The sequence below is a fragment of the Micromonospora sp. NPDC051543 genome, from assembly GCF_044454415.1.
Classification (GTDB): domain Bacteria; phylum Actinomycetota; class Actinomycetes; order Mycobacteriales; family Micromonosporaceae; genus Micromonospora.
In genome coordinates, this window is record NZ_JBITDT010000024.1 from 1 (window position 1) to 55,344 (window position 55,344).

At 72.8% G+C, this 55,344-nt stretch carries 55 protein-coding genes and 1 riboswitch (1 of these 56 only partly in view); of the genes, 13 read left to right on the forward strand and 42 right to left on the reverse strand.

The features are described 5' to 3' along the window. The first annotated feature begins 426 nt into the window (after positions 1-426). A complete protein-coding gene (locus ACIA3K_RS29575; protein ID WP_396804876.1) occupies positions 427-1,401 on the forward strand; it encodes a sugar phosphate isomerase/epimerase family protein in 975 nt (324 codons plus the stop codon). A 20-nt stretch (positions 1,402-1,421) separates the two neighbouring features. Further along, entirely contained in the window at positions 1,422-3,521 is a 2,100-nt protein-coding gene (locus tag ACIA3K_RS29580) for a PQQ-dependent sugar dehydrogenase (protein WP_396804877.1), read from the forward strand. 133 nt (positions 3,522-3,654) lie between these two features. Here ACIA3K_RS29580 and ACIA3K_RS29585 read toward each other — a convergent pair whose 3' ends face one another. The 4 genes from ACIA3K_RS29585 to pdhA all read right to left on the reverse strand — a co-directional run bounded on the left by ACIA3K_RS29585 (position 3,655) and on the right by pdhA (position 9,089). Next, positions 3,655-5,334: a right-handed parallel beta-helix repeat-containing protein gene (locus ACIA3K_RS29585; RefSeq protein WP_396804963.1), complete on the reverse strand. Its 1,680-nt coding sequence runs from the start codon at positions 5,332-5,334 to the stop codon at positions 3,655-3,657. 136 nt (positions 5,335-5,470) lie between these two features. Then, positions 5,471-6,925, reverse strand: coding sequence for a dihydrolipoamide acetyltransferase family protein (locus ACIA3K_RS29590; protein ID WP_396804878.1), 1,455 nt, complete (start codon positions 6,923-6,925; stop codon positions 5,471-5,473). Next, complete coding sequence (locus tag ACIA3K_RS29595; protein ID WP_396804965.1) at positions 6,922-7,926, reverse strand: alpha-ketoacid dehydrogenase subunit beta; 1,005 nt, start codon at positions 7,924-7,926, stop codon at positions 6,922-6,924. The genes ACIA3K_RS29590 and ACIA3K_RS29595 overlap by 4 nt, the downstream gene beginning before the upstream one ends. Next, a complete protein-coding gene (pdhA, locus tag ACIA3K_RS29600; protein ID WP_396804879.1) occupies positions 7,923-9,089 on the reverse strand; it encodes a pyruvate dehydrogenase (acetyl-transferring) E1 component subunit alpha in 1,167 nt (388 codons plus the stop codon). Before pdhA ends, ACIA3K_RS29595 begins: the two co-directional genes overlap by 4 nt. Positions 9,090-9,219: 130 nt before the next feature. On the opposite strand from pdhA, the gene ACIA3K_RS29605 reads away from it, so the two are divergent. Continuing rightward, positions 9,220-9,702: an Lrp/AsnC family transcriptional regulator gene (locus ACIA3K_RS29605; RefSeq protein WP_396804966.1), complete on the forward strand. Its 483-nt coding sequence runs from the start codon at positions 9,220-9,222 to the stop codon at positions 9,700-9,702. Between the two features lie 16 nt (positions 9,703-9,718). Here ACIA3K_RS29605 and ACIA3K_RS29610 read toward each other — a convergent pair whose 3' ends face one another. From ACIA3K_RS29610 to ACIA3K_RS29625, 4 genes are read right to left on the reverse strand one after another with little or no spacing between them, the layout of a single operon-like run. After that, positions 9,719-10,690: a DNA polymerase domain-containing protein gene (locus tag ACIA3K_RS29610; protein ID WP_396804880.1), complete on the reverse strand. Its 972-nt coding sequence runs from the start codon at positions 10,688-10,690 to the stop codon at positions 9,719-9,721. Positions 10,691-10,727: 37 nt separating this feature from the next. Continuing rightward, entirely contained in the window at positions 10,728-12,035 is a 1,308-nt protein-coding gene (locus ACIA3K_RS29615) for an acyltransferase family protein (protein WP_396804881.1), read from the reverse strand. Between the two features lie 21 nt (positions 12,036-12,056). Continuing rightward, complete coding sequence (locus ACIA3K_RS29620) at positions 12,057-13,034, reverse strand: NAD-dependent epimerase/dehydratase family protein (protein WP_396804882.1); 978 nt, start codon at positions 13,032-13,034, stop codon at positions 12,057-12,059. A gap of 23 nt (positions 13,035-13,057) precedes the next feature. Continuing rightward, a complete protein-coding gene (locus ACIA3K_RS29625; protein WP_396804883.1) occupies positions 13,058-13,948 on the reverse strand; it encodes a glycosyltransferase family 2 protein in 891 nt (296 codons plus the stop codon). Positions 13,949-14,158: 210 nt separating this feature from the next. Between ACIA3K_RS29625 and ACIA3K_RS29630 the strand changes: the two genes are divergently transcribed. From ACIA3K_RS29630 to ACIA3K_RS29645, 4 genes are all read left to right on the forward strand, one after another. Further along, positions 14,159-15,718 carry a glycosyltransferase family 39 protein gene (locus tag ACIA3K_RS29630; RefSeq protein WP_396804884.1) on the forward strand — a complete coding sequence of 520 codons (1,560 nt, stop codon included), beginning with the start codon at positions 14,159-14,161 and terminating at the stop codon, positions 15,716-15,718. A 61-nt stretch (positions 15,719-15,779) separates the two neighbouring features. After that, the gene (locus ACIA3K_RS29635) at positions 15,780-16,511 is read left to right on the forward strand and encodes a histidine phosphatase family protein (protein WP_396804885.1); all 732 of its coding nucleotides are present in this window, start codon (positions 15,780-15,782) and stop codon (positions 16,509-16,511) included. Further along, entirely contained in the window at positions 16,495-17,364 is an 870-nt protein-coding gene (locus ACIA3K_RS29640) for an NAD(P)H-hydrate dehydratase (RefSeq protein WP_396804886.1), read from the forward strand. Before ACIA3K_RS29635 ends, ACIA3K_RS29640 begins: the two co-directional genes overlap by 17 nt. A 93-nt stretch (positions 17,365-17,457) precedes the next feature. Beyond that, a complete protein-coding gene (locus ACIA3K_RS29645) occupies positions 17,458-17,958 on the forward strand; it encodes a hemerythrin domain-containing protein (protein ID WP_357119014.1) in 501 nt (166 codons plus the stop codon). Positions 17,959-18,175: 217 nt separating this feature from the next. Here the strand turns inward: ACIA3K_RS29645 and ACIA3K_RS29650 are convergent, their stop codons facing one another. Then, positions 18,176-18,982, reverse strand: coding sequence for an SDR family NAD(P)-dependent oxidoreductase (locus tag ACIA3K_RS29650; protein ID WP_396804887.1), 807 nt, complete (start codon positions 18,980-18,982; stop codon positions 18,176-18,178). A gap of 149 nt (positions 18,983-19,131) precedes the next feature. After that, positions 19,132-19,221: riboswitch (ZMP/ZTP riboswitch) on the forward strand. 18 nt (positions 19,222-19,239) lie between these two features. Between ACIA3K_RS29650 and ACIA3K_RS29655 the strand changes: the two genes are divergently transcribed. Then, positions 19,240-20,676, forward strand: coding sequence for a glycine hydroxymethyltransferase (locus ACIA3K_RS29655; RefSeq protein ID WP_396804888.1), 1,437 nt, complete (start codon positions 19,240-19,242; stop codon positions 20,674-20,676). A gap of 68 nt (positions 20,677-20,744) precedes the next feature. Here the strand turns inward: ACIA3K_RS29655 and ACIA3K_RS29660 are convergent, their stop codons facing one another. The 6 genes from ACIA3K_RS29660 to ACIA3K_RS29685 form a co-directional block, all read right to left on the reverse strand. Further along, positions 20,745-21,005: a hypothetical protein gene (locus tag ACIA3K_RS29660; protein ID WP_007460594.1), complete on the reverse strand. Its 261-nt coding sequence runs from the start codon at positions 21,003-21,005 to the stop codon at positions 20,745-20,747. Further along, positions 21,005-22,321, reverse strand: a complete 1,317-nt coding sequence (locus ACIA3K_RS29665) for an aminotransferase class I/II-fold pyridoxal phosphate-dependent enzyme (RefSeq protein WP_396804889.1) — start codon at positions 22,319-22,321, stop codon at positions 21,005-21,007. The genes ACIA3K_RS29660 and ACIA3K_RS29665 overlap by 1 nt, the downstream gene beginning before the upstream one ends. A 4-nt stretch (positions 22,322-22,325) precedes the next feature. Continuing rightward, positions 22,326-23,426: an alpha-hydroxy acid oxidase gene (locus ACIA3K_RS29670; RefSeq protein ID WP_396804890.1), complete on the reverse strand. Its 1,101-nt coding sequence runs from the start codon at positions 23,424-23,426 to the stop codon at positions 22,326-22,328. Further along, positions 23,419-24,405 (reverse strand): alpha/beta hydrolase, encoded by a 987-nt coding sequence (locus tag ACIA3K_RS29675; RefSeq protein WP_396804891.1) that lies wholly within the window; start codon positions 24,403-24,405, stop codon positions 23,419-23,421. The genes ACIA3K_RS29670 and ACIA3K_RS29675 overlap by 8 nt, the downstream gene beginning before the upstream one ends. A gap of 9 nt (positions 24,406-24,414) precedes the next feature. Continuing rightward, the gene (locus ACIA3K_RS29680) at positions 24,415-25,626 is read right to left on the reverse strand and encodes a cytochrome P450 (protein WP_396804892.1); all 1,212 of its coding nucleotides are present in this window, start codon (positions 25,624-25,626) and stop codon (positions 24,415-24,417) included. Positions 25,627-25,692: 66 nt separating this feature from the next. Further along, a complete protein-coding gene (locus ACIA3K_RS29685) occupies positions 25,693-26,997 on the reverse strand; it encodes an SGNH/GDSL hydrolase family protein (protein ID WP_396804893.1) in 1,305 nt (434 codons plus the stop codon). A 286-nt stretch (positions 26,998-27,283) separates the two neighbouring features. Between ACIA3K_RS29685 and ACIA3K_RS29690 the strand changes: the two genes are divergently transcribed. The 3 genes from ACIA3K_RS29690 to ACIA3K_RS29700 all read left to right on the forward strand — a co-directional run bounded on the left by ACIA3K_RS29690 (position 27,284) and on the right by ACIA3K_RS29700 (position 31,127). After that, a complete protein-coding gene (locus tag ACIA3K_RS29690; protein ID WP_396804894.1) occupies positions 27,284-28,843 on the forward strand; it encodes an AMP-binding protein in 1,560 nt (519 codons plus the stop codon). Beyond that, positions 28,840-30,060, forward strand: a complete 1,221-nt coding sequence (locus tag ACIA3K_RS29695) for an MFS transporter (RefSeq protein WP_396804895.1) — start codon at positions 28,840-28,842, stop codon at positions 30,058-30,060. Before ACIA3K_RS29690 ends, ACIA3K_RS29695 begins: the two co-directional genes overlap by 4 nt. Positions 30,061-30,221: 161 nt before the next feature. Next, positions 30,222-31,127 carry an aminoglycoside phosphotransferase family protein gene (locus ACIA3K_RS29700; protein WP_396804896.1) on the forward strand — a complete coding sequence of 302 codons (906 nt, stop codon included), beginning with the start codon at positions 30,222-30,224 and terminating at the stop codon, positions 31,125-31,127. A 3-nt stretch (positions 31,128-31,130) separates the two neighbouring features. Here the strand turns inward: ACIA3K_RS29700 and ACIA3K_RS29705 are convergent, their stop codons facing one another. After that, the gene (locus ACIA3K_RS29705) at positions 31,131-31,697 is read right to left on the reverse strand and encodes a hypothetical protein (protein WP_396804897.1); all 567 of its coding nucleotides are present in this window, start codon (positions 31,695-31,697) and stop codon (positions 31,131-31,133) included. A 220-nt stretch (positions 31,698-31,917) separates the two neighbouring features. On the opposite strand from ACIA3K_RS29705, the gene ACIA3K_RS29710 reads away from it, so the two are divergent. Beyond that, on the forward strand, positions 31,918-32,856 hold the full coding sequence (locus ACIA3K_RS29710; protein WP_396804898.1) for an exo-alpha-sialidase: 939 nt from the start codon (positions 31,918-31,920) through the stop codon (positions 32,854-32,856). 9 nt (positions 32,857-32,865) lie between these two features. Next, the gene (locus ACIA3K_RS29715; RefSeq protein WP_396804899.1) at positions 32,866-33,564 is read left to right on the forward strand and encodes an SGNH/GDSL hydrolase family protein; all 699 of its coding nucleotides are present in this window, start codon (positions 32,866-32,868) and stop codon (positions 33,562-33,564) included. Between the two features lie 2 nt (positions 33,565-33,566). On the opposite strand, the gene ACIA3K_RS29720 is transcribed toward ACIA3K_RS29715, so the two are convergent. From ACIA3K_RS29720 to accB, 26 genes are all read right to left on the reverse strand, one after another. Then, positions 33,567-34,925 carry a hypothetical protein gene (locus ACIA3K_RS29720; RefSeq protein WP_396804900.1) on the reverse strand — a complete coding sequence of 453 codons (1,359 nt, stop codon included), beginning with the start codon at positions 34,923-34,925 and terminating at the stop codon, positions 33,567-33,569. Continuing rightward, positions 34,922-35,890 carry an alpha-ketoacid dehydrogenase subunit beta gene (locus ACIA3K_RS29725; protein ID WP_396804901.1) on the reverse strand — a complete coding sequence of 323 codons (969 nt, stop codon included), beginning with the start codon at positions 35,888-35,890 and terminating at the stop codon, positions 34,922-34,924. Before ACIA3K_RS29725 ends, ACIA3K_RS29720 begins: the two co-directional genes overlap by 4 nt. Before the next feature lies 1 nt (position 35,891). Next, entirely contained in the window at positions 35,892-36,863 is a 972-nt protein-coding gene (locus ACIA3K_RS29730) for a thiamine pyrophosphate-dependent dehydrogenase E1 component subunit alpha (protein ID WP_396804902.1), read from the reverse strand. Further along, a complete protein-coding gene (locus tag ACIA3K_RS29735; protein WP_396804903.1) occupies positions 36,860-37,651 on the reverse strand; it encodes a DUF3050 domain-containing protein in 792 nt (263 codons plus the stop codon). The genes ACIA3K_RS29730 and ACIA3K_RS29735 overlap by 4 nt, the downstream gene beginning before the upstream one ends. A 2-nt stretch (positions 37,652-37,653) precedes the next feature. Then, on the reverse strand, positions 37,654-38,565 hold the full coding sequence (locus ACIA3K_RS29740; protein ID WP_396804904.1) for a phytanoyl-CoA dioxygenase family protein: 912 nt from the start codon (positions 38,563-38,565) through the stop codon (positions 37,654-37,656). Continuing rightward, positions 38,562-39,635, reverse strand: coding sequence for a 4-hydroxyphenylpyruvate dioxygenase (gene hppD, locus ACIA3K_RS29745; RefSeq protein ID WP_396804905.1), 1,074 nt, complete (start codon positions 39,633-39,635; stop codon positions 38,562-38,564). The genes ACIA3K_RS29740 and hppD overlap by 4 nt, the downstream gene beginning before the upstream one ends. A 71-nt stretch (positions 39,636-39,706) precedes the next feature. Then, complete coding sequence (locus tag ACIA3K_RS29750; RefSeq protein WP_396804906.1) at positions 39,707-40,945, reverse strand: beta-ketoacyl-[acyl-carrier-protein] synthase family protein; 1,239 nt, start codon at positions 40,943-40,945, stop codon at positions 39,707-39,709. Positions 40,946-41,047: 102 nt separating this feature from the next. Further along, on the reverse strand, positions 41,048-42,664 hold the full coding sequence (locus ACIA3K_RS29755) for a class I adenylate-forming enzyme family protein (protein ID WP_396804907.1): 1,617 nt from the start codon (positions 42,662-42,664) through the stop codon (positions 41,048-41,050). Beyond that, positions 42,661-43,155, reverse strand: coding sequence for a beta-ketoacyl synthase chain length factor (locus ACIA3K_RS29760; protein ID WP_396804908.1), 495 nt, complete (start codon positions 43,153-43,155; stop codon positions 42,661-42,663). Before ACIA3K_RS29760 ends, ACIA3K_RS29755 begins: the two co-directional genes overlap by 4 nt. A gap of 98 nt (positions 43,156-43,253) precedes the next feature. After that, positions 43,254-44,351, reverse strand: a complete 1,098-nt coding sequence (locus ACIA3K_RS29765) for a beta-ketoacyl synthase N-terminal-like domain-containing protein (RefSeq protein WP_396804909.1) — start codon at positions 44,349-44,351, stop codon at positions 43,254-43,256. Next, positions 44,344-44,589, reverse strand: a complete 246-nt coding sequence (locus ACIA3K_RS29770; RefSeq protein ID WP_396804910.1) for an acyl carrier protein — start codon at positions 44,587-44,589, stop codon at positions 44,344-44,346. Before ACIA3K_RS29770 ends, ACIA3K_RS29765 begins: the two co-directional genes overlap by 8 nt. After that, complete coding sequence (locus ACIA3K_RS29775; protein WP_355052676.1) at positions 44,589-44,855, reverse strand: acyl carrier protein; 267 nt, start codon at positions 44,853-44,855, stop codon at positions 44,589-44,591. Before ACIA3K_RS29775 ends, ACIA3K_RS29770 begins: the two co-directional genes overlap by 1 nt. Positions 44,856-45,037: 182 nt before the next feature. Then, positions 45,038-46,432: a class I adenylate-forming enzyme family protein gene (locus ACIA3K_RS29780; protein ID WP_396804911.1), complete on the reverse strand. Its 1,395-nt coding sequence runs from the start codon at positions 46,430-46,432 to the stop codon at positions 45,038-45,040. Positions 46,433-46,695: 263 nt separating this feature from the next. Then, positions 46,696-47,034, reverse strand: coding sequence for a hypothetical protein (locus ACIA3K_RS29785; protein WP_396804912.1), 339 nt, complete (start codon positions 47,032-47,034; stop codon positions 46,696-46,698). A gap of 3 nt (positions 47,035-47,037) precedes the next feature. Continuing rightward, positions 47,038-47,466: a hypothetical protein gene (locus ACIA3K_RS29790; protein WP_396804913.1), complete on the reverse strand. Its 429-nt coding sequence runs from the start codon at positions 47,464-47,466 to the stop codon at positions 47,038-47,040. Continuing rightward, complete coding sequence (locus ACIA3K_RS29795) at positions 47,456-48,121, reverse strand: hypothetical protein (protein ID WP_396804914.1); 666 nt, start codon at positions 48,119-48,121, stop codon at positions 47,456-47,458. The genes ACIA3K_RS29790 and ACIA3K_RS29795 overlap by 11 nt, the downstream gene beginning before the upstream one ends. After that, positions 48,118-48,378 carry a hypothetical protein gene (locus tag ACIA3K_RS29800; protein ID WP_396804915.1) on the reverse strand — a complete coding sequence of 87 codons (261 nt, stop codon included), beginning with the start codon at positions 48,376-48,378 and terminating at the stop codon, positions 48,118-48,120. The genes ACIA3K_RS29795 and ACIA3K_RS29800 overlap by 4 nt, the downstream gene beginning before the upstream one ends. 2 nt (positions 48,379-48,380) lie before the next feature. Continuing rightward, on the reverse strand, positions 48,381-48,644 hold the full coding sequence (locus ACIA3K_RS29805; RefSeq protein WP_396804916.1) for a hypothetical protein: 264 nt from the start codon (positions 48,642-48,644) through the stop codon (positions 48,381-48,383). Positions 48,645-48,760: 116 nt separating this feature from the next. After that, on the reverse strand, positions 48,761-49,588 hold the full coding sequence (locus ACIA3K_RS29810; protein ID WP_396804917.1) for a M55 family metallopeptidase: 828 nt from the start codon (positions 49,586-49,588) through the stop codon (positions 48,761-48,763). A 73-nt stretch (positions 49,589-49,661) separates the two neighbouring features. Next, the gene (locus ACIA3K_RS29815; RefSeq protein ID WP_396804918.1) at positions 49,662-50,015 is read right to left on the reverse strand and encodes an antibiotic biosynthesis monooxygenase family protein; all 354 of its coding nucleotides are present in this window, start codon (positions 50,013-50,015) and stop codon (positions 49,662-49,664) included. Next, positions 50,012-51,262 carry a beta-ketoacyl synthase N-terminal-like domain-containing protein gene (locus ACIA3K_RS29820; protein ID WP_396804919.1) on the reverse strand — a complete coding sequence of 417 codons (1,251 nt, stop codon included), beginning with the start codon at positions 51,260-51,262 and terminating at the stop codon, positions 50,012-50,014. The genes ACIA3K_RS29815 and ACIA3K_RS29820 overlap by 4 nt, the downstream gene beginning before the upstream one ends. Then, on the reverse strand, positions 51,259-52,527 hold the full coding sequence (locus ACIA3K_RS29825) for a beta-ketoacyl-[acyl-carrier-protein] synthase family protein (RefSeq protein ID WP_396804920.1): 1,269 nt from the start codon (positions 52,525-52,527) through the stop codon (positions 51,259-51,261). Before ACIA3K_RS29825 ends, ACIA3K_RS29820 begins: the two co-directional genes overlap by 4 nt. Then, on the reverse strand, positions 52,524-52,928 hold the full coding sequence (locus ACIA3K_RS29830; protein WP_396804921.1) for a cupin domain-containing protein: 405 nt from the start codon (positions 52,926-52,928) through the stop codon (positions 52,524-52,526). The genes ACIA3K_RS29825 and ACIA3K_RS29830 overlap by 4 nt, the downstream gene beginning before the upstream one ends. Then, positions 52,921-53,751 carry an SRPBCC family protein gene (locus tag ACIA3K_RS29835; protein ID WP_396804922.1) on the reverse strand — a complete coding sequence of 277 codons (831 nt, stop codon included), beginning with the start codon at positions 53,749-53,751 and terminating at the stop codon, positions 52,921-52,923. The genes ACIA3K_RS29830 and ACIA3K_RS29835 overlap by 8 nt, the downstream gene beginning before the upstream one ends. Continuing rightward, complete coding sequence (locus ACIA3K_RS29840; RefSeq protein WP_396804923.1) at positions 53,748-55,178, reverse strand: acetyl/propionyl/methylcrotonyl-CoA carboxylase subunit alpha; 1,431 nt, start codon at positions 55,176-55,178, stop codon at positions 53,748-53,750. The genes ACIA3K_RS29835 and ACIA3K_RS29840 overlap by 4 nt, the downstream gene beginning before the upstream one ends. A 14-nt stretch (positions 55,179-55,192) precedes the next feature. Beyond that, on the reverse strand, positions 55,193-55,344 hold the 3' portion of the coding sequence (accB, locus tag ACIA3K_RS29845; RefSeq protein ID WP_396804924.1) for an acetyl-CoA carboxylase biotin carboxyl carrier protein. Its footprint extends 430 nt past the window's final position; 152 of the gene's 582 nt are visible here — the last part of the coding sequence; its start codon lies beyond the right edge, outside the window — the gene reads right to left on this strand; it ends in the stop codon at positions 55,193-55,195.

The window sequence follows — 55,344 nt, forward strand, 5'->3', positions numbered from 1 at the left end:
GGGCGCGGGCGGGGGCGGGCGGGGCGCGGGCGGGGCGCGGGCGGGGCGCGGGCGGGGCGCGGGCGGGGCGCGGGCGGGGCGCGGGCGGGGCGCGGGCGGGGCGGGGGCGCGGGGATCGCGCACCTGGTGGGCGGACTTTTGTCAGGTGGAGCGAAACTTCTGCTGATCGTGAGGGAGCTTTGCCTTTGTCCATAGTCAAGGGTAGGGTCGCTTTTCAGATAGAGGGTTGCCCATTCGTCGATCAGCCTGCCTGCCGCCCCGCCGGGGTCGGCCGCGGTCCGCCCAGAGGGTCGCCGACCGCGGAATAACGCGTCGTCCACACCGTCCACGCCGGAGCACATCTCCGGCCGGTTCGGCGCGCCCCGGTGCGGGCAGCCGGTTGACCGCTGCCGACGGCACGCCATCCGTCAGGAAGGAACCACCACCATGGATCACCAGGCCAACCGCTCGGAGGCGACCGTGACCTCCGGGCCGGTCAGCCGGCGCGGACTGCTTCGCGCCGCGACCGTCTCCGCCGCAGCTGTCGGCGCCGCCGGGATTCTCGCCGGCCCGGCCAGCGCGGCGCCCGCCGGTGACACCGCCGCTGCGGGCCAGTCCCACGGTCGCCGTCGGGTGCCGGTGGACCGCATCAGCATCCAGCTCTACACCCTGCGCGACCAGCTCGCCGCCGACCTGCCGGGCACCCTCACCGCCCTGCGTCGCATCGGCTACCGGCGGGTGGAGCACGCCGGCTTCGTCGGGCGTACGGCCGCGGAGTTCCGCGCCGCGCTCGACGCCGCCGGGTTGCGGGCCACCTCCGGGCACACCGGTATCCCGCAGCCGTTCGACGCCGCCACCTGGGAACGCGCTCTCGCCGACGCGAACACGTTGGGCTCCAAGAAGATCGTGCACCCGTACTTCGGTCGGGACGCCCAGGGCCGCCCGTACCGGGATCCGGCCATCTACCGTGCCCTGGCTCGGGATCTCAACCAGGCCGGCCGGCTCGCCGAGCGTGCCGGTCTCGACTTCGGCTACCACAACCACCAGTTGGAGTTCGTGCCGCTGACCGACGGCTCGACCGGCTTCGAGATCCTCACCGGGCAGACCGATCCCCGGTTGGTCCACTTCGAGCTGGACCTCTACTGGACCTGGCGCGGGGCGCACGACCCGGTCGACGTCATCCGGGAGAACCGGGGGCGGATCCGTCAGGTGCACGTCAAGGACCTGGACGTCGAGGGTGGCTTCGCCGACCTCGGCAACGGCGTCATCGACTTCGGCCGCATCTTCGCGCACGAGCGGGAGGCGGGCATCGAGGAGTACATCGTGGAGCGCGACGACGCGGGCACCTCGCCGCGGGTGCCGGCCGACGCCCTTGAGACCGCCCGGGTCGGCTTCGACTATCTCGCCTCACTCCGGTACTGAGCACCGTGAAGGGCTACTTGATGAACAGGACCGCATTCGCGTCCGCCCTGCTCCTGGTGACCGCCGGCCTGGTCGCGCCGACGACGGCGGCGACCGCCGCGCCGGCTCCGCCACCGGACAGCAGCTTCCAGAAGGTGACGCTCAACGACTTCCCGGGCGAGCCGATGAGCCTCGCCGTCCTGCCCGACCTGCGGGTGCTGCACACCTCCCGGACCGGCGAGGTACGCATCCACGACCCGCGCACCGGGCTCAACACCCTCGCCGCCGACATCGACGTGTACCAGCACGACGAGGAGGGGTTGCAGGGCATCGCGATCGACCCGAACTTCGCCCAGAACAAGTGGGTGTACCTGTACTACTCGCCGCCGATGGACACCCCGGTGGACGACCCGGCCACCCCGGGTGTCAACGAGGGAGACGCGCCGGAGACCGGCACCGAGGCCGACTGGCAGCGGTTCAAGGGCGCGTTGCGGCTGTCCCGGTTCAAGCTGGAGGGGATGAAGCTCAACCTCGCCAGCGAGCAGCAGATCATCGACGTGCCGACCGACCGGGGCATCTGCTGCCACGTGGGCGGTCAGGTCGACTTCGACAGCAAGGGCAACCTGTACCTGTCGACAGGTGACGACACCAACCCGTTCGCCTCCGACGGCTACGTCCCGATCGACGAGCGGGCCGACCGGAACCCGGCGTACGACGCCCAGCGCACCGCGGCGAACACCAACGACCTGCGGGGCAAGCTGCTGCGCATCAAGGTGAAGGCCGGTGGCGGTTACACGGTGCCGGCGGGCAACCTGTTCAAGCCGGGCACGGCGCAGACCCGCCCGGAGATCTACGCGATGGGGCTGCGCAACGCGTTCCGGTTCGTCGTCGACCGGCGCACCGACGACGTGTACGTGGGCGACTACTCCCCTGACGCCTCCACGGCGAACCCGCAGCGCGGGCCGGCCGGGCACGGCCGGTGGATGGTGGTCGACAAGCCGGCGAACTACGGCTGGCCGTACTGCGTGACGCCGACGATCGCCTACCGCGACTACGATTTCGCCACCGGCGAGTCCGGTGCGAAGTTCAACTGCAAGCGCCCGGTCAACGACTCACCGCACAACACCGGCAAGCGCGTGCTGCCGCCGGTCGAGGCCCCGCAGGTCTGGTACTCGGCGGCCGCCTCGGCCGAGTTCCCACAGCTCGGCACGGGTGGCATCGCCCCGATGGGTGGCCCGGCGTACGACTACGACGGGACCAGCACGTCGCGTACCCGCTGGCCGGCGTACTACGACGGGGTGCCGCTGTTCTACGAGTGGACCCGGGACTACATCAAGGAGTTCCGCCTCGACGCCGACGGCGACGTCACGGACATCCGGCCGGTGGCGCCGTCGATCGTGGTGGACAACCCGATGGACATGGAGTTCGGTCCGGACGGCGCGCTCTACGTCTTGGAGTACGGCGACGGCTACTTCGCCGAGAACCCGGACGCGCAGTTGTCGCGGATCGACTTCGTCCGGGGCAACCGGACGCCGATCCCGAAGATCAGCGGTACGCCGACCGTCGGGCAGGCCCCGCTGACCGTGGCGTTCTCCAGCGCCGGCACCACCGACCCGGACGGCGACAAGCTGAGCTACGCGTGGGACTTCGACGCGGACGGCTCGGTGGACAGCACCAGCCCCAATCCGACGTGGACGTTCCAGGAGAACGGCTCGTACACGCCGACGCTCAAGGTGACGGACCGCACCGGCCGCTCCGCCTCGGCGACCCTGCCGCTGGTGGTCGGGCCGACCGCGCCGGTCATCGAGTTCGTCGCCCCGGCGGCCGGGCAGCCCTTCCAGTTCGGGCAGACGGTCGCGTACGAGGTCAAGGTCACCGACGACCTGCCGGTGGACTGCTCGCGGGTGAAGGTCACCTACGTGCTCGGCCACGATGAGCACGGGCACCCGCTCTCCACGGCGACCGGCTGCTCCGGCACCATCCCCACCTTCCTCGACGGTGGGCACAGCGGTGCGGACAATCTGACCGCCGTGTTCGTCGCGGAGTACACCGACGCGCCGACGGAGCCCGGTGTGCCGCCGCAGTCCGCCTCGGCGACGGTCGTGCTCGACCCCACGCCGGTGGCCGGCCTGGCCGGCTGACAGACCGCGACACCAGCACGAACCCGCACCGACAGCGGCGGCGACCGGAGTTTCTTCCGGTCGCCGCCGCCTCGCGTTGCGGCCCGGGCCTGCCAGCCGGCGGTCACCTCGATCCGCTCGACGCGAGCGCCGGTCAGCTCCAGTCGTTGTCGACGTGGTTGTCGCGCCAGCGTCCGCCCACCGGCGGGGTGTCCAGGCACATCCCGTCGTCGGCGTTGCCGGCCAGGTCGTTGTCCTCGACCCGGCAGTCCACGCAGCTTCCCCGCCCGGTGATCCACAGGCCGTGGGTCTGGGTCCGGTCCTCGTGGTTGTCCCAGATTCGGTTGCCGCGGATGGTGGCCGAGTCGAATGCCGCGTCGATGGTGATGCCGGCCCGTCGCTCGGGTGGGGCGGACAGCTCGTACCCGCATCCCGGAGGCGGTATGTCCCCGCTCCACGCGCTGATGCCGTCGGGACGCACCGGGGCGAGGGTGAGTTCGTCGGCGGTGTTCGCGGCGACCATGGCAACGGCCCGCCCCACCCGCAGGACCTTGCCGCGGTGGCCGTCGTGCGGCCAGTTCGCGGACCGGTCCACCACAGACCGTTCGGCGTAGCGGACGGTCTCGCCGCTACCGCTGGCGGCCTGCGCGTACTGTCGGCCGTTGTTGCGGATCCGGTTGTTGAGCAGCACCGCGTCGGTCATCTGGTGGTTGATCCGGATGGCGTCCAACCCGTTGCCCCAGAAGTCGTTGCTCTCGATCACCACGTCCCGCATCGGGCCCTGGTAGCCCCGCCCGAGGTCGTGCGCGTGGTAGCCGTACTGACCGTTGCCGCTGATCCGATTGCCCCGGATGGTGTACGGGCCCGGGGTGTTGCCGACGCTGACGCCGTCGCGGATGTTGCCGTCGATGACGCAGTCGGCGACCAGCCCGCCGCGCCCGGCCACCGCAGAGGTGCCCTGGGCGGAGATGTCGAAGCCGGCCTCCAGGTTGCCGGTCATCGTGCAGGCGGAGACGATGAGACCGTCGGCGCCCCAGTCGGAGATGCCGAACCGGTTGCCCTGGCTGTGGCAGCCGACGATGCGGTAGCCGCGCGGCGGCGTCCAGTAGTCCTTCTGGAGTTCGAGGAAGATGCCGTTGGTGCCGTTGGCGAGGGTGGTGCAGTTGGCGATGGTGAGGCGTTCCATCGGGCCCCACCCGCCGATGCCCACGCCGATCCCGGCGCCGCCGATCTGCTCGCCGTTGTCGAGCCGACCGCAGCCGACCACGACCACGCCGTCGATCAGCGAGTCCTGCAGGAAGTCGCAGCCCAGCCCGGTGGCGGCGGTGTGGTGGATGTAGAGGTTGCGGAACACGCCGCGCACCACGTACTGCAGGCCGAGGCCCTTGGCGAGGTAGTTGTACTCGGCCATCGCGACGCCCGAGCCGTCGATCTGGAAGTCGGCGAAGGTGCAGTCGGCGATGTGCCGGTCCCGGTCGGCGCCGTGCTGCACGGTGGTCCAGAAGGCCAGTGGGGTCGGGTCGGCGCGGTTGCCCTCGTTGCTGAGCATGAAGCGGGTCGCCGCCGGGCCGGCGCCGACCAGCGAGACGCCGCTGCGCCACACCGTTCCGGCGTCGCGGATCGAGTAGATGCCGGGCGGACAGTAGATGACGCGCGCCCGGCCGTCCGAGGCGTACCCCGCACCGAGGCGGTCCACGAGGGCGGCCAGCGCCGGCTGGTCGTTGGTCGCGCCGTCACCGGTCAGGCCGTACTCCCGGGCGTCGCAGTAGAGCGGCGCGCCGGCCGCGGCGGGCCGGCGGACGCGGATCGAGTTGAGTAGCAGCTCGTTCGCCACGGCCACCTGTCGGCTCCCTTCGACGCGTCCGGCGCGTACCGGCGGGGCCGACTTCCCGGTGACACGGCCGGGAAACCCCGGGCGCGCGCCGGCCCCGACGCCGCGCGGGCGGCACCGGGGCCTCAGGGGGTACGCGTCAGACGGCGGTGATCAGCAGCGCCGGGCGCTCCACGCAGTCGGCGACGTGTCGCAGGAAGCCACCGGCCACCCCGCCGTCGCAGACCCGGTGGTCGAAGGTGAGGCTCAACTGGGTGACCTTGCGGACGGCCAACTGCCCGTCGACCACCCACGGCTTGTCCACGATCCGCCCCACGCCGAGCAGCGCCACCTCGGGGTGGTTGATGATCGGCGTGGAGCCGTCCACGCCGAACACCCCGTAGTTGTTGAGGGTGAAGGTGCCGCCGGTGAGCCGGGCCGGCGCGAGCGTCCCGGCCCGGGCCGCGGCCGTGGTCTCCGCCAGCGCGGCGGCCAGTTCGGCGGTGGTGAGCCGCTGGGCGTCCCGCAGCACCGGCACCAGCAGGCCCCGGTCCGTCTGCGCGGCGATACCCAGGTGCACGCCGGCGGACTGGACGATCCGCTGGCCCTCGGTGTCGACGCGGGCGTTGAGCTGCGGGTACCGGCGCAGACCGCTGAGACAGATCCGGGCCAGCAGGGCCAGGATGCTCACCGGGGCGTCGGGCGTCGCGGCGTTGATCGCCACACGGGTCTCCAGCAGCCCGGTGGCGTCCACGTCGACCCAGATGGTCACCTCGGGGATCTCCCGCCGGCTGCGGGAGAGCTTGTCGGCGATGACCTTGCGGATGCCGGTGAGCGGGATGACCACGTCGCCGTCCCCGGTCGGGGCCAGGGCGACGTGGGGCTCCGGCACGGCGGCGAGCCGGGGCGGGGCCGAGGCCGCCTCCACGTCGGCGCGGCGGATCACCCCGCCGGGTCCGGTGCCCCGCACCGCGCTCAGGTCGACGCCGCGCTCGCGGGCCAGCCGGCGCACGATCGGCGAGATGACCAGGGCAGACGACGACGTGCCGCCGGGCACCGGACCAGCGTGGACCGCTGGGCCGGCACCGGTCGCCGCGCCCGCGTCGGGTCGGGCAACGCCGGCCGGGTCGGGCGCGACCCGGCTGGCACCCCGTGGCGCCGCATCGGCCGGGTCAGCGGCGTCCGGGGCGGCGTCCTGCGACGCGGAGTCGGTCGGTTCGGGGGCGAGGGCCAGCCGGGGCCGGCGTCGACGCCGGGTGGCACTGCCGTGGCCCGTCCCGTACCCGATGAGGACGTTGCCGGAGCCCGCCCGCTCCTCCTCGCGGTAGTTGGCGTGCCCGGCGGGCTCGCCACCGTCGCCGTCCAGCGGCGCGATGGTGATCAACGGCTGGCCGACCGGACGGACCTCGCCGGCCGCGCCGTGCAGGGTCACGACCCGTCCGGCGTACGGGCAGGGCACGTCGACGACCGCCTTGGCGGTCTCCACCTCGACCACGCTCTGGTCCACCTCGACGACGTCACCGACGGCGACCCGCCACTCGACGATCTCGGCCTCGCTCAGCCCCTCGCCCAGGTCGGGCAGGAGGAAGACCTGGGTCCGCTCGACGGTGGTCATGCCGCCGCCCAGCGCGCGTCGGGCTGGTCGTCCCACTGCAGGCGGGCGACCGCGTCGAGGACGCGGTCCACGCCGGGCAGGTGGGTGTGCTCCAGCATCGGCGCCGGGTACGGGATGTCCAGCCCGGCCACCCGCAGCACCGGGGCGTGCAGCGCGTGGAAGCAGCGCTCCTGCACGCGGGCGGCGATCTCCGCGCCGACGCCCGCGAAGCCGGGCGCCTCCTGGATGACGACGCACCGACCGGTGCGCCGGACCGAGGCGGTGATGGTGGCGTCGTCGAACGGCACGATGGTGCGCACGTCCACGACCTCCAGGTCCCAGCCCTCCTCGCGCGCGGCCTCGGCGGCCTCCAGGGCGACCGGCACCGCCGGTCCGTACGCCACCAGGGTGGCGTCGCGGCCGGGCCGGCGTACGACGGCCCGGCCGAACGGCTCGGTCCGCGTCGGCAGGGCCGCGTCGGCGCTGGCGAAGTAGAGCTTCTTGGGCTCCATGAAGACCACCGGGTCGGGGTCGTCGATCGCCTCACGCAGCAGGGAGTACGCGTCGTCGACGGTCGCCGGGGTGACGACCTTGAGGCCGGGCGTGTGCGCGTAGTACGCCTCGGACGAGTCGCAGTGGTGCTCGACCCCGCCGATCCCGCCCGCGTACGGCACGCGGATGACGATGGGCACGCTGAGCGCCCCGCGCGTGCGGTTGCGCAGCTTCGCCACGTGCGAGGCGATCTGCTCGAACGCCGGGTACGCGAACGCGTCGAACTGCATCTCGACGACCGGCCGCAGCCCGGACATGGCGAGGCCGACGGCGAAGCCGACGATGCCGGCCTCGGCCAGGGGCGTGTCGAAGCAGCGGTTCTCGCCGAAGCGTGCCTGGAGGCCGTCGGTGATCCGGAAGACGCCGCCGAGCTGCCCGACGTCCTCGCCGAAGACGACGACCTTCTCGTCGGCGGCGAGCGCGTCAGCGAGGGCGGTGTTGAGGGCCTTCGCCATGGTCGTGGCCATCAGGCGTCACCCTCCTGGTCGTGCCCGGCGGCCAGCTCGGCGCGAATGAGTTCGCGCTGCTCGATGAGCTGTGGGGTGGGCTCGGCGTAGACGTGGTCGAACAGGCTCAGCGGGTCGACCGTGGGCTGGCTGTTCATCCGGGTACGCAGGTCCGCGGCGTACGCCTCGGCGTGCTCGGCGATCTCGGCGACCGCCGCGTCGTCGAGCACCCCACGGGCGCGCAGGTAGGCCTGGAGGCGGGCGATCGGGTCCCGGTCTCGCCAGGCGTCGACCTCGGCGCCGTCGCGGTAGCGGCTGGCGTCGTCGGCGTTGGTGTGCGGCTCCATCCGGTAGGTGTGCGCCTCCACCAGGAACGGCCCGTTGCCGGCGCGGGCGTGCGCGACCGCGCGGGTCAGCACGGCGAGCACGGCGACCGGGTCGTTGCCGTCGACCTGCTCACTGGGTACGCCGTAGCCGACGCCCTTGTACGCCAGCGACGGCGCGGCGGTCTGCCGGGACAGCGGGACGCTGATGGCGTACCTGTTGTTCTGCACGAAGTAGACGACCGGGGCCTTGAACACGGCGGCGAAGTTGACGCCCTCGTGGAAGTCGCCCTCGCTGGTCGCCCCGTCACCGATGAAGGCCAGCGCCACCGTGTCGCGCCCCTGGTACGCCTCACCGTGGGCGAGGCCGGCGGCGTGCACGCACTGGGTGGCGAGCGGGGTGCACTGCGGCGCGGTGTGCACCCGGGTCGGGTCGTAGCCGCAGTGCCAGTCGCCGCGCAGCAGGGTGAGAACCTCGACAGGATCGATGCCTCGGGCAACCAGCGCCATCGATTCGCGGTAGGTGGGGAACACCCAGTCGGTGTCGCGGACGGCGAGCGTGGCGGCCACCTGGCACGCCTCCTGGCCCCGGGACGACGGGTAGACGGCGAGGCGGCCCTGCTTGGTCAGCGCGGTCGCCTGGGTGTCGAACCGGCGGCCGAGCACCATCCGGCGGTACAGCTCCCGCAACGCCTCGACGGGCGGCTCCGGGTAGTCGGTGCGGGCCGGCAGCGGCGTGCCGGTCTCATCGAGCAGGCGGACCGGTTCGGCGTCCGGCAGCAGCGAACGCGCCGGGTCGGGCGGGGTGACCGTCCGACGGGCGCGCGGGGATGCCCTGCGGACCGCCTGGGGTGTGGTCGTCACGGCGGGACCTCCTGGGACGTGTGGTGAGCCTATGCTTCCGCCTGACGGATGATTGACTCAAGATCCACGAAGAAGGCGGGACGTCTGGCATGCGGGAGGCAGATCGGTGAGCCAGGAGACCGAAGACGGGGTGGGCCGGGCGGCCGGAGCGGGACGATCGGTCCGAGCCCTGGACGAGGTCGATCGGCGGATCGTGGACGAGCTGGTCCGCGACGGGCGTACGTCGGTGCGCACGCTGGCCGAACGGATCCACATCTCGCGCACCAACGCGTACGCCCGGGTCGAGCGCCTGGTACGCGACGGCGTGATCACGGGGTTCCGGGCACAGGTCGCGCCCGAGGCGGCCGGGCTGGGCACCTCGGCGTACATGGCGTTGACGATCGAGCAGAACACCTGGCGGGAGGTGTCGGCCGAGCTGGCCCAGGTGCGCTACGTCGAGCACGTCGCACTGCTCAGCGGCGAGCACGACGTGCTGGCCCTGGTCCGGGCGCCGGACAACGCCGCCCTGCGGGACGTCGTACTCGACCGGGTGCAGCGCATCTCCGGGGTGCTGTCGACGCGGTCGTGGCTGGTCTTCGAGGAGTTCGAGGGCACGCAGAGCCCGTGGCAGTAGGGTTCGCCAGGTCGGGTCACCGTACGGGCGGGGCCTCCAGGCCCTCGCGGTCGGCCAGTTCCAGCAGCGGCTCCAACGAGTGCCGGTCGCCGTCCAGGCCCGCGTGCGGGTCGCCGACCTCGGCGAACCGGGCCGGCATGGTGAGCACGTCGAAGTCCTCCGGGCGGGCGTCGTCCAGCTCCGCCCAGTCCAACGGCGCCGACACCAACGCCTGCGGCGTCGGCCGGATCGAGTACGCCGACGCCATGGTGTGGTCGCGGGACATCTGGTTGTAGTCGACGAAGACCGGCCGGTCCCGCTGGTCCCGCCACCAGGTGGTGGTGACCAGGTCCGGCAGTCGACGCTGCATCTCCCGCCCCAGCGCGAGCACCGCCCGACGGCACTCGCCGAAACTCCACCGCGGCTCGATCGACACGTACACGTGCAGGCCCCGCCCGCCGGTCGTCTTCGGGTAGCCGGTCATGCCCAGCTCGGCGAGGAACGCGCGTACCTCCCGGGCCACCGGCACGACCTGCTCGAAGCCGACGCCCGGCAGCGGGTCGAGGTCGATGCGCAACTGGTCGGGGCGCTCCACGTCGCGGGCGGACACCGGCCACGGATGGAACCGCAGGGTGCCCAGGTTGGCCGCCCAGATCACCACGGCCAGCTCGCTCGGCGCGACCTCGTCGGCCGTCCGGCCGCTCGGGAACGTGATGTGCGCGGTGCGCACCCACTCAGGCGCGCCCGCCGGCAGCCGCTTCTGGTAGAACGCGTCGCCGCGGTTGGTCTGCCGGGTCGCGATCGTCGCGCCCTCGAAGACGCCGCGCGGCCAGCGTTCCAGCATGGTCGGCCGGTCGCGCAGCGCCCGGAGGATCCCGTCGCCGACCGCGAGGAAGTAGCGGACCACGTCCAGCTTGGTCAGCCCACGTTCCGGAAAGTACGGCTTGTCGGGGCTGGAGACGCGGACCAGCCGCTCCCCCACCCGGATCTCCTGCGCCGCCGTGGCCACGCCCCCGAGGGTACGACGTGGCGGCGGACCCGGTGGGCTACCGGCCGGTGACCAGCGTGGCGTGCTGCTGCGGCAACTCCTCGGTCGGACCGCCCACCGACGCCGGCTGCGTCGTCCCGGGCGGCTCCTCGGCCACGGCGGTCTGCTGCTCGACCGGTACCGTCCGCACCGACCGGCGGGCCACGAAGCCCGGCGTCCAGTCCTTCAACCGCAGCGCCGGCCGCTCGACGAGCTTCCACGAGACGAACGCGGCGACGAAGGCGACCGCGAGCGACATCGCGGCGAACGGGACGTACCCCCAGCGGCTCCAACCCAGACTCGCCATCACCTGCTGGCCGACGAACCCGTAGATGTAGATGCCGTACGAGTAGTCGTTCTTGCGGCCCACCCAGTGCAGCTGGCGGGGCATCCGCACCGACAGCCACACCAGCAGGTACGCGAACGCCGGCAGCCCGATGGCGAAGAACCCGCCGAAGAGCAGGGACAGTCCCAGCGCCACGGCCGAGCCGATGCCCAGCGCGTCGTTGATCGGCACGCGCTCCCGGTAGAGGTCCAGGGTCGCGCCGAACGCGAAGAGGAAGCCCAGGTAGACGATGTAGTGGAAGCTCATCACGCCCACCAGGGGCGAGTCGAACGACCAGCTCGCCGTGGACGCCGGCCCGCTGAACTGCCCGGAACTCACCCAGTCCTGCAGGATGCTCAGGTAGAGCGCGACCGTCAGGAACAGCACGAACCGGCGGGCGTTGCGCAGCACCGCGGTGATCGCCAGGACGCCCACCACGACGTAGCAGAACATCTCGTACTTGAGCGACCACAGGGCGCCGTTGAAGACGCTGGAGCCGCTCTTCTCACCCCACGGGGTGGTCGCCTTGAGCAGGTCCTGAATGCCGTACTGGCGAACACCGGTCCACCAGTTGGCCTGCAGGTAGGCCAGCGGGCCGCCCCGGTCCCAGGCGTTGTCGAAGAAGCCGGCCGTGGTGCCGTGCTCGCGCAGGGCGACAAGCGGAGCGACCACCAGCGCGGTGATCAGCAGGCACACCCAGAGGCCGGGGAAGATACGCAGCGCGCGGTGCCAGGCGTAGCGGATGATGCCGGTACGCCGGGCGCTGCGGGTGATCAGCAGGCCGGAGAGCACGAAGAAGCCGTACACCGCCATGGTGCCGACGTTGGTCTGCCGGCCGGTCAGGTGGTAGCCGAGGTCGTTGGCGCCGAAGCCGAGCGGCTTGGAGTGCGACAACACCACGCCGACCGCGAGGCAGAGCCGGATGAGCCCGATGCCGTTGCTGCGGCCGGAGAGCAGGTCGGCGAGCGTGCCACGGGAGCGGACGAGGGCGGGGGTAGTCATGCGGTCAGGACCTCTCGACCATCAGGCGGGCACCTCGGCGCCGGCGTGCTCCCACAACTGCTTCATTTCGGTGTGCAGATCATCGCTCGGCGACCAGCCGAGCACCTCGGCGGCGAGCCCGACGTCCAGCCGCTGCCAGCTCGTCTCGGCCGGGCCGGTGCGCTCGGCCTCGACCAGATCGGTCGGCACCTCACTGACGTCGATGAGGAGCTGGACCATATCACGGGCGCTGGCGGCGACTCCGCGACCGATGTTGATCACTTGGCCGGCCGCTGCGGGACGGGTCGTAGCCAGCAGCACGGCGGCGACCACGTCGCTCAGGCCCACGAAGTCACGCCGCGAGCCCAGCGGAGCCAGCTCCAGCCGGGCCCGCTCGCCGGCGCGCTGGGCGTCGCGCAGCCGACCCGCGACCACCCCGAGCAGGCTGTGCCCGGGCTGGCCGGCGCCGATCACGTTGCCGACCCGCAGCGTCACGCCCTCGATCAGGCCCGCCCGGTCGGCCTCGGCGACCGCTGTGGTGCAGCGCAACTTGAACTCGCCGTACGGCATCACCGGCGCGGGTCGCAGCCCTTCGGCCATCGACGTGTCGACCGGCACCAGCCCGTACTCGTGCACGCTGCCCAGCTGGACCACCCGGACCCGTCCGGGCAGCCGGCCGGCCGCCTCGATGAGGCGCTCGACCAGGGTCACGTTGACGGCGAGCATCTGCGCGTCGTTGAGCCCCCACATGCCGCCCGCGGAGTTGACGACCACGTCCGGTTCGAGGTCGCGCAACAGGGCGGTGATCTCGTCCACGTCGGCTGCGGCGAGGTCCAGAGCACGGACGGCGACGCCCGGCCCGATGTCGCGCGGCGTACGGGCGACGGCGATGACGGTGTGCCCCGCGTCGGCCAGCGCCCGGCAGATCGGCCGGCCCAGGAAACCGGTGCCGCCGAGCACCACCACCCGCCGCCCGTCGGCCTCCGGCGTCGGCTGCCGCTGCCGCTGCTCGACGATCATAGCTTCTCCCTGGCTGTGGTCGCTCATCGGCCCGGCCCGAACGCGTGCCGCGACAGGCTCTTCACACCGGTCATCCGGCCGGCGAGCACGGCCGTCGGCAGCAGCGTGATGGCGTGCAGCCGGGACGACATGTAGCGGCGGGCCGCCCGTGCCGCCCGCGGCCAGCCCTGCTCGTCCATCCGCCGGGCGACCTGGACGAAGTACGCCCGCGCCTCGGTGAACCGGGTGCCGGTGATCGCGTCGGCGGCGGACTTGCTCACCGCGTGCCGCCGGTACTGGAAGCACAGGGTGTTGTCGATGGCCATCTGCTCGCCGCGCTGGATCAGGTCGATCACCAGCGCGAGGTCCTGGATGACCTGGAACTCCTCGCGGAAGTCGACAGCCTTGAGGGCGTCCGTCCGCCAGCAGATCGACGGGAAGTAGAACCAGCAGCCGCGCAGCAGGCTGGCCGCCAGGTCCTCGCCACCCATCAGCGTCCGGGACTCCACGCGCGGGGCGTAGAGCCGACGCTTGGCCTCGTCGACGATGGTGTTGACCACCGTGCCGTCGGCGTCGATGATCTCGACTCCCGGCTGCACCATACCGACGCCCGGGTACTGCTCGATCACCGATCGTACGGTCGCGACGTAGTTGGGGTGCATGATGTCGTCCGTGCCCATCATCACCAGGTACTCGTGCTCGGCGAGGCCGACACACTTGCGGTAGTTGTTGGTGATGCCGAGGTTGCGCTCGTTGCGCTGGTAACGGACCCGCTCGTCGGTGATCTGCGCGAACCACTCCGGCACGCCCGGCTCGGTGCCGTCGTCGACCACGGTCAGACGCCAACCCGGATCACTCTGTGCCATCACGCTGCGCACCGCCGCCTGCATGAGGGGCACACTCCCGTAGTACGGCAACATGATGTCGACAATCATCGGTTCCCCGGGCCTTACTCTGCGTGGTGGACGTGCGCGACGGGCGCGGGCCACATTATCAGGCACGGCGTCCGAATCCAGTACCGGCGATCCGCCCCGGGCTCGCCGCGACACCACCCCCGGTGAGCGGGACGACGGGTCCTCCGACGACCACGGCGGCGGCTATCATCGTCGCGCCCACTCCCTCGCTCGCCCCCCGATCGGACGCCGATGCCAGACCGCGCCGTCACCACGGACGCGCCTCCCGCGCCCACCGACGCGGGGCCGCCCCCGCCCGCCACCGAGTCGGAGGGACGGCGACTCCCCCTCGCCCGCCGACTCGTGCTCAGTGTCTGGTTCTGGCCCACGGTGTTCGCGGCCCTCGCGGTCGGCTGGCGTCTCGGCAGCCCGGAGATGTGGCACGACGAGTTGGTCACCGTCGACGTGGCGACCCGCTCGACCGGGCAGATCCTGGGGATGCTGGCGAACGTCGACGCCGTGCACGGGGCGTACTACCTCTTCATGCACGGCTGGACGAGCCTGTTCGGCACCGACGCGGCCGTCGTACGGCTGCCGTCGGCCCTGGCCATGGTCCTGGCGACCACGTGCGTGGCGCTGGTCGGACGGCGGATCTTCGACCGGACGGCGGGGGTCGCCGCCGGCTTCGTCTTCGCCCTCGTGCCCACCGTCACCCGCTTCGGGCAGGAGACCCGGTCGTACGCCTTCGTGGTCCTCGCCGCGGCAGCGGCCACGCTGTTCCTGCTCCGGGCGTTGCAGCGCCCGGGGTGGCTGCGCTGGATCGCGTACGCGCTCGCCGTGGCCGGCATCGGCCTGGTGAACGTGGTGGCGCTCACGCTGCTGCTCGGGCACGGTGTCGCCGTCCTGATCCACTGCTGGCGGGAGCGCCGCTGGTGGTCGGTGGCCTGGTTCGTGCTCGCCACCGCCGCCGGGGTGGGGATCGCCGCCCCGGTGATCCTGCGCGGCATGAAGCAGGCGGGACGGCAGATCAGCTGGATCCCGGACAGCGCGCCGTGGACGGTCTGGGAACAGGTCTTCGGGTCGGTGCTGCTCGCCGCCGCGATCACCGCCCTGGCCGTGGTCGGGGTGCTGACCCACCTGCGCCGCGACGTGGCCGCGCGGACAGCCGCCGCCGCGGTGATCGCCGCGCTGCCGCTGCCGGTGATCCTGGTCGCCTCCAGCGGCGACATCAACTACTTCTTCTCCAAGTACCTGCTCTTCCTCGTGCCGGCGTGGGCGGTGCTCGCCGGCGGTGCCGTCGCCGCGCTGCGCCGCGCGCCGCTGGTCGCGGTGGCAGTGGTGGTGCTGGCCGCCCTGAGCGTGCCCGGTCAGCTCGCGCTGCGCGGGGAGTACTCGCACGGCTGGTACACGTACCCGCAGAAGCGTGCGTTCGCGCCGCTGTCCTACTCGCAGGCGGCGTGGGTCATCGAGGCCGGCTACCAGCCCGGCGACGGCCTGGTCGCGGGTGGCCCGTGGTGGTGGATGCACGAGCCCGGGGTGCGCTACTACCTTCCCGCCGACGTCTCGCCGCGCAACGTCTTCCAGCAGCGGTCGGCGGCCCAGCGTGACGAGCTGTTCGGCGCGGACTGCCCGACTCCGGCCCGCTGCCTGCGGGACGAGCCACGACTGTGGGTGCTGTTGCCGACGGTCACCGACGCGCCGCTGACCGGCCTGCCGAAGAAGCAGTCCGCAGCTCTCGCCGAGCGGTACGAGGTGGTCCGCGTCACGCACGTGACCGGGCTGACCGTGGCCCTGCTGCAACGGCGCGGCTGAGTCGACGCCCGGCCCGGCGCGGCACGGTTACCCCGTGCCGTGCCCGGGTACCGGGGTCGGCATGGCGGAACTGTCGACGCTCTGGATCATCCGGCACGGGGAGAGCACCGCGAACGTGGCGGCCACCCGGGCCGAGGAGACCGGCGCGGACGTGATCGCCCTGAGCCACCGCGACGCCGACGTACCGCTCTCGGACACCGGCGAGGAGCAGGCGCGGGCGACCGGCCGCTGGCTCGCGGGTCTGCCCGAGGACCGGCGACCCGACGTCGCGGTGGTGTCGCCGTACCTGCGGGCGGTGTCCACGGCCGAGCTGGCGCTGCACGGCACCGGGATTCCGGTGAGCCGCGACGAGCGGCTGCGCGACCGGGAGCTGGGCATCCTGGACGGACTGACCGGGCACGGGGTGCGCCAGCGGTTTCCCGACGAGGCGAAGCGCCGTGACCGGCTGGGCAAGTTCTACTACCGACCGCCCGGCGGTGAGGCCTGGACCGACGTGGCGTTGCGCCTGCGGACGCTCCTCGGTGACCTGCGCCGCGACCACGAGGGCCAGCGGGTGCTGCTGTTCGGCCACGACGCGCTGGTCTTCCTGCTGCGCTACCTCATCGAGGGGTTGACCGAGCCCGAGCTGATGGGGTTGACCCGCGAACACGTGATCGCGAACTGCTCGGTCACCGACTGGTCCGCCGACGAGCAGGGCCGCCTGCGGCTGGGCGGTTTCAACGAGGTCGGCCACCTGCACCGGCAGGGCGCCGAGGCGACCAGGGAGGACGAGATCCATGCCGAACCGGTCTGAGGTGAAGGTGATCACTCCGGCGCTGCTGCGGGACTGGGCGCTGCCGGTGCCGGCCGGGGGCAAGGAGAGCCGGGGCACCGTGCTGGTGATCGGCGGCTCCCGCTTCACCCCCGGGGCGGTCCTGCTCGCCGGAGTGGCCGCGCTGCGCGCCGGCGCCGGGGTCCTTCAGCTCGCCCTCGCCGAGTCGACCGCCGCCACGCTGAGCATCCAGGTGCCGGAGGCGCTGGTGGTGGGGCTGCCGGAGACGCCCGACGGCACGGTGGCCGCCGACCGGGCCGGCCAGCTCGGTGAGTTGGCCGGCGCGGCCGACGTGGTGGCCCTGGGCCCGGGGTTGACGGGCATCGACGAGACCTCCCGACTGCTGGACCTCGTCCTGGAGGCGGCCGGGCCGCAGACCCCGCTGGTCCTGGACGCGTACGCGCTGGGCGCGCTGAGCCACGAGCCGAAGCTGCTGGTCGGCTCCGGCCGGCCGGTGGTGCTCACCCCCAACGTCACCGAGGCCGGCCACCTGCTGGGCCGTGACCCCGGCGACGACCTGAGCGCCGAGGCCGCCGAGTTGGCGCAACGGTACGACGCGGTGGTCTCGCTCTACGGTCACGTCGCCGCCCCGGACGGGCGCGGATGGCGGGAGGAGAGCGGCGACGCCGGCCTCGGCACGTCCGGCAGCGGAGACGTGCTCGCCGGTCTGCTGGCCGGGCTCCTGTCCCGGGGCGCGGACCCGGCGCAGGCCGCCTGCTGGGGTGCGTTCGCGCACGCCGTGAGCGGCCAGCGGCTCATTCCCCGGTACGGCCGGATCGGTTTTCTGGCCCGGGAACTACTCGACGAGATCCCGCGCACCCTGGCCACCGTCTGACCAGGCGATGTGAGCCGGGTTCGCCTGTTTCGCCACTCCGGCTCGGGGTACCGGATCGACACCAGCCGAGCTACCGAACAAGGGGGCACACCGGTGTCGACCGATGCCATCGTCCTGCTCAAAGAGGACCACAAGGAGATGCGCCGTCTGTTCAAGGCCTTCCAGGACGCCGAGGAGGGGCCGGCGAGCCAGCGGCAGAAGCTGGTGGACCAGATCCTGGAGGCCCTGACGGTGCACACCTACCTGGAGAACGAGGTGATGTACCCGGAGGTCCGCCGGCTCCTGCCCGACCTGGAGGACGACATCCTCGAGTCGTACGAGGAGCACCACGTGGCCGACCTGCTCTGCCTCGAACTGGCCAGCATGGACGCCAAGGACGAGCGCTTCACCGCCAAGACGACGGTGCTGATCGAGAACGTCACGCACCACGTCGAGGAGGAAGAGGAGGAGTGGTTCCCCAAGGTCCGCGAGGCGTTGGGCCGTAAGCAGCTCCAGGAGATCGGCGAGAAGATGATCGCGCTGCGCGCGGACGCGCCGCGGACCCCCACCCAGCCGAAGGCGATCAAGAAGGCGCGCGACGCGGTGACCGCCTGACGCGAGGCGTTCGCACCGAGGGGCCCGGCACATCGCCGGGCCCTTCGTCCTGCCACCCCACCCCCATCCCGGCCCCCGGCCCCCGCCCCTCCCACCCCGCGATCTTGCACTTTCTGTTGCCGATTGGCGACGTTTCGTGCCGTTGTGTCGCGACAGAAAGTGCAAGATCGCGGGAGGCGGGGGCGGGGGCGGGGGGGCGAGGGAGCGGGGGCGGGGGTTAGTCGCCCGAGCCTGGTTCGGCCATCAAGCGGTGCTGCTCGGACTTGAGCTTGTCCGGGATGATCTTCCCGACGGCCGTCTGCGCCTTGTTGATCAGCGAACCCGCCGTGACCGTCTGGTCACCCTTCATCATCGCCGCGAAGCCCTGCGCGGCGACCTCGGCCGGGTCGTCCTTCTTGCCGGAACCCACCCGGGTGTCCCGCATCTCGGCCCGGTCGAAGAAGGCGGTGTCGGTCGGCCCGGGCATCAGCGCGGTCACCGTGACGCCGGTGTCCTTCAGCTCGTTGCGCAGCGCCTCGGCGAACGACTGCACGAACGACTTCGACGCGTTGTAGACCGCCTGGAACGGGCCCGGCATCGTCGAGGCGATGGACGAGGTGAACAGCACCCGGCCCGCGCCCCGCTCGACCATCGCGGGCAGCAGTCGCTTGGCCAGGTGCACCGTCGACCGCACGTTGAGGTCGACGACCTCCAGCTCGTCGCGCAGGTCGGTGCCGCCGACGAACGCGCCACCGGCGCCCCGCCCGGCGTTGAGCGCCAGCGCGTCCAGGGGGCGTCCGGTCGCGGCGACGGCGCTCGCCAGTTCCTCGACACCCTGTTCGGTGGAGAGGTCCACGCGTACCGGATGGATCTGAGCGCCGCCGTCGCGGCGCAGCTTGTCGGCCGCCGCGGCGATGCCGTCGTCCTCGGCGGCCACGACCAGGTCGAAGCCGTGCTCGGCGAACTGCACGGCCAGCTCGTATCCGATTCCGCTGGACGCCCCGGTCACCAGTGCGAACGGCCGGCCGGTGGTCGGTGTGGTCATGGGAGTCCAATCCTCTCGTGGGAAGGACCGTCGCGCCCGTGCCGGCGCGTGGCCCCCTGGTCCCATGCCCGAGCGGGGACCGTTCAACCACCTCGGCGGGCTCGCGTCGGGAGGTCGGCCGGGTCGGCCGGCACCGGCCCGGTAGTATCGGCGCGGGCCGTTACTGGCGCGTTGGGATGGAGAACCATCGGGGAGCGGCCCCGTCACGAGGACGTTCGCCGTGCGCCTGGGCCTTCCGCACATTCGTAGGAGGTCGCATGTCGCGCAACGCCGAGTCCACCGCATTCCGGAGCGCCCTCGAGGTCATCCGGGCTGTCGAGCCGCGGGTGGCCGACGCCATCGGCGCCGAGCTGACCGACCAGCGCGAGTCGCTCAAGCTCATCGCCAGCGAGAACTACGCCTCCCCGGCCACGCTGCTGGCCATGGGCAACTGGTTCAGCGACAAGTACGCCGAGGGCACCGTCGGCCGCCGCTTCTACGCCGGCTGCCAGAACGTCGACACCGTCGAGGCGCTCGCCGCCGAGCACGCCCGGGAACTGTTCGGCGCCGCGCACGCGTACGTGCAGCCGCACTCGGGCATCGACGCCAACCTGGTCGCCTTCTGGGCGGTGCTCGCCGACCGGGTGGAGTCCCCCGCCCTCAAGAAGGCCCAGGTACGCCAGGTCAACGACCTCACCGAGGCGGACTGGTTCGAGCTGCGCCGCGAGCTGGGCAACCAGCGGATGCTCGGCATGTCCCTGGACGCCGGCGGTCACCTCACCCACGGGTTCCGGCCGAACATCTCCGGCAAGATGTTCGACCAGCGCAGCTACGGCACCGACCCGGCCACCGGGCTGATTGACTACGACCGGGTGGCCGAGGCCGCCCGCGAGTTCAAGCCGCTGATCCTGGTGGGCGGCTACTCGGCGTACCCCCGGAAGGTGAACTTCCGGATCCTGCGCGAGATCGCCGACTCGGTGGGCGCGACCTTCATGGTCGACATGGCGCACTTCGCGGGCCTGGTGGCCGGCAAGGTGTTCACCGGCGACTTCGACCCGGTGCCGCACGCGCACATCGTCACCACCACCACCCACAAGTCGCTGCGCGGCCCGCGCGGCGGCATGGTGCTCTGCCAGCCGGAGCTGGCCGACCAGGTGGACCGGGGCTGCCCGATGGTGCTCGGCGGCCCGCTGCCGCACGTGATGGCCGCCAAGGCCGTCGCGCTGGCCGAGGCCCGCCGCCCCGACTTCGCCGACTACGCCCAGCGGATCGTGGACAACTCGCAGGCCCTCGCCGACGGGCTGCTGCGCCGGGGCGCGAAGCTCGTCACCGGTGGCACCGACAACCACCTGGCGCTGATCGACGTGTCCGGGTACGGGCTCACCGGCCGGCAGGCCGAGCAGGCCCTGCTCGACTCGGGCATCGTCACCAACCGCAACTCGGTCCCGCAGGACCCGAACGGCGCCTGGTACACGTCCGGCATCCGGATCGGCACCCCGGCGCTGACCACCCGTGGCCTGGGCACCGCCGAGATGGACCAGACGGCGGAGCTGATCCACACCGTGCTGACCCACACCACGGCCGGAGCGAACGCCGACGGCACCCCGTCGAAGGCGAAGTACACGCTCGACGCCGACCTGGCCGACAAGATCTCCCGCCAGGCCGCCGACCTCCTGGCCCCCCACCCCCTCTACCCCGCCGTAGACCTGACCTGACGGCCCCACCCCGCCCCACCCCCGCCGCGGACGGGGGCGGGGCGGGGCAGCAGGGGCGGGGGCGGGGGTTAGTTCAGGGGGCGTTTTAGGTGGTAGCGGTGGACTTCGGTGCTGCCTTGGACGTTGTTGACGTCCTCGGCCGCTGAGACCAGCTCCCAGCCCTCGCGGCCGGCGCGGTTGAGGTGCGCGATGGCCGTGTCGCCGTAGGCGGTGATGTCCTTACGGGACCCGTCCGGGCCGTACCAGACGAACGAGACGGTGAAATTGCGACCCTGTCCCTGATAACGACGAACGAGCAGGGCGTACTCCCAGGCAACCATGCGGCCCATTATGACCGTCCACCCAGGAGCTCGTCGGTGACGAGGGCGGCGAGTCGGTCCAACCCGACGTCGATCTGCTCCGGCGTCACCGCGCTGACCGACAGCCGCAGCGCGCGCACCGGCGCGGTGTCGTCGTAGAAGTGCGCCATCGGCGTCCACAGCACGCCGTAGTCCCGCCCCGAGATATCCAGCAACGCGTCGTCGACGACGAACGGCACGGTCACCACCACGAAGAACCCGCCGGCCGGTACCGTCCAGCGCACCTCCGGCCGGTCGGCGAAACGCCGGGCCAGGCCGGCGACCAGGTGGCGCAGGTTGCGGGCGTACGCGGCCCGCTCCCGGGTGTTCGCGGGCACCAGGCTGCACCCGTGCTCCAACAGCCGCCCGCCGATCACCGCCTGCGCGAGCGGTGAGGTGTTCACGGTGACCATGCTCTTGATCATGGCGAGTTGGTCGGCGAGCGGCCCGACGCGGCCGTCCGGTCCGGCCACCCGCTGGTCGGCGACCACGTAACCGACCCGGGCCCCGGGCAGCACCGTCTTGGCGAAGGAGCCGAGGTAGACCACCCGACGGTCGGTGTCCAGCGCCTTCAGCGTGGGCGGACGCGGCCCGTCGGCGACGGCGAACAGCCCGTACGGGTTGTCCTCCAGCAGCAGCAGGTCCTCCTCGGCGGCCAGCGCCAGCAGCCGCTGCCGGTCGGCGACGTCGATGCTGGTTCCGGACGGGTTGGCGAAGTCCGGCATCACGTAGCAGGCTCGGGGCCGTAGGCCCGCCTCTCGGGCCTTACGCGCCTGGGCCCGCAGATCGGCCAGGTCCACGCCGGACGGTCCACCGGCGACCGGCCACACCGGCAGGTCCACCAGCCGGGCCGCCCCGGTCAGCCCGACATAGGTCGGCGCGACCGCCAGCAGCACGTCCGTCGGGCCGGTCCGTAACGCCCGCAGCACCAGGAACATGGCCTCCTGACACCCGACGGTCACCACGACGGCCTCCGGATCGACCGTGATCCCCTCGTCGAGGGCGAGGTTACGGGCGACGAGGTGGTGCACGATTCCCTTGGTCCGGCCGTACTGCATCAGCAACCGTCGTGCCTGCTCGGGCGAGTGCCCCCGCTCGTCGACGAGGTGCCGGTGGAACGTGTCCAGGTGCCGGTGCACCGCGGCGACGTCGAGGAACTCCTCGTACGGGCGTCCGGCCGCGAGCGACACCGCCGCCGGATACCGCTCGGACACCTCGTTGAGGAAGTTCATCGAGGTCAGCGCCGGGTCGCCGAGCGCGGGGTGCAGATCGGCGACGGTGAGGTCGGCCGGTTCGGTGGCGTCCACCGGCTCAGCCCGTCCGGAGGGTCCGCAGCCCGGCCGCCGCCGCCGGGTCGGCGCAGCCGGCGAGGGTGAGCGCGTCCCGCACCTCGGCGGCGAGCAGCGCCAACGCGTCCTGCGCGCCGCGCCGCCCGCCGACGGCCAGCGCCCAGAGCAGCGGCCGGCCGACCAGGACGCCCGCCGCGCCCAGCGCCAGCGCCCGCAGCACGTCGGTGCCGCCCCGGATGCCGCTGTCCAGCAGCACCTGACAACCGTCGCCGACCGCGTCGACGACCTCCGGCAGCATGGTGACGCTGGCCGGGGCGCCGTCCAACTGCCGGCCTCCGTGGTTCGACACCACCACCGCGTCCGCGCCGATCCGTACCGCCTCGACCGCGTCCCGGGGGTCCAGCACTCCCTTGACGACCAGCGGCAGGTCGACGTGCTCGCGCAGCCAGGCCAGATCCGCCCAGCGCAGGGCCGACTCGAACGACGCGTCGGTGTGCGTGGCGATCGCCGAGACGCCGGGGACGCCCGCGTGGGCGAGCGTGTCCCTGCCGTACGGCAGGTTCGCGGCGACCACGTCGGGCGGCAGCCGGAACGCGTTGCGCAGGTCGCGGGGGCGTCGGCCGAGCACCGGGACGTCCACGGTGACGACCAGGGCCCGGCAGCCCGCTGCCACGATCCGGTCCAGCAGGTCGCGGACCAGAGCCCGGTCGCGCAGCCAGTAGAGCTGGAACCAGACGTGGGCGCCGGTCGCGGTGATCTGTTCGATCGGTGTGCTGCTCAGCGTGCTCGCCACGAACGGCACGTCGGCCGCGCCGGCCGCCGCCGCGAGGGCCGCCTCACCGTCCGGGTGTACGAGCCGCTGGTAGGCCATCGGCGCCACCCCGACCGGCAGCGCGTACGGCTCACCGAGCAGCCGTACGCCGGTGTCCACCGCATCCCTGCCGCGCAGCACCCGGGGCAGCACGGCGACCCGGTCCAGCGCGGTCCGGTTGGCGGCCAGGGTCACCTCGGCCGCGCCACCGCCGGCGACGTAGTCCCACACGTCCGGGGTCAGTACCGCCCGCGCCTGTTCCCCGTAGTCGGCGAACGTCACCGGGCGGTCGGCCAGCACCCGCTCAACCACCGCGTACCCCCGTGCCCTCCGGCTGGGCCGGCGCCGCCTCCCGATTCGACGGCACACCGAACCGGTCCCGCAGGAACGCCGCGGCGCTGTCCTGCGCGCGCCGGCCGTCGGTGAACACGCCGGGCATGGCGAAGAACCCGTGGATCATGCCCGGGTAGTGGTCGACGTGGACGGGCACGCCGGCGGCGTCCAACCGCTCGGCGTAGCGCTGCCCCTCGGTGCACAGCGGGTCCAACTCGGCGGTGATCACCAGGGCCGCCGGCAGGCCGGACAGGTCGTCGGCGCGCAGCGGCGACGCCAGCGGGTCCCGCGCCCGCTCCGCGTCGGTGAGGTAGTGCGTGCGGTACCACGCCACCGAGTGGCGGTTGAACAGGGTCGGGTCGTCGTCGATCGGGCCGGACGGCTCGCCGCCGATGTCGGTGTTCGGGTAGACGAGCAGTTGCGCGGCCAGCGCGGGCCCGTCCGTGCGGCAGAGCAGGGTCACGGCGGCGGCGAGGTTCCCACCGGCGCTGTCCCCGCCCACCGCCAGCCGCGTCGGATCCACATCGAACCGGTCGGCGTTCTCGGCGATCCAGACGGTCGCGGCGTGGCAGTCGTGCACGGCGGCCGGGAAGGGGTGCTCCGGGGCGAGCCGGTAGCCGACGGTCACCACCTGGCAGGGCACCGCGTTGGCCAGTCGACGGCAGATCCCGTCGGCGGTGTCGATGCTGCCGAGGGTCCAGCCGCCGCCGAAGAAGTACAGCAGGGTGGGCAGCGGACCCGACCCGGCCGGCCGGTACACCCGGACGGGCAGGTCACCACCCGGACCGGGGATGTGCTCGTCGCGTACCTCGGCGACCTGCTCGACCGCGCCGCCGCCGGCACGGATCGCGGCCAGGTCCGCGGCGCGCGCCTCGGCGAGGGTCTGCGTGTACAGCGGCGGCGTGCCCGCCGCGGCGCGGGCGGCGCGGTAGGCCGCCACCTCCGGGTGCAGGGCCATGCTGATCTCCTATCCGCCGGTGCTGACCAGCAGCTTGTCGATGCCGCGCAGGAAGAGGCTGCCGCTGTACGTCGGAGTCTCGGTGACCGCGAGCCGGGGGAACCGGGCGAACAGGCGGGGCAGCGCGAGGCGGCCCTCCAGCCGGGACACCGCCGCGCCGAGGCAGAAGTGCAGGCCCACCCCGAAGGCCAGTGACGGCGGACCGGCGCGGGTCGGGTCGAAGACGTCCGGGTCGGGGAACCGCGCCGGGTCCCGGTTGGCCGCGCCGATGATGATGAGCACGTTGTCCCCCTCGGCGACCGGCACGCCGGCCAGCACGGTGTCCTCCGGCGCGGCCCGGGCGAGGAAGTGCACCGGGCTCTGCAGGCGCAGCACCTCGTCGACGCACCCGGCCGCGAGGGCGTCGTCGGTGGGCAGCGCGGTGACCGCCCCCGGGTGGGCCAGCAGCAGCGGCAGGCCGTTGCTGAACATGTAGACCGTGGTGACGAAGCTGGCGTTGAACAGCACGATCAGGTTGCTGATCAGCTCCTCCTCGGTCAGCTCCACCTCGCCCGACCCGACCGCCTCGACCAGGGCGCTGATCAGGTCCTCGCCGGGCGTGCGGCGGCGGTGCGCCAGCAGATCCCGGTAGAACGCCCGCAGCTCCTGCGCCGCGGTGTTCGCGGCGGCCAGCCGCTGCGGGGTCTTGCCGGCCACGTCCAGGAACTCGTCGATGCGCTCGACCCGATCGCGGTACCAGGTCAACTCCCCCGCCGGGATGCCGATGAACTCGGCCATGACCAGCGCCGGAATGGGGTACGCGAAGTCGGCCACGAAGTCGACGACGCGGTCACCGGCGTCGGCCATCTTGTCCAGCAGGTCGTCGACGACGCGCAGGATCACCGGCTCCAGCGCGCCGAGGCGACGGGGCGTGAAGGTACGCGAGAAGACATGCCGCATCCGGGTGTGGTCGGGCGGGTTGATGAACATCATCGACGTCTGGAAGGTACGCAGGATCTCGTGCTCCTCCCAGCCCGGCGGTGGCTGCTTGGTCCACCGTGGATCGCGCAGCATCCCGTCGATCAGGTCGTAGCCGACCGCCACCGCCGCCACGGTGCGGTGCTCGGCGCGCGGCGGCACCGCGCTGACCGGCCCGAGCCGGTGCAGGCGGGCGTACCACGGGTACGGATTCTGGCGGCCCTCTTCGCTGTAGAGGCCGGTGAGCAGGTCCTGCACCGTCACGACGTACTCCTCCCCAGGATGTCGGTGCTCCGGGGGCGGCGGGGTGACCCGCCGCCCCCGGCGGTGTCACAGACCGAGCAGCCGTAACGGCACGGCGTCGGCCATCGCCTTGTTGCCGGCGTCGTTCGGGTGGATGTGGTCCCCCGAGTCGTACGCGGGCAGCAACTGGCTGGGCTTGGCCGGGTCACGCAGCACCCGGTCGAAGTCGAGCAGCCCGTCGAACTCCCGGCTACCGCGCAGGTACGCGTTCACGGCCTGCCGGGTGGCCTCCTTCTCCGGCGTCCACACGCCCGGCGCGCCGTGCCCCTCGTACGGCGTCAGCGTGGCCACCAGGCTGGTCAGGCCGCGCTGCTGGAGCTGCTGGTTGATCTGCCGCAGGGTGGCGATGATCGCCTCGGACGAGTCGTTGGACATCCAGATGTCGTTGATGCCGAGGTGGGTGACGACGGTACGCACCCCGGTCTGGCCGAAGACGTCCTCGTTGAGACGGGCCGCCGCGTTCGGGCCGAGCTGGTAGTAGCCGGGGTAGTCGCCCGCGCCCGGCTCGGTGCCCTCGTGGTTGAGGCGGTTGCCGGCCAGGCTCAGGTTGAGCACGCCCGGGGTGCGCTTGTCGGGCCGGTCGGCGAGCAGCCGGTCGGCGAGCAGGTCGGGCCAGCGCCGGTTGGCGTTGACGGTGCTGCCGTTGCTGTCCCCGATGGAGTCGCCGAGCACGACCAGCGCCCCGGGGGTGCCCTTGCGCTGCACGTCGACGCCGGACAGGAAGAACCAGCAGCAGTTGGGCCGGATGGTGAAACCGGTCCCGTCGGCCGCCCCGGTCAGGTCACCCGCGCCGATGAAGTTGGTCTGCTGCGACTGGCCGTGGAAGGTGGTCGGCCCGGTCGGCGTCGGGAAGTGCAGGGTGATCACCAGGTCGCTGTCGTCGGCGACGGCGAAGGTCAGCGGGTCGCTGAGCAGCTCGGCGCCCCGGTTCATGGTCGCCGAGGCGGCGCCGGTGAAGGTCAGCGGGCGCAGCGAGGCCGGGTCGATGTCGGAGACGTCGTCGACGGTGGCGGTGTTCGGTCGGGCGACGGTGGCGCGACCCACCCGGACGGCCTGCTCGCCGTAGAGGTTGCTCAGTCGTACGCGCAGCGCCGGGCCGCCCACCGAGACGTGCACGACCATCCGGACGCTCTGGTCGTTCAGGCCGGTGTTGGTCAGGCCGACCGAGTTGCCCCGGGTGACCGCCGCGGCCCAACTGCCCGCCCACTCACCCCGGTCCGGGCGACCGGCGACAGTGGAGGATCCGCCGGCGGTGGCGATGACGGCGGGTGTCGCGGTGACCAGTAGCGCCGCGAGGGCGGTGACGACATGCCATCTCTTCGGGGTCGACATGGAACCTCCATCGTGTGGCAGCCCAGGGCCGTCCGCTGACAGCTCCCGCCTGGACGATGGTCCAGAAACCTAGCCGCCGCCGATGACGGGCGTCAATCAACTGATCGACGCGATCAAATGTCCGCCGGGCCTGCGGTTTCGCCCGACGGCCCGGTCCCGGCGCGTCCCCGTCGGCCTAGGCTCGCAGGCGGCGGCGGTGCGGTCGCCCGAACGCGCGCCCACCGCCCGCGACGTCGCCGGGAACCGACCCGGCGACCGCCGCTCTCCTGCGATGGGGGTTTGCCGGATGACTGACGGACCCGGGCGCACGACCTATGTGGACAGTGCGCTGGACCTGTTCGCCGACTTCGGCGATCGGGAGGCGCTGGTCGGCGGTGGCCGCCGCCTGACCTACACCGAGGCCGCCGAGTCGGTACGCGCGATGGCCGGGGCGCTGACCCGGCACGGCGTACGGCCGGGCGCGGCGGTGCTGGTGACCATTGCCAACGCCGTGGAGGGGCCGCTGCTCCAGCTCGCGCTGCACCTGCTCGGGTGCCGGACGATGTGGGTCGCCCCGGTCACCGCCCGCCGGGAGGTCGACGAGTTCGTCCGGCTGGCCCGCCCCGACGCCCTGGTCTACGACGCTCGCGACCCGGCCAGCCTGGGGCCGGAGCTGGCCGCCGCGCTGCCCGGCGTACCGGTGTGCTGCCTGGGCCCCGGCGGCGCGGGCCCGGACCTCACCGCGGACCCGGGCGGTTCCGTCCCGCCGCCGACGGAGGTCCCCGCGCCGGAGTCGTTCCTGCAGACCAGCGGCACCACCGGCGCCCCGAAGCTAGTGCACCACACCGAGAGCTTCTACGCCCAGATCCTCACCCTCGCGGCCGACTTCCGCGCCGCCGGGTTCCCGCTGCTGCGGCACCTGTCGCACTCGCCCATGTGGCTGGCCAGCGGCCAGATCACCACCCTGTTCAACCTGTTCACGGGCGGGGTGCTGTTCCTGCGCGACGACTGGGACCCGACGGCGTTCGTGGCCACCGTGCAACGGGAGCGGATCAACTCCACCTTCGTGACCCCGCCGATGCTCTACGAGCTGCTGGACCACCCGACGCTGGTGGGTGCCGACTTCTCGGCCATGTTCATGTTCAACGTGGGCGCCGGGCCCGCCGCGCCCGCCCGGCTGCGCCAGGCCATCGCGCGGTTCGGCCCGGTACTGCGCATCGTGTACGGCCTCAGCGAGGCCGTCGTGATCACCGCGCTGCCTGGCCTGACCGACGATCCGGAGCACCCGGAGCGGCTGCGTTCCTGCGGGCGTCCCTACGGCGACGTGCGGATCGAGATCCGCGACGACGACGGCGTGGTGCTGCCGCCGGGCCACGACGGCGAGGTGTGGGTACGGAGCCGGCTGAGCTTCGCCGGCTACCACGGGCAGCCCGAGCTGACCGCGCAGACGCTCGTCGACGGCTGGGTCCGCACCCGCGACATCGGCCACCTCGACGAGGACGGCTACCTCTACCTGGTCGACCGGGCGCACGACATGATCGTCACGCACCGACGGAACTGGGCCATCTTCTGCCGCCCCATCGAGGACGTGCTGGCCGGGCACCCGCAGGTGCGGGCGGCCGCCGTGATCGGCGTGCCGGACGACGAGGTCGGTGAGGCGCCGTACGCGTACGTGGTGCCGGCGCCGGGCGCGACGGTCACGGCGACGGAGTTGATCGACCTGGTGACCGCCGAGTTGAACGAGATGTGGGCGCCGGTCGGGGTGGAGTTCGTCGACCGGTTACCGGTGAACCGGTCGGTCAAGGTGGACAAGCGGGCGTTGCGCGCCGAGTACGCCGCGCGGCGGGCGGCGGCGGTCGGGGCGTGAACCCCCGCCGGCAGTTGGTCGTCCTGGTCGGCGCGGACCTGATCTCCAACCTGGGGACCCGCATCTCGGTGGTGACCATCCCCTGGCTGGTGCTGGTCACCACCGGCAGTCCGACGAAGATGGGTCTGGTCGCGTTCGCCGAGACACTTCCGTACCTGCTGTCCAGTGCCCTCGGCACGCCCTGGGCGGACCGGATCGGCCTGCGCCGGACGTCGATCCTCTGCGACGCGGGCAGCGCGCTGGCGATGGTCGTCGTCGCGCTCACCCCGTGGCTGGGCTTCGCTCCCCTGGTGGCGCTGGTCGCGGTCGCCGGGGCGCTGCGCGGCATCGGGGACCGGGTCAAGCACGTCATGTTCCGGCCGGTCGCCGAGGCCGCCGGGGTGCCCCTGATCCGCCTCACCTCGGCGTACGACGGGTTGAGCCGGGTGGTGACGCTGTTCGGCGCGGCCGTGGGCGGTCTACTGATCGCCGCGTTCGGGGTGACCCAGGCGATCCTCATCGACGCGGCCAGCTTCGCGATCTGCGCGCTGCTCATCGGTCTCCTGGTCCGCCCGCCGGCCGCCGCTGCGACGCCCACCGCGCCGGTGGGCTACCTTCGCGCGCTGCGGGACGGCTTCGGCTATCTCGGTCGGGACCGGCCGCTGCTGGGCATGCTGGTGGTCGTCTCGGCGCTGAACATGGTGGCCAACGCGAGCGTGGCCGTCTACATCCCGTTCTGGGTCGCCCGCGAACTGCACGGTCCCAGCGGGCTCGGCCTCGTGCTCGCGGCCTTCTCGGCGGGGGCGCTGCTGGGCAACGTGGCGTTCACCGCGCTCGGGCCCCGGCTGCCCGGCCGGCTGACGTTCCTGATCGGGGCGACGGTCGCCGGCACACCCCGACTGGTCGCCCTGGCGATCAGCGACGAGCTGCCGGTCGTCCTCGTGGTGACCTTCCTGTCCGGAATCGGCATCGCGGCGGTCAACCCGCTGCTGGGGGTGGCGCTCTACGAGCGGGTGCCACCGGACCTGCAGACCCGGGTGCTCGGCATCGCCGGTTCGCTGGCCTTCGTCGGCCTGCCGGTCGGCGCGCTCCTCGGCGGCTGGTCGGTGGACGCGTTCGGACTCACCCCGGCGCTGCTGCTCATGGCGGCGGCCTGCCTGGCGGTCACCGCGTTTCCGCTGGTGGCCAAGGGATCCAACCCGAAGGCGCCGACGCGGCCGACACCTGCCGCCGCCTGATGTCCCGCTGCCCAGCGGCTCCCAACCGTCTGGTGCGCCGCAGTTGAGGTACGGCCAGGCGCCGCACCTCCCGGACACCTGTCCCGAGCGTTGGCCCGACCGGTCCCTCCTGCGGGCAAATCGGTTGCGGGCCGGCCGGCGGAGCCCGCAGGCTCAGGCGGATGAGCCCACAGCCCGCACCCGACGTGCCGCACACCGACGAGACGACGGCCCGGCGCATCGACGTGGGCCTGGTTCGCCGACTGGTCGCCGAGCAGTTCCCGTACTGGGCGGACCTGCCCGTACGCCCCGTCGAGGTGGGCGGCTGGGACAACCGCACCTTCCACCTGGGCGACGAGATGACCGTGCGGCTGCCCAGCGCCGAGGGGTACGTAGCCCAGGTCGCCAAGGAACAGCAGTGGCTGCCGATGCTCGGCGCGGCCCTCCCACTGGAGATCCCCGTGCCGCTGGCCCACGGCCGACCGGGAGCGGGCTACCCGTACCCCTGGTCGGTGTACCGCTGGATCGACGGGCACACCGCACGCCCCGAGCGGATCGACGACCTGACCCGGTTCGCGACGGACCTCGCCGCCTTCCTGCGGGCCCTGCGCGCCGTCGACGCCACCGACGGCCCCGAGGCCGGCCCGCACAGCTTCTGGCGGGGAGGACCGCTGTCCACCTACGACGCCGAAACCCAGGCGGCGATCGAGACACACCGCGACCGACTCGACGTCAACGCGATCAACACCGTCTGGCAGGACGCGCTCGATGCCACCTGGTCGGGCCACCCGGTGTGGTTCCACGGCGACGTCGCGTACGCCAATCTGCTGGTCCGCGACGGCCGGCTCGCCGCCGTCATCGACTTCGGCTGCTGCGGCGTCGGCGATCCCGCCTGCGACACGGTGATCGCCTGGACCCTGCTGCACGGCGACAGCCGGGCCGCGTTCCGCGACGCGCTCGACGTCGACGCGGGCACCTGGGCGCGCGGACGCGGCTGGGCCCTGTGGAAGGCGCTGATCACCCTGGACGCTCCCGACCCCGACGGTTCCCGGCGCGTGATCGACGAACTGCTCGCCGAGCGCCCCTGAGCGTCAGCGGCCGGCCGCCGCCGGGGTGGCGTGTTCGGTGTGGCAGCGCGGGCACCGCAGCCGCGCCCCGGCGGCCCGGGGCACCCGCAGCCGTTGGCCGCACACGCAGGCGAACACCGGCTGGGCCGACCGCAGGTACTCCTCGCGCGTCCGCCGCGGCCAGCTCCCGTGGCAGCGGTGGCAACGCTTCGGCGGGTAGCTGTGGTAGTGGGCCAGCCCGAACGCGCCCAGGAGCATCACCGTGGCGAGGACCGGCAGTCCCAGCAGGACCACCAGGGCCGGCATCACCGCGCCAGACACCACCGCGCCGACCACCGTCAACAGCAGCACCGGCACGCCGAGCAGCAGGCCGGCGAAGCCCCAGGTGAAGGTGAGCAGCGACGGAACGAAGAGCGGCCACACCCCGCCCGGCGTCCAGCGGGCCACCCCGTACCCGCCGCAGCGCGGGCAGTTCGGCGAGGCGGCGTGCGGCACCGATCTGAGCGCCTTCGGCGCGAGCCACTCGACGACCCTCTTGAGGATCTCCTCGACGAGTTTGCTGGCCAGTTGCTGCAGGAACGATGCGAGCACGCTGCCACCTCCCGACCGCCGCGTCCCGTCGTCATCGTGACGGACCGCCGCCACCGACCTCGGGCCCAGCGCGCTGACGCGGCCGCGAACGACGCCTTTCCGACACGCCATCGTTCGTCCCCCGTTCGCCGCGCGGCCGTCCGGGCGTCGACGACGGCGGCTAGCGTCGTCCGTCGTCACCGGGACGTTCCGCCCACCAGCGCCAGGAGGCCCGTCGCGCATGACGTCGTCATCCACCCGTCGCACCAGCGCCGAGGTCGTCGCCGTACGCCGGATCGGCGACCGCGCGCCGCACAGCGCGTTCACCGACCTCGTCCGGCACGCCGGAACGTGGTTCTGTGCCTTCCGCGAGGCCGACGGCCACCTCTCCGACGACGGCGTGATCCGGGTGTTGACCTCGACGGACGGACGGGCGTGGAGGTCCGCGGCGGTCATCCGGGCGGCCGGCGACCTGCGCGACCCACGGTTCGTGGCACGCCCCGACGGGCGGCTGCAACTGCTGGCCGCGGCCCGGACCGGGACGTTCACGACACTGTCCTGGATCTCCGACGACGGCCGCGTCTGGGGTGACCCGACGCCGGTGGGCGAGCCGAACGTGTGGGTGTGGCAGGCCGCCTGGCACGACGACGCCATGTACGGCGTCGGCTACGCCACCCGGGGGCCGAGGCTCGCCCGGCTCTACCGCAGCGTCGACGGTGTCGACCTGCGACCGTGGGTGCCGACGCTGTTCGAGGGCGGCTACCCCAACGAGTCCGGGTTGGCCTTCGCCCCGGACGGCACCGCGCACTGTCTCCTGCGCCGCGACGGCGACAGCGCCACGGCGCAGCTCGGGCGGGCGCACCCGCCGTACCGCGAATGGTCCTGGACCGACCTGGGCGTCCGGGTCGGCGGCCCGGCGCTGCGTCGGCTGCCGGACGGGCGGCTGATCGCCGGCGTACGCCTGCTCGACGGCGACGTCCGGACCGCGATCTGCGCTGTCGACCCCGAGCGCGGCGCGCTGACCGAACTGGTCGCGCTGCCCTCCGGCGGCGACACCAGCTATCCCGGCCTGGTGTGGCACGACGACCGGCTGTGGGTCAGCTACTACTCCTCGCACGAGGAGCGGACCTGCGTCTACCTGGCCGAGGTGAGCCTGGCCGAGGAGGCGGTGGTCGGCTAGCGTGCCGGCATGCCATCGACGCTTAGCGAATCGACGGACCCGTACTGTCTGCGTCCCGGCGAGGCCACCGAGCTGCTGCGCGCGCACCCGTGGCGGCGGTTCGTGGCGCTCGGCGACAGCGTCGTGGAGGGCATGTGCGAGCCGACACCGGGCTACCCGGACGTGCAGTGGGTCGACCGGCTCGCCGCCGAGCTGAGGGCCGTACGCCCCGAGCTGACGTACGTGAACCTCGGCCGGCGCGGTCGGCGCGCACACCAGGTGCGGGCCACCCAGCTCGCCCCGGCGCTCGCCGCCGACCCGGATCTCGCGCTGGTGGTCTGCGGCGGCAACGACGCCTTCCATCCCGCGTACGACGCGGACGCGGTCGACGTCGAGCTGACCGCGATGATCGAGGCGTTGCGGGACGCGGGCGCGGACGTGATCACCATCGGCATGTTCGACGTGTCGCACAGCCCGGCCGTGCCCGAGCACGTGCGGGCCGGCCTCGGCGAGCGGATGCGTCGCCTCTCCGCTCACACCGCGCGGCTGGCCGAACGCCTGGGAACGGTCCACGTGCACCTCACCGACCACCCGCTCACGGCCGACGCGACCCTCTACAGCACCGACGGCCGCCACGGCAGCGGCCGCAGCGACGCGATAGCGACGGCCGAAACCCTCCGCGCCCTGTCCCGCCACCTCCGACCCTCGCCCCGACCTCGTTGTCCATGAAGTCAGTCGTGCAGGAGGATTCCGGTCAGGAGGACTCCGTGGGCCAGGTTGAGGATGCCGTCACCGCCGGGGTAGCCGACCCGCGCCAGGCCGCCGGAGGCCGTTCGGCCGAACAGGTACGGGGCCAGGCTGTACGGGACGTCGGCCGTGACCGTCTCGCTGGTCTCGATCTGCACGAAGTCCATCGGCACCCGGTCGGCCGGCAGGTACTGCTGCAGGATCGCCCCGCCCCGGTCGACGGCCGCGCGCAGGCCCTCGACCCAGTCCGACGGGCTCAGCTCGGGGCCGATCAGCACGCCGAGCCCGGCCGAGCCGTCCGCCGGCTTCGCCACCAGGGTGGCCTGCTCGGCGATCGCCCGGTCGAGCACCGCGACGGTCAACGGCACCGTGTACGGCACGTGCCGCTGGATCAGCGTCCGGTCGTCGGCGGGCAGGGTGTCGACGTCCTCCCACAGCCAGGCGAAGGTGGTCTTGTTGCCGAGCAGCCAGGCCGCCGCCGACACGTACATCGGCAGCGTGCCGGCGGCCAGGGCGCCGGCCACCGCGTCCAGACCGGCGGTGGGGGTGACCCGGTTGGGTACGAACAGTCGGAACAGCGCGTCGACCGGCGCACCGTCCACGACGAGGCGGTTGCCGGCGTCCAGGGTGGCGCTGGACAGGGGCGCGATGATCAGGTCGATGCCGAAGTCCCGGGCCCGGACGGCGAGCGGGCTGAGGATCCGGATGAACGTCTCCGGGTCGTCCAGGCCCGGATAGTCGGCGTCGAAGTCCATCAACAGGGCCAGCCGGGCGCCCTCGGGCAGGTCGAGTTCGTCGCGGATCGCCACGAACCGCTGGTCCAGCAGTGACGGCGCGGCCCGTAGCGGCAGGTCGTCGAGGAGCCCGTGCTCGGTGTAGAGCTGCGCGAACCGCTGGATGACGGTGTCCGCGTCGAACCCTCCCCCGAGGCTGCTGTCGATGTTGTACTCCACGAACTTCGGCACGCCTTCGGTGAAGATCACGTCCGGCCGGTACGCGGCCAGCAGCGCCTCGGTCAGCGGCTCCGACTCGTCCAGCAGACGGGTCTCGCCCGCCGGAACGCCGAGCAGCCGGCGCAGCTCGCCGGCCGTGTCCACCCGACGGCGGCAGGCGTCCAGGATGAGTTGGGCCAGCCGGTCGCAGACGTCGTTCAGCTCCCGCCAGGTGTCGGCGGCCAGCACCGGAGGGCGGGCCAGCCGCCACTGCTTGTTGTAGGTGGCCCGGCCGTGAAAGACGCGGTCCCAGGCGGCGGCGCCGGCGGCCACCATGGCCCGGCGGGCCGGCTCGGGGAGGTTCGTCCACGCTCCGTCGGCCGACGGCCAGGGATAGTTCGGGTCGATCATGAGCCGTCCTTCATGGTCAGGCGGATGGCGGTGGCGAGCTGCTCCCGACCGGGCTGCACGGCCCGGTCCAGGGCGGGGGCGAACGGCAGCACCGCGCCGTCGGGTCGGGTCACCCGGCGCGGCGGGGCGAGCAGCCGCACCCGCTCCACGACCGAGGCGATGACCTCGGCGGCCAAACCGCAGGAGCGGTTGGCGTCGTCGATGACGACGAGGCGGCCGGTACGCGCGACCGACTCGCAGACGCCGTCGATGTCGAACGGATAGAGGGTGCGCGGGTCGAAGACCTCCACCGACACCTCGTCGGCCAGCTCGTCGGCGACGGCGAGCGCGTCGTGCACGAGGTGCCCGACCGCGACCACGGTGACGTCGTCGCCGCGACGGTGCACCCGGCCCCGACCCAGCGGCACCGGCTCCAGCTCGGCGACGTCGTCCCGGAGGTCCATCGCGCCGGCCGGCGCGAACACGACCACCGGGTCGTCGTGCCGGATCGCGGTGACCAGCAGCCCGTACGCGTCGGCCGGGGTGGCCGGCACGACGGTGACCACCCCGACGTGCGCGAAGAGGCTGTACGGGTGGTCGGAGTGCTGCCCGGCCCAGCCGGTGCGCGACCCGGAGCCGGGCACCAGGTAGGTGACCGGCACCGCGCACTGCCCGCCGGTCATCAGCGGGAACTTGTGCGCGTGGTTGACGATCTGCTCGAAGACGAGGAACAGCAGCGACGGGATCTGAAACTCGATCACCGGCCGGAGCCCGGCCAGCGCCGCTCCGGTGGCGAAGCTGGTGAACGCCTGCTCGGACAACGGGGTGTCGCGGACCCGGTCGGTCCCGAACCGCTTGGCGAGCCCGGTCGTCACCAGCGACGCGCCAACCTGGACGTCCTCGCCGAGCAGGAACACCGTCTCGTCGCGGGCCAGCTCGTCGGCGAGGGCCCGGGTCAACGCCCGCCGGTACGACAGTCGGGGCACCTCATCCACCTCCGGCGCGGGCGGTCAGGCCGCTGGCATACAGGTACGCGAGCGCGTCGGCCGGATCGGGTTCCGCGCTGGCCAGGGCGAAGTCGACTGCCGCGTCGAGGGTCGCCTCGACCTCGGCGTCCACGGCTGCCCGGTCGGCGTCGGTGAGCCGTGCGCCCTGGATGTCCACCGGGTCCCGGGACCGACCCCGGGACACCTCGTCGGGCGGTCGGTAGTCGAGGCGTACCCCGTGTTCGAAGGTGTGGTGGACGTCGAAGCGGTAGGTACGGGCCTCGATCAGCTCCGGGCCGCCGCCGGCGCGCATCCGCGCGACGGCGGCGGAGGCCGCGGCGCGTACCGTCTCGGGGTCCTGGCCGTCGACCTCGGCGGCGGGGATGCCGAACGCGGCGGCGCGGCCGGCGATGCTGCCGGCGACCGCGCCGCCGACCGGCATGGTGGTGGCGTAGCCGTTGTTCTCGCAGACGAACAGCACCGGAACCCGCCAGAGCGCGGCCAGGTTGAACGCCTCCAGCAGCATCCCCTCGTTGACCGCACCGTCGCCGAAGAAGCTCACCCCGACCGTGTCCCGGCCCTGCCGGCGGCGGGCCCAGACCGCGCCGGTGATGATCGCCCCGGACGCGCCGACGATCGCGTTGGCGCCGAGCACGCCGATGCTCAGATCGGCGGCGTGCATCGAGCCGCCCCGGCCGGCGTTGAGGCCGGTGACCCGGCCGCACAGCTCGGCGAGCATCCGGGCCGGGTCCGCGCCCCGGGCCAGCACGTGCCCGTGCCCGCGATGGGTGCCGGCGAGCACGTCGTCGACGCCCAGGGCGGCGCAGACGCCGGCGGCGATCCCCTCCTGACCGAGGTACGGGTGGATGCCGCCGACGATCTGCCCGCCGTGGACCAGCTCCACCGCCCGCTCCTCGAACCGGCGGATCAGCCGGACCGTGCGGTAGAGCCGGACCGGGTCGGCGTCGCTCACGCCGGGCCCTTGATGGCGGCGAGGATGTCGTCCCAGAGCCGGGCCCGGGCGGCGAGCGCCGTGTTGACCGTGTCGGCGCACTCCTGCCACTTGGCGTCGTCGTCGCCGCACAGGTCGGCGAGCATCTGCATGGCCATCGGCGTGTGCTGCTCGCCGTCGACCTCGATGTGCCGTTCCAGGTAGTCGACGAACGTGTGCAGCCGGTTGCTGCGTTCGTTGACGGTGACGACCTGGGTGAACATGTCGGGGATCAGGTCCTCGCGGCCGAACGCGAACGCCGCCGCCTGGCAGTGCACCGGGGTCGACTCGATGATCTGCCAGGTGGTCGCGGCGAACCGGGCGGACGCGGCCGGCGCCCCCGCCTCGGCGAGCGCGTCGGTCACCGGCCGGCCCGCGCGCAGCAGGTCGACGAGGGCGTTCACGGCGGTGGTGTCCGCGCCGGCCTCGGCCATGCCCCCCACGTACAGCTCGAAGTGGCTGATGTAGCCCTCGCCCAGCTCGTCGCTCTCCTCGACCATGACGATGTCGTTGATGAGCCGGCGGCTGCCGGTCGGGCCGGTCGGGATCCACGGCACGCTCACGCAGGTCAACTGCCGCTGCAACGACTTCAGCAGCGACATGAAGTCCCAGACCGCGAAGACGTGGTGTTCCATGAAGGTGACCAGCGCCTCGTGGGTGTCCAGGTTGGCGTAGAGCGGGTGCTTGACCACGGCGTCGCGCCGCTCGGTCACCGCCTGTTCCAACCGCTCGATGCCCGGGTGCGTCCTACCCCAGTCGTACCGTGACATTGTCAGCCTCCCTGCTGGGCGCGGTCGCGCCAGATGACCGGGCAGTAGTCGGGGTCCGCGTAGTCCGGCCGCCCCTCGTGGGTGCGGCGGACCAGCGCGTCGTGGTTGTACGCGGCGAGCGTGCCGTCCGAGAGCGGATACTCCCGCCAGGCGTTGTCGCCGTCCTGCAGGTGCAGCGAGATCGCCTGTCGGGGACGACCGCTGACGTTGGGGCCGCTGCCGTGGTAGGTGCGGCAGTGGTGGAAGCTCACGTGTCCCCGGGGGATCACCATGGGGATCTTGCGGATCTCCGCGCCGTTGTGCGCGGCGTTCTCGGCCAGCATCTCCTCGAGCTGACTCCGGTCGCGGTCGGCGAAGTGCCGCACCACGGTGTCGTCCGCGCCGATCTCCTTCCACAGGTGCGAGCCGTCGACCATCGTGATGGTGCCCATCTCCTCCCCGCAGTCGTGAAAGGGGATGAACGCGGTGAGCATCTTCTCGGACGACGAGGACGCCCAGTAGTGCTTGTCGAAGTGCCAGGGCACGATGTTGCTCGGCTCGCCCTCGATCGGTGGCTTGAGGATCAGGGTGGACTGGAAGACACGGATCTCGTCGGCCTGCGCCAGGCGGGCGGCCACCGCTCCCAGCAGCGGCTTGCGCAGGATCGCGCCGAGCCCGTCGTGTTCGTGGTGGACGTAGTCGTTGTGCCGCTGCACCGGCCCGTTCGACGGCTCCCAGTAGGCGAGCTTCGGTGGGCGTGCCGGCAGGCGGCGATCCCGCTCGCCGTCGTAGTAGCGTCGCGCGGCGTCGGCGAGCGCCTCCACCTCGTCGTCCGTGAAGATCTTGTTGGACAGGTACCAGCCGTGCTCGGCGTAGTGCCGCACGTCCTCGTCGGAGGGGAGCAGCGCCTCCTCGGCGGCGGTCAGCGCGCTCACGCCCCCACCGCCTGCGCGGCCAGTTCCCGCTCCTTGGCCTCGTAGAGAGCCTTGATGTTGCCGCTGCCGAAGCCGCTCGCGCCCCGCCGCTCGATCAGCTCCAGGAACAGCGTGCGGCGCACGTGCATCGACTCGGCGAAGATCTGCAACAACTGTCCACCGTGGTCGGAGTCGACGAGCACCCCCAGCTCACGCAGCCGGTGCAGTGGCGCGTCCACCCGACCGACCCGCTCCTGGAGCGTGTCGTAGTAGGCGCCGGGGGTCCCGGCGAAACGCACCCCCCGCCGGCCGAGGGACTCCACGGCCGCCACGATGTCGTCGGTGCGCAGGCCCACGTGCTGCACTCCCCCGCCGGCGTGCTGGTCGAGGAACGCGTCGATCTGCCCGGGCCGGCGGGTACGGTCCGGCTCCAGCAGCACCACGGTGACGCGCCCGGACGGGCTCTGCACCACCTTCGAGTTCATCCCCTGGCCGGCGACCTCGACGTGCTCCTCGAAGATCTGCGCGAAGCCGAACAGCTCCTCGAAGTGCCGGACGGTCCCGTCGAGTTCCCCGGGCGGCACGCACACCGCCAGGTGGTCGACCTCGGCGAGGACGGGTTCCTCCTCGTTCGCCGGCGGCGTCGGCGTGATCACCCCGGGCAGGAACTCGCTTCGACTCCCCCGCCGCTGCACCAGGCGGTGCCGCACGTCGGCGAAGCCCTCCACCTCGGCGGTCACCACCTCGGCGTCCGCGCCGGTGCGGGTGGTCGGTGGCGTCACGCCCGTCGCACCCCGGGCCAGCAGCTCGGCGTACGCGCCCACGACGTCGTCGACCTCGACGGCGACGACCGCGATGCCGTCGCCGTGTCGGTGCACGTATCGGGCCGCCGGATGGTCGACGCTCAGCCCCGAGGTGAGCAGCAGTCGGATGTCGCCGTGGCAGAGCAGCAGCGAGCGCTGCCCGGTCAGCCCGGTCTCCGGGCCGCCCTGGCCGCAGAGCTGGAAACCGACGGCGGTGCTGAACCAGAACGCCGCCTGTCGGGCGTCGCCTACGTAGAGTTCGATGTGGTCGATGCCACGGATGTCCATGTCCTCACGTGCCCTTCCCCATGCTTCGCCCGTGTTGCCGTCCGGACCCCCCAGCCCGGGATGCGCGTCGCTCACCTCCTCGGCTCGGCGACCCGCGCGAGCACGAGGCTCACGTTCTGGCCGCCGAACCCGAACGAGTTGGTCAGCGCGTACTCCACATCGGCCCGCCGGGGCGCCCCCCGGATGTGGTCGCCCGGGCAGGCCGGGTCCAGGTCGTCGAGGTGGTACGTGGGCGGCAGCAACCCCCGACCGAGCGCCAGCGCGGTCGCCGCCGTCTCCAACACCCCGGACGCGCCGAGCAGGTGACCGGTGAGCGCCTTGGTGGAGCTGACCGGCACGCCACCGTCGCCGAAGACGTCCGCGAGGGCCGTGGTCTCCGCGATGTCGCCGAGCTTGGTGCCGGTGCCGTGCGCGTTGACGTAGCCGACCGCCGCCGCCGGCACTCCCGAGCTGCGCAGCGCGCCCCGGATGCACGCCGCCGCGCCCGCGCCGTCCGGGCGCGGGGCGGTCGGGTGGTACGCGTCGGTGGTCGCGCCGTAACCGGCCACCTCGGCGTACCCCCGGGCGCCCCGCGCCGCGGCGTGCTCGGCGCGTTCGAGGACCAGCAGCGCCGCCCCCTCGGCCAACACGAACCCGCTGCGGGAGGTGTCGAAGGGCCGGCTCGCCCGGGTCGGGTCGCCGCCGGCACGGGCCAACGCCCGCGCGTTGCCGAACGTGTCGGTGAAGGTCGGGAAGAGCGGCGCCTCGCTGGCCCCGCAGACCACGACGTCGGCCTCCCCGCACCGGATCAGCCGGACCGCGTCGGCCACCGCCTGGGCCCCGGAGGCACAGGCCGTGCCGACCGACGAGCTGTAACCCCGCATGCCGTACGCGATGGCGATCCGCGCCGCCGGCATGTTCGGCAGGATGCCGGTGAGCAGGTACGGGCTGACGGCCGACCGTCCCCGCGCGGCGCGGGCCAGCACCTGCGACTCCAGGGTCGCCATCCCGCCGACACCCCCGACGATCACGCCGATGCGGGAGGGGTCGACGTCGCGTCCCACCTCGATGCCGGCGTCGGCGAGCGCGTCGGCGGCGGTGAGCAGCGCGAGGACCACGGTCCGGTCCAACACCCGGCTCTCCGGGCCGGGCAGGACGCTGCGCGGGTCGATGTCGGGCAGCAGACCGGCGACGTCCAGCGAACCCGACGCCGGATGGCCCTCGGGTGGGCGGGTCAGCCCGGACCGCCCGGTCGTCAACGCGTCGAAGGTCTCCTCGACGCCCCGCCCGACCGGGCTGAACAGGCCCATCCCGGTGATCAGCGCGCTCACGCCGACGCTCCGCTTCGCTCCGCGCCGGCGCGAGACTCCGAGCGGCTGAGCTGCCTGGTTCGCTCGCTCCGCTCGCTCACGCCGGCGCTCCGACCCGCCCGCTCACGACGCGGCCTCGGTGAGGTAACGCTCCCGCAGGGCCACCTTGCGGACCTTGCCGGTCACGGTCACCGGGATGTCGTCGGAGCGTACCGGCACGACCCGGCGCAGCGTGCCGCCGACGTCCGCGCCGAGAGCGGCGCGGACCCGTTCGGTACGGTCCTCGGCCTCGTCCGCGCCGGCGGCCAGCTCCAGCAGCACGTCGGTCACCACCCGCCCGGCCTCGGCGACGATCACCACCGTGCAGTCGGTGACGTCCGGGCAGGCGGCGAGGATCCGCTCCTCCGACAGCGCGGTGAAGAACCGCCGCCCGTCCCCGGCGTCGACCGAGTCGACCGCGCGGTCCAGGTGGTAGTACCGGCCCTCGGCGTCGGCGCGGACCAGGTCGCCCGTGAGATACCAGCCACGCTGGCGGAACCGGTAGGTGGTGGCCGAGTCGTTCCAGTAGCCCCGGAACAGCGACGGCGAGTCGACGCCCAGGAAACCCACCTCGCCGACCGGCACCGGCTCGCCGTCGGCGTCCAGCACGGCGACCTTGGTGAACTGGTACGGCCGGCCGATGCAGCGGCCGTACCGGTCGGTGTCGGCGCGGTGGGTGATGTGGAACATCGAGTGCCCCATCTCGCTGGAGCCCAGCCCGTCGATGAACAGCGAGCCGGGCACCCGCGCCACCCCGTCGCGGGTGACGGTGTCGTGCCACCCGACCGCGACGAGGCGGCGGATGTGCGGCTCGTGCGAGCAGTCGCCGGTGTTGAACCACAGCCGCACCGAGTCCAGGTCGTACCCGGACAGGTCGAACCGGGCCAGCTCGGCCCAGGTGACCGAGAAACCGAACACCCCGTCGGGACGCCAGCGTTGGATCGCGTCGAGGACCCGCTCGCCGCCCTGCTCGGAGAGGAGGAACATCTGGGCGCGGTTACCCAACGCCTGATTGACCATCAGCACGGTCGCGGTGTGCGGTGCGGGCAGCGCGTTGAGGATCCGGCCGGTGCCCTGCGCCTGCGGCATGCTCAGCAGGTGCCGGGTGGCCGCGAAGAGGCTGGCGTGGGAGTGCAGCACCGCCTTGGGCACCCCGGTCGTGCCGGAGGTGTGGGTGATCACGATCGGGTCGTCCGGGTGGTGCCGGTAGTGCGGCGGGGCCGCCGCCGGATCGCCGGTGCCGGCCCGCGCGGGCGTGCCCAGCACCGGTACGCCCAGCTCGTGCCCGGCCAGCAGCGCGGTGTGCGCGTCGTCGGCGAGCACCCCGACACCGCGCAGCCGACGGATGTACTCGGCGGCGATCTCCGGGCGGAGCTTGCCGTTCATCAGCGCCGGGATCGCGCCGAGCCGGGCCAGCGCCAGGAAGCTCAGCACCATGTCGGCGGCGGCGGTGGCCCAGACTGCCACCGGGTCGCGGGGGCGTACCCCCTGCTCGTGCAGCCACGCGGCGCGGGCGGCGACCCGCTCGTCGAGCTGGCCCAACGTCAGCGGCGCCTCGGCCGGATGCCCGTCGACGGCGGTGTCGAAGGTCAGCGCCGGCCCGTCCGGGTCGGCGCCGTGCGCCAGCACCCGGGCCAGCATGTTGCCCGCGCCCAGCTCGGTGTCGGCGGCCAACCGGCCGCGCAGTCCCGGAGTCCTCATGGTCGTGCTCCTCCCCCCAGCAGCACCGCGACCGCCTCGGTGGACAGGTCGGGCGTCTGTTCGATCAGGATCAGCAACACCTCGTCGGCGTCGCCGTCGTCGTGCAGCAGTGCCGCCTGCGCGGTGCCCTCGGCGTACGGGTCGCCGGTCGGACTGAGGCAGACCACCGGGCCGCGCAGTCCCCAGCGGGCGGCGAGGTGCCCGGCGACGCTGTTGGGCACGGACTGGTAGAAGAACAGCGGGCCGATCCGGCCGCCGGCCTCGACCGTCACGCGTACGTGGTCGGCGCTGGCCCGGTCACCGCTGGCGCTGACCAGCACGATCGCCGTGCGCACCTCCTCCGGCACCGGCTGGTTCCCGTACCGCCGCCGCAGGCACCGCTCGCCGACCGCCACGACCGTGGGCGCGAACGCCGAGTGCACGAACCCCGGCACCACCGGCACGACCCCGTCCCCCGGCTCGGGCCAACGCGCCCGTGCGAGCTCCCGCACCCCCACCTCCCGCGATCTTGCGGTTTCTGTTGTGGATTCGCGTTCTTCGCCGGATTCGTCGGCGCAGAAAGTGCAAGATCGCGGGGAGGTCGGAGTGGTCATGGCGCGCCGACCAGGAGCGCGGTGTTGGCGCCGCCGAACGCGGAGTTGAGGGTCAGGGCGTGGGTCACCCCTGCGCGGCGCGACGCCGCCGTGATGACGTTGACGGGACACGCCTCGTCGGGGCCCCGCCAGCCGGCGTTGACCGGCAACTCGCCGGCCCGCAGCGCCATCGCCGTGACCACCAGTTCGAGCAGCCCGGACGCCTCCAACGCGTGCCCGTGCAACCCCTTCGTGGAGCTGACCGGCACGTCGGTGGCGTACCCGTCGAGGGCCCGCAGCAGCGCCGCGGCCTCGGCGGCGTCGCTCTGGGCGGTGCCGGTGGCGTTGGCGTTGACGTACCCGATCGCCTGCGGCGGCAGCCCGGCCCGGCGCAGCGCGGCGCCGGCCGCGCGGGCCAGCCCGGCGCCGGTCGGGTCCGGCTGGCACGGGTGGTACGCGTCCCCGGCGCGTCCCCAGCCCGCGACGGTCGCCACGGGCTCGACGCCCCGCCTCGCCTCGGCGCGGGACTCGACCACCACGGCGGCCACGCCGTCACCGAGTAGGAGCCCACGGCGGCCAGCGCTGAACGGGCGTACCGCGCCGTCGTCGGCGAGAGCACGACCGGCGTCGAAGAGCGCGAACTGGTCCGGCTCGACGAGATAACCGGCGGCCACCACCACCCGGTCCAGATCACCCCGGCTGATCAGGGTGGCGGCGTCGGCCACCGCCGTACTCGCCGACACGCACGCGCTCGTGTAGACCCGGGTGTGAGCGGACAGCCCACACCGGGCGGCGAGCTGACCGGCGAGCGCGGACGGGACCGGCTCCACGCCGGCGGCCGGGCCGCCGTGCACGGCGAGCAGCAGCGCGCACCCCGCGCGCCGGGCGCGGTCCAGGCCGGCCGTCCGGCAGGCCGCGTCGATCGCGTCGGCCAGCTCGTCGGCGAGGGTGCCGACCTCGGGCAGGGTGGCCGCCACGGTGACCCGGCGTGCGCTCGTGTCGAAACGACGGATCGGTCCGAAGGCCGGCGTGGCGGCGAGCTGCGCCTCGGCGCCCCGCCCCAGGGCGCTGACCGCGTGCACACCGGTGAGCTGGACGACGGGCGGCTCAGCCATCTGCGGGAGCGGTCAACGACGCCCGCAGGACCGCCAGAGCGTCGTCGACGGTACGGATGCCGGCCAGGTCTTCGTCGGTGAGGTCGAGCTCTCGCTCGTAGCGCTGCTCGACGAGGTGCACGAGCCAGGCCAGTTCCATCGAGCCGATCCGGTCCGGGACCTCGTCGGCGGGTTTCGCGGTGAGTTCGGCGAGCATGGTCAGCAGGTCAGCTCGCCCCAGGTCGGGCTGACCCGTCATCAGGCGTCGTCGCGCTTCGCCTCGGCGACGCGGTCGGCGACCATCGTGGTGAACTCGCCGACCGTCATCAGCGCGAGCTTCTCCGACTCGTCGTCGGCGAACGTCAGGCCGAACTGGTCCTCGACGCGGACGGCCAGATCGGACAGGGCCAGCGATTCCAGGTCGACGCCGGACGGGCCGAGCGTGGTGTCGTCGTCGAGCCCCTCGACGTCGTAGTTCATGTCGACGAGCTGCTCGACGACGAAGGCGCGGACCTCGGCTCTCATGGATACCCTCTCTGCGTAAGCCAGGTGACGGTGTCCGATCGGGACACCGAATGGGTCTGGGTCGGTCGGGAAGCCGGCGGTCGGCCGGATCCCGCCGTACGGTCGCCGCGCGCGGGTGGCGGCGCGCTTGTCGGCGCGGGTGTCGGCGCGGGTGTCGGCGTCGAGGTGGCGCAGCGGGCCGGTCACGACGTCACCGCCGAGCGCAACGCGTCGGTGGAGCGGACCAGCTTGCCGGTGGTGGTGCGGGGCAACGCGTCGAGCAGGCGCACCACCCGGGGTCGCTTGTAGCCGGCCAACCGCTCGCTGAGGAGCTTGTCCAGGATCTCCTCGGACAGCGGGCCGTCGGGCTGGACGTAGGCGGTGATGCCCTCGTCCCACACCACCACGGCGGCGGCCACGCCGGGCAGCTCGGCGACGGTCGCCTCCACCTCGGTGAGGTCGACCTTCATCCCGCCCACGGAGACCTGCGAGTCGAGGCGGCCGCGCACGGTGACCAGGCCGGTGTCGGCGTCGACGGTGCCGGCGTCGCGGGTGTGCAGCCAGCCGTCGGCCCAGCGGGTGGGGTCGCTCAGCCCGACGTACGGCGACGCCGGGCAGGACACCCACAGCTCACCGCCGGACTCGCGGACCTCGATGCCGGGCGCGGGGGCGATCGACGGGCGGTGCGCGCCGTACAGGTCGGTGCCGATGACCCCGACCTCGGTCATCCCGTACATGTTGCCCAGCGGCACCCCGTACCGGTCGGTGAACGCCCGGGCCACCGCGGCCGGGACCAGCTCACCGCCGGTGGTCATCCGGCGGAACTGCGGCAGCGGACCGGTCGGCCGGCTGGAGGCGAGCAGACCGATGTGGAACGGCACGCCCAGCACCGTGGCCGGCGTGGCCTGGGCGGCGATGGCGGCCAGCACGGCGTCGCCGCTGAGCCGCTGCGGCGGCACCAGCTCCACACCGGCGTGCAGACCGTAGAGCAGGCCCCCGACCAGGCCGAGCACGTGCACCATGGAGGGCAGCAGGATGATCCGCTCGCCGGGCAGCGCCACCCCGTCGATACGGGTGTAGCGGCGCACCTCGGCGACCAGGTCGGCGGCCGTACGGCCGATCACCTTGGACGGGCCGGTCGAGCCGGAGCTGAGCTGGATCACGGCGTGGCCGCTGACCGCTGGGTTGTCCGCGTACCGGGTGACGCTCTCGGTGACGTCGACGAACACCTTCAACGCGCCCCCGCCGGTCCGCAGCGGCGCGACGACCACCTGCGGGGTGAGCCGGGTCAGCGCCCGGTCCACCTCGTGGTCGGTGAGCCGGTGGTCGAGCAGGATGGCTTGCGCTCCCGTCCGCCAGGCGGCGAGCAGGTTGACGACGTACGCCAGCGACGGCGGCAACCGCAGCGCGACGGCGCCACCGGGACGCAGTCCGGCGGCGGTCAGCCGGTCCTGCGCGGCGGTCACCAACCGGTGCAGGGTGGCCCGGTCGATCGGTTCCGGCAGGCGGAGACAAACGTCGGTCGGACGGCCGGCGAACAGGACTTCGTCCACCCAGCCGGGGTCATCTACCGTAAGGTTTTCGGCGACATGATTCATTGCCCCCACCATTCGACGCGCAGCGCAAAGTAGGGCATAGGAGCCAATTTCTGGCATCTTTCGAGGTGCTGCCGGAACCCTACGACAGCCGTGTTGGGCATCGCTAGATGCAAATGGCTAGATCACTTTGAGCGCCCGGACCGATTGCCGCATACCGCCGCCCACCACCCGTTCCCACCTGCCGGCCATGATCGACTCGGCTTCCTGGAAGCCGGCCCGTCCCCCGCGACCGGACACCGCACTTTCCAGGACGCCGGGGTCGATCAGGCACGAGAGAGGCCGATGAGGTCGGCCAGCCGGGCCACGCCGGCGGCCGCCGGTGCGCACTGGGCGATCTCGGCGACCAGGGTACGGACAGCAGGGCGACAGTGGATCTCGCCGGGCGCGACGCTGTGCGCGTCGGCCAGCGCGCGTCCGCCTCCGGTGAGGTCGCCGCCGTCGAGGTGGGCGCGGGCGGCGTCGATGAGGTGGGCCGCGCGAAGGACGGCCGGCAGCAGGGGCTTGACAAGCAGGTAGACGACCCGATGAACGTCAGCGTGGGCGGCGTTCGGCGTACCCGCGTCCGACGGCGACGCGGACGCGCGGCGCGGTGCGACGCCCACTGCCTACAGGTACTCGGCTGCGATCTCTTCCGCTTCGTTCACGAACTCGTCGATTTCGGACGGCGACAACTTCGCCTCCAGGAGTAGCTGTCCAAGAACGAAGACTTCAGCGGCGATCACGGTTTCCGCAGGGATATGGTCGGCCAGTTCCTCCTCGCCCAGGGCGGCGCGGATGAGGCCCTCCATTTCGAGGGCCGGCAAAGTGCCGCCGTCCTCGTACTGAGCACGGGTCGCGGCGACCCAGCCAGCCACCTCGGTCGGGGTGGCGTCGGACGCGAAGCGCCGGTGGACAGCGAGGGCGAACGCGGCCCCAACGACCTGGAGCCCGCCGACCCAGCCACTCGCGCCGATCTCTCCCACCAAGGTATCGGCGGTATCCCAGTCAGCTCGGGCCAACGCCCGGATCAGATCGCTGAGCGCACTAACGTCCACGTCTCCAGAACCTCGCAATCAGTCTGCCGGTCGCCGCTGCGAGCCGGTTCGCCGCCACACCTGCCAACAAGCCGACCACAACGAGGTTTCCTGCGGCCTCCGCACCATCGATCTTCGCTCGTGGCGTCGAGGGCGGGGCGGCGGGGGTGCCGGTGCCTGTCGATTGTGTCCCTGAGGGGCCTTTGGGGTTGGTGAAAACCTTGATCAGCTTCTGTGTCTTGTCGGTGGCGTTGGCTGCGTGCTCCTGCAGATCGTCCGCTTTGCGCAGTGAGCGGTTGACCCAGCCCCGTGCCCTGGCGCGAGCAAGGGCTCGCCGATCGCTGTCCGTCAGCAGGTCCTCACCACCGGGCGGCCCGGAGGCGGCCTCCGCCGGTCGCGGTGCCGCGCCAGGCGCGATGGCGTTCAGGAAGTCGGCGACGTTGCGGGCGGCGTCGCTGCTCAACCGAGCGATCCGACGAGCCTTGTCGGCACCGGTGCGGCTCTGACCCACCGCCGCGCGCAGCCTGGGATGATCGGTGCCCGTCCCGACCGTGACATACCGGGTGTGCCCGTCGGTGACGTCCGATGCGGCGCGGGCCGCCTGCACCGCGATCGCGTCGAGGCGATCGATCGTCGACCGCAGCTGGGCCACGACCTGACCGAGCAGGTCGCTCATCCCAACGCCCCGCGGAACTCGTCAGCGCTCTCCTGTGCGGAGGTGATGACCCGCAGGGTCAGCGTCACCTCGCGTAGCGCCTCGGAGACGGCCTTGCGGGCCTTCTCAGCCTCTTCTCGCCGGCTGTCATGCAGGGTAGGGAGCATGGTCCCCGCGGCCTCGTCCAGAGATGTGCCGATGCTCTCGATCGTCGTCCTGCCCTGGTCGAGAAGGTGACGCGCTTCGTCGAGTGCTGCCTTGACCTCGCCGATGCTCACGGTCAGCCAAGGATGTTGATGTACTGCCGGGCCGCCGCGGTGCTGCCCTGGAGGGTCGTGGCTGCCTCGATCAGACGTTGCTTGCTCTGCTCGGCTCGGGCGATCGCCTCAGAGATGGCCGGATGGCCAGTGCCTGCGGACACCGCGCGCAACCGAGCGAGCACCTGGTCGGTGCCGTCGATGGCGGCGCGGATCTGACTCGTCGTCGTGACGCTCTGCTCGGCTGCCTGGGCGAGCGCGGCTTTGACTTGCTCGATGCTGGCCATGCCGTCCTTCCGGTCGGTCGCGCGGCGAGGGGCGCCGGTGTTCTGCACGGGCAGTAGCGACGCAGACACTACCCAACATGAATACCTCTCCGTAGCCCCGTCGTGAGGCCTCCGCGCTACGCCGGTGTGATGCTGGCGAGCTGGACGAGCAGTTGAATGAGCCGGTACGCCTCGGCGACGTCAGCGGCGCGGAAGGCGACCGTCCGGCCGCCGCCGACCCGGGTCACACCCGGCACCAGAACCGCGAGGTCGACCATGTACGGGCCGTACAGATCGACTTCCACGTCCAACGGCCCGGCCATCGTCCACGGGGGAATCGAGGCGCGGCGGGTGACGGCATCGGCGGCAGCGTGACGCAGCCGCTCCCGCGCCTCCTGTGGATGCAGGGCCACCGCGGCGGCCTGGCCCAGGGTCTGCTTGACGGGGACGGTGACCGCCGAGGGCACCAGTTCACCGAACTCGGCGCAGGCGGCGTCGTCCCCGCTGAGCAGGACGACCGGGGCGTCCACGTGTCCGGCCATCGCGGCATTGAGACCGATCTCGCCCAGCGACCGCCCCGCCACGCGTACGTCGAGGATCGCGGCACTCATCGTGTGGGCCAACACGGCCGGACCGGAGCCGGCCCGGGCGTGGTAGCCGATGAACAGGACGGCGTCCGTGTGCTCGTCCAGGCCAGCGAGCATGCCCAGCGGCCGGGGTTGGCCGCGCACGAGGTGGGCACGCCGGTCGAGATCCTCCGGCAGGATGTTGCGGAACGACCCGTGCGCGTCGGCGACCCACACCACGGCATCGGATGCGGCATCGAGGACGCCCTCGGTCACCGCGTTCGCCTCGGCGGTCATCGCGGCCCGACCACGCTCGTAGTCGTACCGGTCGGGATTCGTCTCGGCGGGATGGACGATCCCTGAGACGCCCTCCAGGTCGACGGAGATCAGTACCTTCATGACTCTCGGACCCTACGCGCCCCCGATGCTCACGGCGATCGTCGAGTTGATCGACTCCAGGTCGCGATGTGGATCAAAGCCCGGTGGCGGCCGCGAGACGTGCCTCGTCGGGGGTCCCCTGCGGGGTCTGCGCGTGGATGTGGAAGCGCAGCGAACGGGCGTCGGTGAAGCACTCCCGCATCGGGCGGACGAGGTCGCGGTGCTCCTCGGTGCGCTCCCACGCCTCGAAGTCGGCGAGGCTCGCCCACTCGCTGGTGATGAGCCACTGCTCCGGGTCGGTCGACGAGCGGCACACCTGGTCCACCAGGTGCCCCGGCACGCCGTCGGCGACCAGGTGCCGGATCTGCTCGTACGCGGCCAGAAACGCCTCCGTGCGCGGCGCCGGCACTCGGACCAGGAAGACCACTCGGGCCCGTTGTTCGCTCACGGCGTCTCTCCTTCCGTCGGCGCGGCACCCCGCAGGACCAGCGCGCTGTTGAATCCGTCGAAGCCCCGCGCGCAGACCAGCGCCAGCCGGCTGCGCGGCCGGCGGTGCTCACGCAGGAAGTCCAGCTCGCACCCGTCGGCGACCTCGTCGGGGCCGGCCGAGGCGGGCAGCGTGTCGTGCGCGAACGCGAGCAGGGCGGTGGCCACGTCCAGCGCCGAGCCGCCCTGGTGGGCCCGGCCGGTCAGCGGCTTCTGAGTGGTGACCGGGGGCGGCCGGTCGGCGAACACGGCGCGCAGCGCCGCGGCCTCGCTGCGGTCGTAGCGGGGCACGCCGAGGGCGTCGGGCAGCACCACGTCGATTCCGCTCGACGCGACGCCGGCCCGGTCGAGGGCCAGCCGCATCGCCCGCGCGTACTGGATCGGGTCGCCGGCGCTGTCGGCCGTGGTGTGCGCGGCGTCGTGGGTGGCCCCCCAGCCGCTGACCTCGCCGTAGATCCGGGCGCCTCGGGCCAGCGCGTGTCCCAACTCCTCCACCACGAAGACCGCGCCGCCCTCGGCCGGCAGGTAGCCGCTGGCCGTCGCGTCGAACGGCCGGTACGCCCGCTCCGGGTCGGCGACGTCGCTGAGCAGCCCGGAGCGCAACTGGCAGGCCAGGGCGTACGGGCTCAGTGGACACTCGGTCGCCCCGGCAATGACCACCGGCGTCCCCCGGCGCACGGCGCGGGCGGCGTGCGCGAGGCTGTCCAGCCCGCCGGCCGCCTCCGCGACCAGCACGCCGCTCGGCCCCTTGAACTGGTGGTGGATGGAGAGCTGTCCGACGCTCGCCGCGTAGAACCAGGCGATCGACTGGTACGCGCCGACGGTGCGCGACGGCCCACCCCAGAGCCGTTGCAGTTCCCGCTGCCCGAACAGGTTGCCCCCGGACGAGCTGGCCAGGGCCACCGCGTAGCCGTACGGGTCGGGCGCCTTCTCGGGCAGCCCGGCGTCGGCCAGCGCGAGGCGGGTGGCGGCGAAGCCGAGGTGTGTCCATCGGTCGGTCTGCACCAGTTGCCGGCTGTCGGCGTAGGACTCGGCCGCGAAGTCGGGCACCTCGCCGCCCAGGCGGGTGGGGTAGCCGGTCGGGTCGAAGAGGGTGATCGGCCCGGTGCGCCGGGTGCCGGCCAGGACGGTACGCCAGTGCGCGTCCGCGCCGACGCCGCTGGGCGCGACCACACCGATGCCGGTGACGACCGCCCGGGCGGTGCTCACGCCGCCGCCGGAAGTCGCCGGAACACCATCGCCGACTGGAAGCCACCGAACCCGCTGCCCACCGACAGGGCCACGTTCACCGGCACCTCCCGCGCCTCGTTGGGTACGTAGTCCAGGTCGCACTCGGGGTCGCGGGTGCTCCAGTTGGCCGTCGGCGGCACCACCCCGAACTCGATCGCGAGGGCGCAGGCGGCCATCTCGATCGACCCGATCGCCCCGAGCGAGTGCCCGACCATGGACTTGATGGAGCTGATCGGCACCCGGTACGCGGCCTGGCCGAGCGCCCGCTTGAACGCCGCCGTCTCGTGCCGGTCGTTCTGCCGGGTGCCCGAGCCGTGCGCGCTGATGTAGGAGACCTGCTCGGGGATGATCCGGCCCTGCCGCAGCGCGTCGCTGACGGCGAGGCCCATCTCCAGCCCGTCGGGGCGCAGCCCGGTCATGTGGAAGCCGTTGCTGCGGCTGGCGTAGCCGGCGACCTCGCAGTAGACGTGGGCGCCCCGCCGTCGGGCGTGCTCGGCCTCTTCGAGCACCAGCACGGCCGCGCCCTCGGCCAGCACGAATCCGTGCCGGTCGGCGTCGAACGGGCGGGAAGCGTGCGCCGGGTCGTCGTTGTCGGGACTGGTCGCCTTGATGGCGTCGAACGAGGCGACGGTGACCGGTGAGATCGGCGAGTCGGCCGCGCCGGCGAGCACGATGTCCGCCTCGCCGTCCACGATCATCTGGTGGGCGTAGCCGATGGCGTCGATACCGGACGTGCAGCCGGTGGAGACGACCTGCGCGGGGCCGTGCAGGCCGTGCCGGCAGGCCACGTCGGCGGCCAGGCTGCTGGGCACCAGCGCCTGGTACAGGTACGGGCCGCCGAGCGCCGCGTCGACCAGCCACCGCCGACCGTGCTCGCTGACCCGCACGTACTCCTCTTCCAGGGCCATCGTGCCGCCCACGGCGGTGCCGAGCACCACCCCGGCGCGGTCCCGCTCGGCGTCGTCGAGCACCAGGCCGGCGTCGGCGATGGCCTCGGTGGAGCAGGCCAGCGCGAACTGCACGTAGCGGTCGGCGCGACGCCGCTCGGCGTCGGTGAGCCCGGCGGCGACCGGGTCGAAGTCACACTCGGCGGCGATCTGCGAGCGGAACGGCGACGGGTCGAAGAAGCTGATTCGCCGGGTGGCCGTACGCCCCTCGGTGATGGTCTTCCAGAACCGGTCCCGGCTGGCGCCGCCGGGGGCGACGACGCCCACGCCGGTGACCACGGTGCGACGGGTGCTCATGATCCGCCCCGCTGTTCGACGAGTTCGGTGTCGACGTGCCCCAGCTCGGGGCGCGGGGCCAGGGGGCCCAGGTGGAAGACCACCTCGGCCGGCTCGGTGCCGGTGTTGCGCAGCCGGTGCCGCACGTTGACCGGTACGAACAGCGCCTCGCCGGTGGCCACCTGCGTGGGCTGGTCGTCGAGGTCCACCGTGATCGTGCCGCGAGCCACGTACAGGAACTCCTCGCTGTAGGGGTGGTAGTGCTCGGCGATCCGCTCGCCGGACGCGAGGGTCGCCACCCCGAGGAAGCCGGAGGTGCTGCCGACGGTGCGGGGGCCCAACAGCACCCGCAACTCACCGCCGCGTCGCCGGTCCGCCGGTACGTCCGACGCCGCTATCAACCGGGTGCCCAAATCACTCATCGCCGGCCTCCCCGGTGGCGGAGCCGACCTGCGCCGAGGCGTCGCCGACCAGCGCCGAGGCGGAGCCGTCGACGGGTCCGGCCTGCGCCGGAACCGAGCCGCCGACCGGGCCGCTCTGGCCGGCGCGTTCCCGGGCGATCCGCTCCACCCGGTCCTTGATCACCGCGAGTTGGATGACGCTGTTGGTGTTGATCCGCTCGGTCATGGCGGCGTTGTCGACGGGCGCGCTCGGCTTCATGGCGAAGTCCTGGGTCCAGGTCATCCGGGTGCCGCCGGCCTCCTCGGCGTAGCGCCAGTGGATCCGCATGTACTCGAACGGCCCGGTCTCCACCCGGTGCGCCCGTACCTGACGGCTCACCGGGTCGGCCGTACGCTCGCTGACCCAGCTCCACGCCACCCCGTTCTCGTCCGGGTACATGGTGAGCCGGAACCGTACGGTGAGCCCGTCGCGGTGCAGGATCTCCACCACGGCGTACTCGGTGAACAGCTCGGTCCAGTTCGCCACGTCGTTGGTGACGTCCCAGACCAGCGCGAGCGGCGCGTCGATGAGCACGGTGTTCTCGGTGTGCCCGGGCGGGTCGGTACGGCGGGCGACCAGGTCGGCCACCGCCGCGATGCTCAGTTGCCCGGCCTCCTCGGGGATGCTCACCTGCCACCGGTCGGCGACGACCGCCGAGAGTTCCAGCAGGGCGAGCGAGTCCATGCCGAGTTCCTCCAGCGACGCGGCGGGCGTTCGGGCCGCGGCCTCGGCGTCCAGGCCGCAGTGCGCCACCAGGATGTCGGTGATCTCGGCGGTCATCGGGCGACCATGGGTGACGGTCATCGGGTCCTCCTGTGGGTTACGTCGGGCTCCGCGGCGGGCGCGGCGCGGGGTGTGGGGGTGGCCGCCGGCCGCGACGCGGGCGCGGCGAGCAGGCGGTCGACGAGGCCGGTGGTGTAGCGGCCCTTGCGGAACCCGGCGTCGTCGAGCACCCGCCGGACGAATCCGATGGTGGTGTGCACACCCGGACCGGCGATGTCGAACTCGTCCAGGGCGCGTTCCAGCCGGTTGAGCGCCGACTCCCGGTCGGGCGCCCAGACCACGACCTTGGCCAGCAGGGAGTCGTACCAGGGGCCGACCAGGTAACCGGCGCGGGCGTGGGTGTCCACCCGGGTGAACGGGCCGCCCGGCGGGGTGAACCGTTCCAGCCGTCCGGGGGTGGGGGCGAAGCCGCGCGACGGGTCCTCGGTGTTCACGCGGCACTCCACGGAGACGCCGCGCAGTCGTATCTCCTCCTGCCGCCACCGCAGCGGCACGCCGGCCGCGATGTGCAGTTGCTCGTGCACCAGGTCGATCCCGGTGACCATCTCGGTGACGGGGTGCTCCACCTGGATCCGACAGTTGATCTCCAGGAAGTGGAAGCGTTCCTCGGCGTCGACCAGGAACTCCAGCGTGCCGGCGCCGACGAAGCCCACCTCCAGCGCGCCCCGCAGCGCGGTCTCGGCGATGGAGTCGAGCGTCGCGGCGGACAGCGCCGGGGCGGGGGCCTCCTCGACGAGTTTCTGGTGCCGGCGCTGCACCGAGCAGTCCCGGGTGCCCAGGTGCACGCCGTTGCCGTGGGCGTCGCAGAGCACCTGCACCTCGACGTGCCGGGCCTCGGTGAGGTAGCGCTCGACGTACACCCGGTCGTCGCCGAAGGCGGCCTGGGCGGCGGCCCGCGTCCGCGCGTACGCCCGGGCCAGCTCGGCCGGACGGCGCACCACGGTCATCCCCCGGCCGCCGCCCCCGGCGGCGGCCTTCACGATCACCGGGTAGCCGACGGAGTCGGCTACCTCGGCCGCCGCCGCGGCGGTGGCCACCGGCGCGACGCTGCCCGCCGGCAGCGGCAGCCCGGCACGGCTCATCAGGGCCCGGGCCGAGGACTTGTCGGCCAGCGCCGCCATCACGGCCGGCGGCGGGCCGATGAAGATCAGGCCGTTGTCCGCGCAGATCTCGGCGAAGTCGGCGTCCTCGGAGAGGAACCCGTACCCGGGGTGGACGGCCTGCGCGCCCACCTGGCGGGCGGCCTCCACGATCGCGGCGGCGTTGAGGTAGCTGCGCCGGCTGGACGCCGGTCCGATCCGGACGGCCTGGTCGGCGAGCCGGACGGCCGCGGAGTCCGCGTCGGCGGCGGAGTAGACCACCGCCGTGCGGATGCCGAGTTCCCGGCAGGCCCGCAGCACCCGCAGGGCGATCTCGCCCCGGTTGGCGATCAGGACGGTCTCGAACATGAGCACCCCCGCCGTCAGGCCGGATCCAGTTCGACCAGCGGCTGGTCGTACTCCACCGGCTGACCGTCCTCGACGAGGATCGCGACGACCCGACCGGCCCGGTCGGCGCTCACCTCGTTCATCAACTTCATGGCCTCGACGATCGCCACCGGCTGACCGGGGCGGA

What these genes read in the sequence shown, in the direction of transcription:
- ACIA3K_RS29575 (WP_396804876.1), top strand. Translation starts at nt 427, where the DNA reads ATGGATCACCAGGCCAACCGCTCGGAGGCGACCGTGACCTCCGGGCCG.
- ACIA3K_RS29580 (WP_396804877.1), top strand. Translation starts at nt 1,422, where the DNA reads ATGAACAGGACCGCATTCGCGTCCGCCCTGCTCCTGGTGACCGCCGGC.
- ACIA3K_RS29590 (WP_396804878.1), bottom strand. Translation starts at nt 6,925, where the DNA reads ATGACCACCGTCGAGCGGACCCAGGTCTTCCTCCTGCCCGACCTGGGC.
- ACIA3K_RS29615 (WP_396804881.1), bottom strand. Translation starts at nt 12,035, where the DNA reads ATGACTACCCCCGCCCTCGTCCGCTCCCGTGGCACGCTCGCCGACCTG.
- ACIA3K_RS29620 (WP_396804882.1), bottom strand. Translation starts at nt 13,034, where the DNA reads ATGATCGTCGAGCAGCGGCAGCGGCAGCCGACGCCGGAGGCCGACGGG.
- ACIA3K_RS29625 (WP_396804883.1), bottom strand. Translation starts at nt 13,948, where the DNA reads ATGATTGTCGACATCATGTTGCCGTACTACGGGAGTGTGCCCCTCATG.
- ACIA3K_RS29630 (WP_396804884.1), top strand. Translation starts at nt 14,159, where the DNA reads ATGCCAGACCGCGCCGTCACCACGGACGCGCCTCCCGCGCCCACCGAC.
- ACIA3K_RS29635 (WP_396804885.1), top strand. Translation starts at nt 15,780, where the DNA reads ATGGCGGAACTGTCGACGCTCTGGATCATCCGGCACGGGGAGAGCACC.
- ACIA3K_RS29640 (WP_396804886.1), top strand. Translation starts at nt 16,495, where the DNA reads ATGCCGAACCGGTCTGAGGTGAAGGTGATCACTCCGGCGCTGCTGCGG.
- ACIA3K_RS29650 (WP_396804887.1), bottom strand. Translation starts at nt 18,982, where the DNA reads ATGACCACACCGACCACCGGCCGGCCGTTCGCACTGGTGACCGGGGCG.
- ACIA3K_RS29655 (WP_396804888.1), top strand. Translation starts at nt 19,240, where the DNA reads ATGTCGCGCAACGCCGAGTCCACCGCATTCCGGAGCGCCCTCGAGGTC.
- ACIA3K_RS29660 (WP_007460594.1), bottom strand. Translation starts at nt 21,005, where the DNA reads ATGGGCCGCATGGTTGCCTGGGAGTACGCCCTGCTCGTTCGTCGTTAT.
- ACIA3K_RS29675 (WP_396804891.1), bottom strand. Translation starts at nt 24,405, where the DNA reads ATGGCCCTGCACCCGGAGGTGGCGGCCTACCGCGCCGCCCGCGCCGCG.
- ACIA3K_RS29685 (WP_396804893.1), bottom strand. Translation starts at nt 26,997, where the DNA reads ATGTCGACCCCGAAGAGATGGCATGTCGTCACCGCCCTCGCGGCGCTA.
- ACIA3K_RS29690 (WP_396804894.1), top strand. Translation starts at nt 27,284, where the DNA reads ATGACTGACGGACCCGGGCGCACGACCTATGTGGACAGTGCGCTGGAC.
- ACIA3K_RS29700 (WP_396804896.1), top strand. Translation starts at nt 30,222, where the DNA reads ATGAGCCCACAGCCCGCACCCGACGTGCCGCACACCGACGAGACGACG.
- ACIA3K_RS29710 (WP_396804898.1), top strand. Translation starts at nt 31,918, where the DNA reads ATGACGTCGTCATCCACCCGTCGCACCAGCGCCGAGGTCGTCGCCGTA.
- ACIA3K_RS29715 (WP_396804899.1), top strand. Translation starts at nt 32,866, where the DNA reads ATGCCATCGACGCTTAGCGAATCGACGGACCCGTACTGTCTGCGTCCC.
- ACIA3K_RS29720 (WP_396804900.1), bottom strand. Translation starts at nt 34,925, where the DNA reads ATGATCGACCCGAACTATCCCTGGCCGTCGGCCGACGGAGCGTGGACG.
- ACIA3K_RS29735 (WP_396804903.1), bottom strand. Translation starts at nt 37,651, where the DNA reads ATGTCACGGTACGACTGGGGTAGGACGCACCCGGGCATCGAGCGGTTG.
- hppD (WP_396804905.1), bottom strand. Translation starts at nt 39,635, where the DNA reads ATGGACATCCGTGGCATCGACCACATCGAACTCTACGTAGGCGACGCC.
- ACIA3K_RS29755 (WP_396804907.1), bottom strand. Translation starts at nt 42,664, where the DNA reads ATGAGGACTCCGGGACTGCGCGGCCGGTTGGCCGCCGACACCGAGCTG.
- ACIA3K_RS29765 (WP_396804909.1), bottom strand. Translation starts at nt 44,351, where the DNA reads ATGGCTGAGCCGCCCGTCGTCCAGCTCACCGGTGTGCACGCGGTCAGC.
- ACIA3K_RS29770 (WP_396804910.1), bottom strand. Translation starts at nt 44,589, where the DNA reads ATGACGGGTCAGCCCGACCTGGGGCGAGCTGACCTGCTGACCATGCTC.
- ACIA3K_RS29775 (WP_355052676.1), bottom strand. Translation starts at nt 44,855, where the DNA reads ATGAGAGCCGAGGTCCGCGCCTTCGTCGTCGAGCAGCTCGTCGACATG.
- ACIA3K_RS29780 (WP_396804911.1), bottom strand. Translation starts at nt 46,432, where the DNA reads ATGAATCATGTCGCCGAAAACCTTACGGTAGATGACCCCGGCTGGGTG.
- ACIA3K_RS29795 (WP_396804914.1), bottom strand. Translation starts at nt 48,121, where the DNA reads ATGAGCGACCTGCTCGGTCAGGTCGTGGCCCAGCTGCGGTCGACGATC.
- ACIA3K_RS29805 (WP_396804916.1), bottom strand. Translation starts at nt 48,644, where the DNA reads ATGGCCAGCATCGAGCAAGTCAAAGCCGCGCTCGCCCAGGCAGCCGAG.
- ACIA3K_RS29810 (WP_396804917.1), bottom strand. Translation starts at nt 49,588, where the DNA reads ATGAAGGTACTGATCTCCGTCGACCTGGAGGGCGTCTCAGGGATCGTC.
- ACIA3K_RS29825 (WP_396804920.1), bottom strand. Translation starts at nt 52,527, where the DNA reads ATGAGCACCCGTCGCACCGTGGTCACCGGCGTGGGCGTCGTCGCCCCC.
- ACIA3K_RS29830 (WP_396804921.1), bottom strand. Translation starts at nt 52,928, where the DNA reads ATGAGTGATTTGGGCACCCGGTTGATAGCGGCGTCGGACGTACCGGCG.
- ACIA3K_RS29835 (WP_396804922.1), bottom strand. Translation starts at nt 53,751, where the DNA reads ATGACCGTCACCCATGGTCGCCCGATGACCGCCGAGATCACCGACATC.
- ACIA3K_RS29840 (WP_396804923.1), bottom strand. Translation starts at nt 55,178, where the DNA reads ATGTTCGAGACCGTCCTGATCGCCAACCGGGGCGAGATCGCCCTGCGG.